The 57,671-nt window shown below is 66.6% G+C and carries 44 protein-coding genes and 3 pseudogenes (1 of these 47 cut by a window edge); 22 read left to right on the top strand and 25 right to left on the bottom strand.

Annotation, left to right across the window (positions count from 1 at the left end):
* From manA to CKW46_RS09365, 4 genes are all read right to left on the bottom strand, one after another.
* Positions 1–1,052, bottom strand: partial view of a mannose-6-phosphate isomerase, class I gene (gene manA, locus CKW46_RS09380; RefSeq protein WP_012393157.1) — the 5' portion only. 175 nt of this gene lie to the left of the window's left edge; the window shows 1,052 of its 1,227 coding nt (coding positions 1–1,052); its start codon is at positions 1,050–1,052; its stop codon lies off the left edge, out of view.
* A gap of 7 nt (positions 1,053–1,059) precedes the next feature.
* Positions 1,060–2,169 (bottom strand): TobH protein, encoded by a 1,110-nt coding sequence (locus CKW46_RS09375; protein WP_482053087.1) that lies wholly within the window; start codon positions 2,167–2,169, stop codon positions 1,060–1,062.
* Positions 2,166–3,566 (bottom strand): phosphomannomutase/phosphoglucomutase, encoded by a 1,401-nt coding sequence (locus CKW46_RS09370; RefSeq protein WP_482053086.1) that lies wholly within the window; start codon positions 3,564–3,566, stop codon positions 2,166–2,168. The genes CKW46_RS09375 and CKW46_RS09370 overlap by 4 nt, the downstream gene beginning before the upstream one ends.
* 146 nt (positions 3,567–3,712) lie before the next feature.
* On the bottom strand, positions 3,713–4,159 hold the full coding sequence (locus CKW46_RS09365; protein ID WP_181005660.1) for a DUF3499 domain-containing protein: 447 nt from the start codon (positions 4,157–4,159) through the stop codon (positions 3,713–3,715).
* 173 nt (positions 4,160–4,332) lie between these two features.
* On the opposite strand from CKW46_RS09365, the gene CKW46_RS09360 reads away from it, so the two are divergent.
* Positions 4,333–4,755 carry a metallopeptidase family protein gene (locus CKW46_RS09360; protein ID WP_020727278.1) on the top strand — a complete coding sequence of 141 codons (423 nt, stop codon included), beginning with the start codon at positions 4,333–4,335 and terminating at the stop codon, positions 4,753–4,755.
* Positions 4,756–4,820: 65 nt separating this feature from the next.
* On the opposite strand, the gene CKW46_RS09355 is transcribed toward CKW46_RS09360, so the two are convergent.
* Positions 4,821–5,177, bottom strand: coding sequence for a WhiB family transcriptional regulator (locus CKW46_RS09355; RefSeq protein WP_020788379.1), 357 nt, complete (start codon positions 5,175–5,177; stop codon positions 4,821–4,823).
* Positions 5,178–5,595: 418 nt separating this feature from the next.
* Here CKW46_RS09355 and cofD point away from each other — a divergent pair, with 418 nt between their 5' ends.
* The 4 genes from cofD to CKW46_RS09335 are packed head-to-tail and all read left to right on the top strand — an operon-like array spanning position 5,596 to position 10,106.
* Complete coding sequence (gene cofD / locus CKW46_RS09350) at positions 5,596–6,585, top strand: 2-phospho-L-lactate transferase (RefSeq protein ID WP_015354845.1); 990 nt, start codon at positions 5,596–5,598, stop codon at positions 6,583–6,585.
* Complete coding sequence (locus tag CKW46_RS09345) at positions 6,582–7,946, top strand: coenzyme F420-0:L-glutamate ligase (protein WP_202098275.1); 1,365 nt, start codon at positions 6,582–6,584, stop codon at positions 7,944–7,946. Before cofD ends, CKW46_RS09345 begins: the two co-directional genes overlap by 4 nt.
* 28 nt (positions 7,947–7,974) lie before the next feature.
* On the top strand, positions 7,975–9,561 hold the full coding sequence (locus CKW46_RS09340; protein ID WP_482053085.1) for an Eco57I restriction-modification methylase domain-containing protein: 1,587 nt from the start codon (positions 7,975–7,977) through the stop codon (positions 9,559–9,561).
* Positions 9,558–10,106: an NUDIX hydrolase gene (locus CKW46_RS09335; RefSeq protein ID WP_012393149.1), complete on the top strand. Its 549-nt coding sequence runs from the start codon at positions 9,558–9,560 to the stop codon at positions 10,104–10,106. Before CKW46_RS09340 ends, CKW46_RS09335 begins: the two co-directional genes overlap by 4 nt.
* 28 nt (positions 10,107–10,134) lie before the next feature.
* Here the strand turns inward: CKW46_RS09335 and manB are convergent, their stop codons facing one another.
* Genes manB through rfbD form a run of 3 tightly spaced genes read right to left on the bottom strand, consistent with a single transcriptional unit; the run spans position 10,135 to position 13,016 of the window.
* Complete coding sequence (gene manB, locus CKW46_RS09330) at positions 10,135–11,211, bottom strand: mannose-1-phosphate guanylyltransferase (RefSeq protein ID WP_011740556.1); 1,077 nt, start codon at positions 11,209–11,211, stop codon at positions 10,135–10,137.
* Between the two features lies 1 nt (position 11,212).
* Positions 11,213–12,097, bottom strand: coding sequence for a glycosyltransferase family 2 protein (locus CKW46_RS09325; RefSeq protein ID WP_012393148.1), 885 nt, complete (start codon positions 12,095–12,097; stop codon positions 11,213–11,215).
* Positions 12,090–13,016: a dTDP-4-dehydrorhamnose reductase gene (gene rfbD, locus CKW46_RS09320; RefSeq protein ID WP_482053084.1), complete on the bottom strand. Its 927-nt coding sequence runs from the start codon at positions 13,014–13,016 to the stop codon at positions 12,090–12,092. The genes CKW46_RS09325 and rfbD overlap by 8 nt, the downstream gene beginning before the upstream one ends.
* Before the next feature lie 64 nt (positions 13,017–13,080).
* On the opposite strand from rfbD, the gene CKW46_RS09315 reads away from it, so the two are divergent.
* The 4 genes from CKW46_RS09315 (at position 13,081) to ctpC (ending at position 17,853) form a co-directional block, all read left to right on the top strand.
* The gene (locus CKW46_RS09315) at positions 13,081–14,541 is read left to right on the top strand and encodes an LCP family protein (protein WP_412176891.1); all 1,461 of its coding nucleotides are present in this window, start codon (positions 13,081–13,083) and stop codon (positions 14,539–14,541) included.
* Positions 14,529–15,251 carry a TIGR03089 family protein gene (locus CKW46_RS09310; protein WP_252872709.1) on the top strand — a complete coding sequence of 241 codons (723 nt, stop codon included), beginning with the start codon at positions 14,529–14,531 and terminating at the stop codon, positions 15,249–15,251. The genes CKW46_RS09315 and CKW46_RS09310 overlap by 13 nt, the downstream gene beginning before the upstream one ends.
* Positions 15,252–15,366: 115 nt before the next feature.
* A complete protein-coding gene (locus tag CKW46_RS09305; protein ID WP_011740561.1) occupies positions 15,367–15,645 on the top strand; it encodes a DUF1490 family protein in 279 nt (92 codons plus the stop codon).
* Positions 15,646–15,654: 9 nt separating this feature from the next.
* Entirely contained in the window at positions 15,655–17,853 is a 2,199-nt protein-coding gene (gene ctpC / locus CKW46_RS09300) for a manganese-exporting P-type ATPase CtpC (protein ID WP_015354837.1), read from the top strand.
* Between the two features lie 43 nt (positions 17,854–17,896).
* Here ctpC and CKW46_RS09295 read toward each other — a convergent pair whose 3' ends face one another.
* The gene (locus CKW46_RS09295; RefSeq protein ID WP_011740563.1) at positions 17,897–18,598 is read right to left on the bottom strand and encodes a cation diffusion facilitator family transporter; all 702 of its coding nucleotides are present in this window, start codon (positions 18,596–18,598) and stop codon (positions 17,897–17,899) included.
* A 79-nt stretch (positions 18,599–18,677) separates the two neighbouring features.
* Positions 18,678–20,384, bottom strand: a complete 1,707-nt coding sequence (locus CKW46_RS09290) for a CocE/NonD family hydrolase (protein WP_482053083.1) — start codon at positions 20,382–20,384, stop codon at positions 18,678–18,680.
* A gap of 84 nt (positions 20,385–20,468) precedes the next feature.
* Between CKW46_RS09290 and CKW46_RS09285 the strand changes: the two genes are divergently transcribed.
* The 3 genes from CKW46_RS09285 (at position 20,469) to CKW46_RS09275 (ending at position 25,001) form a co-directional block, all read left to right on the top strand.
* Positions 20,469–21,113, top strand: a complete 645-nt coding sequence (locus tag CKW46_RS09285) for a TetR/AcrR family transcriptional regulator (RefSeq protein ID WP_252872710.1) — start codon at positions 20,469–20,471, stop codon at positions 21,111–21,113.
* A gap of 176 nt (positions 21,114–21,289) precedes the next feature.
* Positions 21,290–22,477, top strand: coding sequence for a CoA transferase (locus tag CKW46_RS09280; RefSeq protein ID WP_015354834.1), 1,188 nt, complete (start codon positions 21,290–21,292; stop codon positions 22,475–22,477).
* Between the two features lie 277 nt (positions 22,478–22,754).
* Positions 22,755–25,001 (top strand): SulP family inorganic anion transporter, encoded by a 2,247-nt coding sequence (locus CKW46_RS09275; RefSeq protein ID WP_117437964.1) that lies wholly within the window; start codon positions 22,755–22,757, stop codon positions 24,999–25,001.
* 13 nt (positions 25,002–25,014) lie between these two features.
* On the opposite strand, the gene CKW46_RS09270 is transcribed toward CKW46_RS09275, so the two are convergent.
* The 6 genes from CKW46_RS09270 to CKW46_RS09245 all read right to left on the bottom strand — a co-directional run bounded on the left by CKW46_RS09270 (position 25,015) and on the right by CKW46_RS09245 (position 31,419).
* Positions 25,015–25,455 (bottom strand): response regulator, encoded by a 441-nt coding sequence (locus CKW46_RS09270; protein WP_012393138.1) that lies wholly within the window; start codon positions 25,453–25,455, stop codon positions 25,015–25,017.
* Positions 25,452–27,074: a sensor histidine kinase gene (locus tag CKW46_RS09265; RefSeq protein ID WP_117437965.1), complete on the bottom strand. Its 1,623-nt coding sequence runs from the start codon at positions 27,072–27,074 to the stop codon at positions 25,452–25,454. Before CKW46_RS09265 ends, CKW46_RS09270 begins: the two co-directional genes overlap by 4 nt.
* Positions 27,071–28,309: a PP2C family protein-serine/threonine phosphatase gene (locus CKW46_RS09260; RefSeq protein WP_020727291.1), complete on the bottom strand. Its 1,239-nt coding sequence runs from the start codon at positions 28,307–28,309 to the stop codon at positions 27,071–27,073. Before CKW46_RS09260 ends, CKW46_RS09265 begins: the two co-directional genes overlap by 4 nt.
* A 193-nt stretch (positions 28,310–28,502) precedes the next feature.
* Positions 28,503–29,672: an acyl-CoA dehydrogenase gene (locus tag CKW46_RS09255; protein WP_015354831.1), complete on the bottom strand. Its 1,170-nt coding sequence runs from the start codon at positions 29,670–29,672 to the stop codon at positions 28,503–28,505.
* Positions 29,673–29,696: 24 nt separating this feature from the next.
* Positions 29,697–30,212, bottom strand: a complete 516-nt coding sequence (purE, locus tag CKW46_RS09250; RefSeq protein ID WP_011740570.1) for a 5-(carboxyamino)imidazole ribonucleotide mutase — start codon at positions 30,210–30,212, stop codon at positions 29,697–29,699.
* Positions 30,205–31,419: a 5-(carboxyamino)imidazole ribonucleotide synthase gene (locus CKW46_RS09245; protein WP_012393134.1), complete on the bottom strand. Its 1,215-nt coding sequence runs from the start codon at positions 31,417–31,419 to the stop codon at positions 30,205–30,207. Before CKW46_RS09245 ends, purE begins: the two co-directional genes overlap by 8 nt.
* Positions 31,420–31,519: 100 nt before the next feature.
* On the opposite strand from CKW46_RS09245, the gene CKW46_RS09240 reads away from it, so the two are divergent.
* Positions 31,520–32,203, top strand: a complete 684-nt coding sequence (locus CKW46_RS09240; protein ID WP_117437970.1) for a GtrA family protein — start codon at positions 31,520–31,522, stop codon at positions 32,201–32,203.
* On the opposite strand, the gene CKW46_RS09235 is transcribed toward CKW46_RS09240, so the two are convergent.
* Complete coding sequence (locus CKW46_RS09235; protein ID WP_117438011.1) at positions 32,158–32,676, bottom strand: PH domain-containing protein; 519 nt, start codon at positions 32,674–32,676, stop codon at positions 32,158–32,160. The two genes, CKW46_RS09240 and CKW46_RS09235, sit on opposite strands and share 46 nt — an antisense overlap.
* 62 nt (positions 32,677–32,738) lie before the next feature.
* Complete coding sequence (locus CKW46_RS09230; RefSeq protein WP_482053082.1) at positions 32,739–33,569, bottom strand: biotin--[acetyl-CoA-carboxylase] ligase; 831 nt, start codon at positions 33,567–33,569, stop codon at positions 32,739–32,741.
* Positions 33,570–33,719: 150 nt separating this feature from the next.
* Between CKW46_RS09230 and CKW46_RS09225 the strand changes: the two genes are divergently transcribed.
* The 6 genes and pseudogenes from CKW46_RS09225 to CKW46_RS09200 all read left to right on the top strand — a co-directional run bounded on the left by CKW46_RS09225 (position 33,720) and on the right by CKW46_RS09200 (position 39,588).
* Positions 33,720–35,360, top strand: coding sequence for an acyl-CoA carboxylase subunit beta (locus tag CKW46_RS09225; protein WP_117437972.1), 1,641 nt, complete (start codon positions 33,720–33,722; stop codon positions 35,358–35,360).
* 107 nt (positions 35,361–35,467) lie between these two features.
* A pseudogene (locus CKW46_RS09220) lies at positions 35,468–35,677 on the top strand (acyl-CoA carboxylase subunit epsilon); the annotation flags it as partial.
* Complete coding sequence (locus tag CKW46_RS09215) at positions 35,674–36,324, top strand: Maf family protein (RefSeq protein WP_011740577.1); 651 nt, start codon at positions 35,674–35,676, stop codon at positions 36,322–36,324. The pseudogene CKW46_RS09220 and the gene CKW46_RS09215, both read left to right, overlap by 4 nt.
* 39 nt (positions 36,325–36,363) lie before the next feature.
* Positions 36,364–37,269, top strand: coding sequence for a sulfurtransferase (locus tag CKW46_RS09210; RefSeq protein ID WP_482053081.1), 906 nt, complete (start codon positions 36,364–36,366; stop codon positions 37,267–37,269).
* A pseudogene (locus tag CKW46_RS09205) lies at positions 37,266–37,684 on the top strand (SufE family protein). Before CKW46_RS09210 ends, CKW46_RS09205 begins: the two are co-directional and overlap by 4 nt.
* A 110-nt stretch (positions 37,685–37,794) precedes the next feature.
* Positions 37,795–39,588, top strand: coding sequence for an acetyl/propionyl/methylcrotonyl-CoA carboxylase subunit alpha (locus tag CKW46_RS09200; protein ID WP_482053079.1), 1,794 nt, complete (start codon positions 37,795–37,797; stop codon positions 39,586–39,588).
* Positions 39,589–39,609: 21 nt separating this feature from the next.
* Here the strand turns inward: CKW46_RS09200 and CKW46_RS09195 are convergent.
* Positions 39,610–49,071: pseudogene (locus CKW46_RS09195) on the bottom strand (amino acid adenylation domain-containing protein).
* A gap of 627 nt (positions 49,072–49,698) precedes the next feature.
* On the opposite strand from CKW46_RS09195, the gene CKW46_RS09190 reads away from it, so the two are divergent.
* The gene (locus CKW46_RS09190) at positions 49,699–50,268 is read left to right on the top strand and encodes a TetR/AcrR family transcriptional regulator (protein WP_012393123.1); all 570 of its coding nucleotides are present in this window, start codon (positions 49,699–49,701) and stop codon (positions 50,266–50,268) included.
* 61 nt (positions 50,269–50,329) lie between these two features.
* Here the strand turns inward: CKW46_RS09190 and CKW46_RS09185 are convergent, their stop codons facing one another.
* From CKW46_RS09185 to CKW46_RS09160, 6 genes are all read right to left on the bottom strand, one after another.
* Positions 50,330–51,118: an RNA polymerase sigma factor SigF gene (locus CKW46_RS09185; protein WP_482053078.1), complete on the bottom strand. Its 789-nt coding sequence runs from the start codon at positions 51,116–51,118 to the stop codon at positions 50,330–50,332.
* On the bottom strand, positions 51,115–51,552 hold the full coding sequence (locus CKW46_RS09180) for an anti-sigma factor RsbW (protein ID WP_015354822.1): 438 nt from the start codon (positions 51,550–51,552) through the stop codon (positions 51,115–51,117). The genes CKW46_RS09185 and CKW46_RS09180 overlap by 4 nt, the downstream gene beginning before the upstream one ends.
* Before the next feature lie 482 nt (positions 51,553–52,034).
* Complete coding sequence (gene usfY / locus CKW46_RS09175) at positions 52,035–52,346, bottom strand: protein UsfY (protein ID WP_012393121.1); 312 nt, start codon at positions 52,344–52,346, stop codon at positions 52,035–52,037.
* A gap of 112 nt (positions 52,347–52,458) precedes the next feature.
* Positions 52,459–52,845: a hypothetical protein gene (locus tag CKW46_RS09170; RefSeq protein WP_482053077.1), complete on the bottom strand. Its 387-nt coding sequence runs from the start codon at positions 52,843–52,845 to the stop codon at positions 52,459–52,461.
* Between the two features lie 79 nt (positions 52,846–52,924).
* Positions 52,925–54,265 carry an L-lysine 6-transaminase gene (gene lat, locus CKW46_RS09165; RefSeq protein WP_041298892.1) on the bottom strand — a complete coding sequence of 447 codons (1,341 nt, stop codon included), beginning with the start codon at positions 54,263–54,265 and terminating at the stop codon, positions 52,925–52,927.
* 53 nt (positions 54,266–54,318) lie between these two features.
* Entirely contained in the window at positions 54,319–54,771 is a 453-nt protein-coding gene (locus tag CKW46_RS09160; protein WP_011740589.1) for an Lrp/AsnC family transcriptional regulator, read from the bottom strand.
* A gap of 33 nt (positions 54,772–54,804) precedes the next feature.
* On the opposite strand from CKW46_RS09160, the gene hglS reads away from it, so the two are divergent.
* Both hglS and amaB read left to right on the top strand, forming a co-directional pair.
* Positions 54,805–56,076 carry a 2-oxoadipate dioxygenase/decarboxylase gene (gene hglS, locus CKW46_RS09155; RefSeq protein ID WP_482053076.1) on the top strand — a complete coding sequence of 424 codons (1,272 nt, stop codon included), beginning with the start codon at positions 54,805–54,807 and terminating at the stop codon, positions 56,074–56,076.
* Between the two features lie 77 nt (positions 56,077–56,153).
* Positions 56,154–57,668: an L-piperidine-6-carboxylate dehydrogenase gene (gene amaB / locus CKW46_RS09150; RefSeq protein WP_482053075.1), complete on the top strand. Its 1,515-nt coding sequence runs from the start codon at positions 56,154–56,156 to the stop codon at positions 57,666–57,668.
* The last annotated feature ends 3 nt before the right edge of the window (positions 57,669–57,671 follow it).

Below are 57,671 nucleotides of genomic sequence, written 5' to 3'. Positions count from 1 at the left end.
CTCGAGGATGCGTCGATCTCATGGCCGAGGTAGTCGCCGTCGAGCACCAGCAGCGCGACGGCGAACTCGTCGGTCGGGGTCTCATACACCAGTTCCGGGCCTTCCCGGCGAACCGGCGGCCGCAGGTCGGAAGCGGCAGTCGGAGCGAAGTCGAGCACCCGCAGCAGTTCCGGGACATCCACGTGCTTCGGAGTCAGTCCGCCGCGTAATACGTTGTCGGAGTTGGCCATTACCTCAAGCGCAAAACCGCGAAGGTACGCATGCAGATTGCCGGCCGGCAAGAAGATGGCCTCCCCGGGTGCCAGGCTGATGCGGTTGAGCAGCAACGCCGCCAGCACTCCGGCGTCACCGGGATAACGCTCACCGAGTTCGAGCACCGTCTTGGCTTCGGCAACGAATTCTGTCGCGCCGGAGCTGACGTAGTGGATGGCGCCGTCGAGCACGGCCGGCACCAGCACGTCGATGTCGGGCTGGGGAGCGGTGATCCAAGTGGTGAACAGGGCACGCAGGCCATCGGCGTCGGACTGGTCAAAGAGCAAGTCGATAAACGGGTCGAGGTCCGACACCGCCAGCGCCTGCAGGAGTTCGCGGGTACGGGCCGCTTGACGGAATCCGGCCAACGCCTCAAAGGGCTGCAACGCCACCAGCAGTTCCGGCTTGTGGCTGGTGTCGCGGTAGTTGCGCACGGGTGAGGACACCGGGATGCCCATTCGTTCCTCACGCAGATATCCCTCGACGGCTTGCTCGGCACTCGGGTGGGCCTGCAGCGACAGCGGTTCGTCGGCGGCCAGCACCTTGACCAGAAACGGGAGCACGTCACCGAACCGGGCTCGTGCGCCGGGCCCAAGCTGTCCCTCCGGATCTGCGGACAGCGTCTCGAGCAGCGAGCTCTCGCCGCCATCGGTTTCCAGCCAGGCCGGGTCTCCGGGGTGCGCGCCGAACCAGAGTTCGGCCTCAGGATGAGCGGCCGGTACCGGCCGACCGGTGAACTCGGCGATGGCGGTGCGCGATCCCCACGCGTATGTCCGTAACGCTCCGCGTAGTAGTTCCACCTTCTACCTATCCCCGCACGAGTCGCAAATACACCGCAGCCATCTCCAGGCGAACGGCCAATACTGCCAGTTGTTGTTCGGCACGGGGTGCGGCGGTCGGAGCCGGCGCACGGTCCGAGCCGGCGGGCCCGCCGGGTCCCCCTGGAACCTGCGCCGCATCCTCGGCCGCAATCAGGTCGATGTTGTCGAGCCCGGCGACCCGCGCGCCGACCACCGTGCGCTCGGCGGCCAGCGTCAGTGCCAGCACTCGCATCTGCTCCGGCCGCGGGCCGTCTATCTCCTCGTCGTGGAACAACGCGTCCACACCGTCGTCGTACCCGGAAGCCGCCCCGGCACGCAGCGCGACAACCGCGTCGGCCAGCCAGGTGGCAGCGGTGACCTGGTGCGCGATCCTCAGCAGCACGGAACTGCCGTGGCGGGCCAGGGCCAATGTCGCGGCACCATCGGCGGCCAGCACAATCCGGCGACCGGAGATGCGCGCGGCAAGTGCCTTGGCCGGGTTGGTGAATACCTCGCGACCGGCGCTGTTGCACAACGTCTCGGCGTCCAGGTCGTCGGCCAGCGCCGCCAGGTCGATGCGCAGCTTGGGATCCACGGTGCGCAGCACGGCCAGCCCCGCGGCCAGGTAGCGGCACAGCCCGAATTCGTCGGGAACCGACAACCGCGGTGCCAGCACCGCGGCCCGACCCGCCGCGCAATCGCGCAGTGGCCCCTCGTTGGGGGCCGCGACCACAACCCGCGCACCTCGACGCACTCCCATCGCGGCCGCTCCCACCAGCGCGGGATCTCCGGGGTCGTCGCCGGCGACGACCATCACGTCGAGCGGGCCCACCCACGGCGGCGCCTCAGTGGCGATCGTGATCGGCTCACCAACCGTCGCCCCCAGCGTTGCGGCGAGCATGTCCCCGGCGGTCTGGGCGGTGCCCCGGCCGGCCACCCAGATAACCGTACGTGGTCGGTCATCGATGTTCAGTGAGTCCAGTTCGCCTTCGTCGGACGCGGCAGCGATGGCGCGCACCTGCGCGCCGGCCGTCGATACGGCCCGCAACAGGCCGTCTCGATCAGCAGCAATCAGGCCATCGGCATCTTCCAGATCGATCGCCTGGGTGGCCTTCACGGTCCCGCCTCTCCCCGGGGTGACTGGGCAGCGATTTCCGCGCTGACCTGTTGGACCACCGCGTCGACATCCTCGGCGCTGCGGGCTTCCACATTGAGCCGCAGCAGCGGCTCGGTGTTGGAGCTGCGCAGGTTGAACCAGCTGTCGTCACCCAAATCCACCGTCACCCCATCCAGGTGGTCGATGGACACAATCCTGCTACCAAATGACTTCAAGACGCCCTCGACACACGCCGGCGCGTCAGCCACGGTGAAATTGATCTCGCCCGAGGATGCATAGCGCTGATAGTCGGCGGTCAACTCCGACAATGGTCGGCTCTGCTCACCGAGGGCCGCCAGCACGTACAGCGCGGCCAGCATTCCCGAGTCGGCGCCCCAGAAGTCGCGGAAGTAGTAGTGCGCCGAATGCTCCCCGCCGAATATCGCGCCGGTGTCGGCCATCAGGGCCTTGATGTAGGAGTGGCCGACCCGCGAACGCAGCGGCGTGCCGCCGCGCTCGACGACCAGCTCGGGCACCGCGCGCGAGGTGATCACGTTGTGGATCACGGTGGCGCCGATCTCCCGACTGAGCTCGCGCGCCGCCACCAGGCTGGTCACCGTCGATGGAGAGACCGGCTCCCCACGCTCGTCCACCACGAAGCAGCGGTCGGCATCCCCGTCGAAGGCCAGCCCGATGTCGGCACCGGTTGCCACCACGAACTTCTGCAGGTCCAGCAGATTCGCCGGGTCCAGCGGGTTGGCTTCATGGTTGGGGAAGGTGCCGTCGAGCTCAAAATACAACGGCAACAGCGTGACCGAATCGATCGCACCGAGCACGGCCGGCGCGGTGTGCCCGGCCATCCCGTTACCGGCGTCCACGGCCACGCGCAGCGGTCGCAGATCCGCGGTGTTGACCAGCGAGCGCAGAAACACCCCGTAGTCCCCGAGCACATCCTTGTCGGCGATTGTTCCGGCGGTCTCGGCCACGGCGATCGCCACCGGATTGACCAGGTCCTCGCGAATGGCGTTGAGCCCGGTGTCCGCACCGACCGGCTTGGCGCCGGCCCGGCACAGCTTGATGCCGTTGTAGGCCGCCGGGTTGTGGCTGGCAGTGAACATCGCGCCCGGACAATCGAGCTGCCCGGCGGAGAAATACAGCTGGTCGGTGGATGCCAGACCGATGCGCACCACGTCGAGGCCTTGCGCGACCACCCCACTGGCGAAGGCCGCGGCCAGCGCCGGCGAGCTGTCGCGCATGTCGTAGCCAATCACCACCTGCCGCGCCCCCTCGCCGCGCATCAACCGCGCGAACGCGGCGCCGATATCGGCGCACAGGGCTTCGGTGATCTCTTCGCCTACCAGCCCTCGGACGTCATAAGCCTTGATGACACGATTGATAACCGCGGCGGGCCAAGACATGGCGGGGGCTCCTGACGACCTAGATTGGTTGGACTCTTGGCCGCCAGCCTATCGGCCCGCCGAATCAGCCGGGGACCCGAACGGTGTCGAGTTGCCGGGGCCGCCGACAGCGACCGACCGGGGCTGGGCCGAAGTCGGGCCCAGAACTAATCGGAGGGGTCGGGCAACACCCTCAGGTGTCCACGGCGCCGGCCGGAGCGATGTTCGGGTGAAGCCAGCACGCCACCGCTCGGCGCGGTGGCATGCGCTCCGGCATGACGCATCACCTGGTCAGAGAATCCGTTGTGTGCCGCACCTGTTGCACCCGCGCAGGATGCATCCGCGGTTGGGCCCTGTTCGCGCACGGCGTCAGCGAGCGCGACCAGGTCATCCTCATCCGGGTGGGTAGGCAGTGGGCCCGCATGGCGCACGAGTTCCCACCCGCGCGGGGCGGTAATTCGGCCAGCGTGACCAACACACAAGTCCCAGGAGTGTGGTTCCCGCGCGGTAGCGAGCGGACCTATTACCGCAGTCGAGTCCGAGTAGACGAACGTCAACGTGGCCACTGCATAGTGCGGACACCCGGGCCGGCAGCAGCGACGGGGTACGTTCACGAGGCAAAGGCTATCGTGCGGAAACGCCGCCGAAGGGGCGGACACGCGCATCCGCTCTAGCCACGATGTCCAACCGTTACCATCGGCGCGTGAGCGATTACCGCGGCTTCGAGCGAAGCGGTCGGCCCAGCGGCAGGCCCGCGTCGCGCCGAGCCAGACGCCGGGGTCGCGATTTGCGCGGCCCGCTGCTGCCGCCCACGGTGCCCGGCTGGCGCAGCCGCGCCGAGCGCTTCGACATGGCGGTGCTGGAGGCATACGAACCCATCGAGCGTCGTTGGCAAGATCGGTTGTCCGAACTGGACATCGCGGTCGACGAGATCCCCCGCATCGCAGCCAAGGATCCGCACAGTGTGCAGTGGCCGCCCGAAGTGATCGCCGACGGCCCCATTGCGCTTGCCCGGCTGATTCCGGCAGGAGTGGACGTCCGCGGCAACTCCACGCGGGCGCGAATTGTCTTGTTCCGCAAGCCAATAGAGCGACGGGCTAAAGACACCATCGAGCTTGGCGAACTACTGCATGAGATCTTGGTGGCCCAGGTGGCCATTCATTTGGACGTTGAACCCTCGGTCATCGATCCGACCATCGGCGACGACTAGATCGACGGTTGGCCCAGTCGCATCCGCAGTGGATCAGATCTGGACCCTATCCGACTCAGCTCTGATCAGATGATGCCGCGCTTGAGGCGGCGGCGTTCGCGCTCGGACAGGCCGCCCCAGATGCCGAAGCGTTCGTCGTGGGCCAGTGCGTACTCCAGGCACTCGTGCCGCACCTCGCAGCCCAGACAAATCTTCTTGGCCTCCCGGGTGGAGCCACCCTTCTCCGGGAAGAAAGCCTCGGGATCGGTTTGCGCGCAAAGGGCGCGGTCCTGCCACTGGTCGGCGGGCGGGTCTACCGGCTCCGGCAGCGGTTCAGGCTCGAATGCGGCAGACGCATCGGGAACCAAACTCAAATGCGGCCGGGCAATTTCCATCGGCGACACCGTCACCGAACCGGCCGTGGTGTGCGGTGTGCCTCCCATTACGCCCCGAAGGTGCTCATAGGGCATGCCTCCGCCTCCTCACCTAATAGATAATGAATGGTTTCCCACTGTTTTGATGTACAGCCAACCCAATTCGAACTAGTGATCGAATCTCGGTCTGCGACACCGAAACCGGCCGGCCAACCGGGAAATGACACTGATGTGATTAGACACGGGTTGGGCAGCCTGGTCAAGCACTACGGCGCATTTCCATATCATCTCGTGATGAAAATTCGGCGTTTCTGTTTCAGTTGCGGTCCGGGCGTGTCGAATGGAACTCGTCACAGTACTTGCCGAAAGTCCTTCCTGGCTCGGTCACGGGTCGGTCACGATGTGCGCCGACAGACTACCGCCCGACTAATCCCGCGTACCTGACCCCGCCCGACCCTGCCTTAGCCAACAGGTACTGTCCTGCGTTGTGAAGCTCACCGTTCTCGTCGGCGGAGTGGGCGGCGCCCGCTTCCTACTCGGGGCGCAGCGTCTGCTCGGCCTGGGCCAGTTTGCCACACCCGACGACAACGCGCGCCACGAACTGACCGCAGTGGTCAACATCGGCGATGACGCCTGGATCCACGGGCTGCGCATCTGCCCAGACCTGGACACCTGCATGTACACCCTCGGCGGCGGCGTGGACCCCCAGCGCGGCTGGGGCCATCGAGACGAAACCTGGCATGCCAAAGAGGAACTCGCACGTTACGGCGTCCAGCCCGACTGGTTCCAGCTGGGTGATCGAGACCTGGCAACCCATTTGGTGCGCACCCAGATGCTGCGGGCCGGCTACCCGCTAGCACAGATCACCACGGCACTGTGCGATCGCTGGCAACCGGGCGCGACGTTGCTACCGGTGAGCAACGATCGTTGCGAGACACACGTTGTGGTCACCGATCCGACCGACCAGCAGCAGCGGGCGATCCATTTCCAGGAATGGTGGGTGCGCTATCGCGCCGAACTGCCAACACATAGCTTTGCCTTCATCGGCACCGAAATAGCTAGCGCCACAACAGAAGTCACGGCAGCGATTGCCGATGCAGATGTCGTCATGCTGGCGCCGTCGAACCCGGTGGTCAGCATCGGGGCCATCCTTGCGGTTCCCGGCATCCGCGCCGCGCTGCGGGCCACCCGCGCCCCGATCATCGGCTACTCCCCCATCATCGCCGGAAAGCCGGTGCGCGGCATGGCCGATGCCTGCCTTTCGGTGATCGGTGTGGACACCACCGCGGAGGCGGTCGGCCGGCACTACGGCGCCCGCGCCGCCACCGGTGTACTCGACTACTGGCTGGTCGCCGAGGGCGATCAGGCCGAAATCGACTCGGTCACGGTGCGATCGATACCGCTGCTAATGAGTGACCCGGAAGCGACGGCACAGATGGTGCGGGCCGGTCTCGAGCTTGCAGGCGTGACGGTGTGAGCGGTCCTGCGCTACCGCCGACGGGCGAACACGGCACGGCATCGGCCATCGAGATCTTGCCGGTCGAGGGCCTGCCCGAATTCCGCCCCGGTGATGAGCTCAGCGCGGCCATCGCCACGGCCGCACCGTGGTTGCGCGACGGCGACGTAGTCGTGGTCACCAGCAAAGTGGTGTCCAAGTGCGAGGGCCGGTTGGTGACCGCACCTGCCGATGAAGAAGCCCGAGATCAGCTGCGCCGCAAGTTGGTCGACGACGAAGCGGTGCGGGTACTCGCACGCAAGGGCCGCACCCTGATCACCGAGAGCCGGCTCGGACTGGTCCAGGCTGCCGCCGGCGTGGACGGCTCCAACGTGGATCGATCTGAATTGGCATTGCTGCCAGTCGATCCCGACGCCAGTGCGGCGGCTCTGCGGACCGGCCTGCGGGAGCGGCTCGGTGTCACCGTCGCCGTGGTCATCACCGACACCATGGGCCGCGCCTGGCGCAACGGCCAGATCGACGCCGCGGTCGGCGCCGCCGGCGTCTCGGTACTGCACAACTATTCGGGCGCCACCGACCGGCATGGCAACGAGTTGATTGTCACCGAGATCGCGGTCGCCGACGAAATCGCCGCCGCGGCGGATCTGGTCAAGGGCAAACTGACCGCGATGCCAGTGGCCGTGGTGCGCGGGCTGCCGGTGCGCGACGACGGCTCAACCGCCCGGAATCTGGTGCGGCCGGGCGAGGAAGACTTGTTCTGGCTGGGCACCGCCGAAGCCATCGAGCTGGGCCACCAACAAGCCCAACTGATGCGCCGGTCGATCCGGCAGTTCGCCGACGAGCCGGTCCCTCCGCAGCTGCTGGAGGCCGCCGTCGCAGAGGCGCTTACCGCTCCGGCGCCACACCACACCCGCCCGGTGCGGTTCGTCTGGCTGCAATCCCATGCCACCCGAATTGCGCTGCTCGACGCCATGAAAGACAAGTGGCGCCACGACCTCGCCGGCGACGGTAGGTCGGCTGATTCGATCGAACGCCGAGTCACGCGCGGTCAGATTCTCTACGATGCGCCCGAGGTCGTGATTCCGATGCTGGTCCCCGACGGCGCGCACACCTACCCCGACGGGGCCCGCACCCAAGCCGAGCACACCATGTTCACCGTCGCGGTGGGAGCGGCCGTGCAGGCCCTGCTGGTGGCTTTGGCGGTGCGCGGGCTGGGCAGTTGCTGGATCGGCTCCACGATCTTTGCCGCCGACCTGGTACGCGCACAGTTGCAGCTGCCTGCCGACTGGGAGCCATTGGGCGCCATCGCGATCGGCTACGCGCAGCAGCCGGCCGAGTTACGCGACCCGGTGCACCCCGGGGACCTGCTGATCCGCAAGTGAGCCGACGGCTGCGACGATACTTGGAGCTATGAAGACGTTCGCGGGCAAGACCGCCGCGTCTGCCGACAAGGTCCGCGGCGGCTACTACACCCCGGCGCCGGTAGCCCGATTTCTGGCGCGCTGGGTCGGCCGGGCCGGGACGAAGATCCTGGAGCCATCGTGCGGCGACGGCCGGATCCTGGCCGAGCTGGCCGCGGCCAGTGGCAGCGCCCGGGGTGTGGAGCTCATCGCAGACGAAGCGGCCAAGGCTCGACGGTTCGCGCCCGTCGACAATACGAACCTGTTCACCTGGCTGGACGAGTCAGCGACCGGCCGCTGGGACGGGGTGGCCGGCAACCCGCCCTACATTAGGTTCGGAAACTGGCCGGCCGACCAACGAGACCCGGCTTTGGAACTCATGCGACAGGTCGGACTGAACCCCACCAGATTGACCAACGCATGGGTACCGTTCGTTGTGGCGAGCACCATCGTGGTGCGCGACGGCGGACGAGTGGGTCTGGTGCTACCCGCCGAACTGCTTCAGGTCGGCTACGCCGGTCAATTACGCGAATTCTTGCTGAACCGGTTCCGGGAAATCACCTTGGTGACCTTCGACCGGTTGGTATTCGACGGAGTCTTGCAGGAAGTTGTTTTGTTCTGTGGTGTCGTCGGCAGTGACGCCGCGCAGATCCGCACGGTCAACCTCGGCGACGCCGACGCGCTTGCGACCGCTGATCTTGAAGTCGAGCCCGCGGCCGCGCTGCATCACGAAAATGAGAAGTGGACAAAATACTTTCTTGACCCCCGTCAAATTCAGACAATGCGCGCGCTCAAACAATGCGATGCGATGATCCGGCTGGGCGCGGTGGCCGATGTGAATGTGGGAATCGTGACGGGCCGCAACAGCTTCTTCACTTTCACCGACACCGTGGCCCGCCAATTGGGGCTGGCGGCACATTGCGTGCCGCTGGTTTCGCGCAGCGCGCAGTTGCGTGGTCTGGTCTACGACCCGGACTGCCGGGCAAGCGATATCGCCGCCGATCATCGGACCTGGTTGCTCGACGCTCCCGCCGATCCGGCCGACCCAGCGCTGATCGCGCACATCGACGCCGGCGAGGCGGCTGGTGTCCACCTGGGCTACAAGTGCTCGATCCGCAAGCCGTGGTGGAGCACACCGTCGCTGTGGGTCCCAGATTTGTTCATGCTGCGCCAAATACATCGGACGCCGCGTCTGAGCGTCAATTCCGCGGCGGCAACCAGCACCGACACGGTGCATCGGGTCCGGATCAAGACGGCAGGGCCCCGGGTCGACCCGACGGCCCTGGCCGTGGCGTTCCACAACAGCGTGACGTTCGCCTTCGCCGAGATCATGGGCCGCAGTTACGGAGGAGGCATATTGGAACTGGAACCCCGTGAGGCCGAGCTACTTCCGATTCCCCCGCCCACCCGTGCGGGTGCCGAGCTGGCCACCGATGTGGACCTGCTGCTCAAGGCCGATGAGATCGACAAGGCGCTGGACCTGGTGGACCGACATGTGCTGATCGGCGAACTGGGCATGGCTCCAGACGCCGTGGCGCGATGCCGCTCGGCCTGGATGACGCTGCGTGATCGCCGGATCAAACGGGGATCACGATGAAGGTTGCCCCCGTCGGTGTTCGAGAGTCCGCGATCGCGATGCTGTCGCAGTGGCGGGCCCCGGACCCGGCCCAGGACTCGCTACGTCATGCCGTGCTGGCCTTCCTGCACGCCCGCGCCGATGCGTGTCTGCGCGAGTGCGAAGCCGGTCATATCACCGCGTCGACGCTGGTGCTCGACGAGCGTGGCCACGTGCTGCTCACCCTGCATCCGCGGCTGGGCCGTTGGGTGCAGCTGGGCGGGCACTGCGAGGACGACCATGACATCGTCGCCGCGGCATTGCGGGAAGCGACCGAAGAATCCGGCATCGACAACCTGCTCATCGACCCCGAATTGGTGGCCGTGCATGTCCACCCGGTGACCTGTTCACTGGGCGTGCCGACACGTCATCTCGACCTGCAGTTCGTGGCGCGTGCGCCGGCCGGGGCGCAAATAACGGTCAGCGAGGAATCCGACGATCTGCAGTGGTGGCCGCCGGATGCGTTGCCGCCGGGCACCGATCACGCGCTGCGATACCTGGTCGACCGCGCGGCACAGAGGGCCTGACACCGACCGCAGCCTGGGCGGCCGGCGATCACACGTCCGACGAGTAGCGGATGCCGCCGTCGGGAATGGAGACGCCGGGCCAGACGCGGGCACCGCGCAGCAACTCGCAGCGCGCGCCGATGTCGGCGCCATCGCCGATCACGCCGTCGCGGACCAGCGCACGGGGGCCGATGCGCGCACCGAAGCCGATGATCGATCGTTCGATCACACTGCCCGCTTCGACCTTGACGCCGTCGAAGATGACGGCGCCGTCCAGCCGGACACCGGGTCCGATCTCGGCGCCTCGGCCCACCACGGTGCCGCCGATCAGTACCGCGCCGGGAGCAATCGCCGCGCCGTCGTGTACCAGTTGTTCGCCACGCTGGCCCTGTAGCGCCGGGGAAGGCGCGATCCCGCGCACCAGATCCGCCGAGCCGCGCACGAAGTCCTCCGGCGTGCCCATGTCCCGCCAGTAGGTGGCATCGACGTAGCCGTAGATCTTGATGTCGGGGTCGGACAGCAGCGAGGGGAACACCTCGCGTTCCACCGATACCTCACGGCCCCGGGGAATCCGGTCGATGATCTCGCGCTTGAAGACATAGCAGCCGGCGTTGATCTGGTCGGTGGGCGGATCCTGTGTCTTTTCCAAGAACGCCGTGACCCGGCCGTCCTCGGTGGGCACGCAGCCGAATGCCCGGGGGTCGCCCACCCGCACCAGGTGCAGGGTGACGTCGGCCTGGTTCTGGTGGTGATAGTCGAGCAGCTGGCCCAAATCCGCACCGGAGAGCACGTCGCCGTTGAACACCATCACGGTGTCGTGGTGCAGCTTGCCGGCGACGTTGACGATGCCGCCACCGGTCCCCAACGGCTTGTCTTCGGTGACGTAGTCGATCTGCAGGCCCAGCTTGGATCCGTCGCCGAACTCGGCCTCGAACACCCCGGCCTGATACGACGTGCTCAACACCACGTGTTCGATCCCCGCCGCGGCGATGCGCGAGAGCAGGTGGGTGAGAAACGGCAGCCCAGCCGTGGGCAGCATGGGCTTGGGTGCGGACAAGGTGAGCGGGCGCAGCCTGGTGCCCTTACCACCAACCAGGACCACCGCGTCGACGCCGTTGGTTGCCAAGTCAGTGCCGCCCTTCTACCAGCTTTCGGCGCGAACTGCGCACCATCAGACGGGAGCGTACCGCCAGCGATCCCCGCAAAGTCCAGCGCAATGGGGCCCGCCACCAGCCGGCATGGCGATCCGCCAGGAAAATGTAGGTGCTTCGGTGGTGTGCCGCCAGGTGATTGGCCGGATCGCGTCCGGTGGAGTGGCCTTTGTGGTGCAGCACTTCCGCCGACGGCACATAGACGCTGAGCCAGCCGGCCTGGCCCAGCCGGTCGCCGAGGTCCACGTCTTCCATATACATGAAGTAGCGCTCGTCGAAACCGCCGATCTGGCGGAACGCGGAGCGGCGCACCAACAGGCACGAACCCGATAGCCAGCCCACCGGCCGTTCGCTGGGCTCGAGGTGTTCCTGGCGATAGGCCTTGGTCCAGGGATTGCGGGGCCATACCGGCCCGAGCACCGCGTGCATACCGCCGCGGACCAGGCTGGGCAGATGGCGCGCCGAGGGGTACACCGATCCATCGGGATCGCGGATCAGCGGGCCCAACGCCCCGGCCTGGGGCCAGCGCTCGACGGCCTCGAGCAGCGCGTCGATGCTGCCCGGACCCCACTGCACGTCCGGGTTGGCCACGATCAGCCAGTCGTCTGGCTCCGGTTGTTCGGTGAGCTGGGCGACGGCCCGGTTCACCGCGGTGCCGTACCCGAGGTTGGCCCCGGTGTGGAAGATCCGCACGTTGGGGTAGCGCTCGACGGCCGCCTGAGGTGTTCCGTCGGTGGAGCCGTTGTCGGCCAGCAGCACACTCACTGGACGGTCGGTGGCCAGCGACAAAGACGCCAAGAAGCGCTCCAAGTGGGGGCCCGGCGAGTAGGTCACCGCCACGACCGGCAGGACGTCAGTCACTCGTCGAGGGTACCGGTCGACCGGCCAACGCCCGGTCCGAAGCCGCGGCCAACGCGGCGACCAGGGCACTGCGCCACGGACGCAGCGGAGTCAGGCCTGCTGCGGCCCACTGCCGCCCGCCCAGCGCGGAGTAGCCCGGCCGCACCGCCGGCCGGGGGAACTGTGCGGTGCTGACCGGGCGCACCCGCTGCGGATCGGTGCCGCATTCCTCGAACACCGCGCGGGCCAACCCGAACCGCGAGACCGCGCCCCCGTTGGCGGCGTGCAGCAGGCGCCCGCGCATGCCGGCATCGGCCACCTCCAGCAGCGCGGCCGCCAAGTCAGCGACATAGGTCGGTGACCCGGTTTGGTCGTCCACCACATCCACCGGGCCCTCTCCAGCGGCCAGTCGGCGCATGATGGCGACGAAATCGCTGCCCGTCCCGCCGGTATAGACCCAGGCCGACCGCACCACGACGGCATCGGGCAGGGCCGCCAGCACCGCCCGCTCACCGGCGAACTTGCTGCGCGCGTACACGCCCTGTGGCGCCGTTTTGTCGCCGGGCTCGTAGGGTTGCGGCTGCGCCCCGTCGGGCAGATCAGCGTGATCACCATCGAATACGTAGTCGGTGGAGACGTGAATCAACGCCGCACCGGCGCGCGCACAGGCCTTGGCGAGATTTTCCGGGCCGGTGGCGTTGACGGCGTAGGCGCGAGCCTCGTCACTTTCCGCGCTGTCGACGTCGGTGTAGGCCGCGCAGTTGATCACGACATCACCGGTTCCGATGATCTCCTCGGTGGCCGCGGCGTCGGTGATGTCCCATTCCGATGACGTTTTTGCCAACACATCACGGCCCGCACGCACCGCCTGGGCAGCCAAAACACTGCCGAGCTGCCCCGCTGCGCCGGTGATAACCAGCCTCTCCGACCTGCCAACCATGCGTTCGAGTCTGGCACGCCGGAGCGGGCTAACAGGAAAGCGGCTGTTACACAAGTACCCTACAGTGATGCCTGTGCAACGTGTGGTTCGTGCGGTCGCTACCGCATTGACCGTCGTGGTCGTCCTGGGCACCGGTTTGGCGTGGACCAACGTCCGGTCCTTCGAAGGCGGCATCTTCCACATGTCCGCACCCTCGCTGGGACACGGCGCCGACGACGGCGCGATCGACATTCTGTTGGTCGGCCTCGACAGCCGTACCGATGCCCACGGCAACCCGCTGACGCCCGAAGAATTGGCGACCCTGCGGGCCGGCGACGAGGAAGCCACCAACACCGACACGATCATCCTGGTCCGGATCCCCAACAACGGGAGGTCGGCCACCGCGATATCGATCCCGCGCGATTCCTATGTCCAGGCCCCCGGCCTGGGCAAGACCAAGATCAACGGCGTCTACGGCCAGACCAGGGAGACCAAGCGGGCCGGCCTGGTCCAGGCCGGCGCGTCGGCGGCGGAAGCCGCGGCCGCGGGTACCGAGGCCGGGCGTGAGGCGCTGATCAAGACCGTTGCCGACCTCACCGGTGTCACCGTCGATCACTACGCCGAGATCGGCCTGCTGGGTTTCGCGTTGATCACCGATGCGCTCGGTGGCGTCGATGTCTGCCTCAACGGGCCCGTCTACGAATCGCTTTCGGGAGCGGATTTTCCGGCCGGGCGACAGAAACTCACCGGTCCGCAGGCACTGGCCTTCGTGCGTCAGCGCCACGAGCTGCCCCGAGGCGACCTGGACCGGGTGGTGCGTCAGCAAGCGGTGATGGCCTCACTGGCCCACCGGGTCATCTCCGGCAAGACACTGTCCAGCCCGACGACGGTGCGGCGCCTGGAGCAGGCCGTGCAGCGCTCGGTGGTGCTGTCTTCCGGCTGGAACATCATTGACTTCGTCCAACAGCTACAACAGCTGACCGGCGGCAACGTCGCCTTCGCCACCATCCCGGTGCTCGACGGGTCCGGCTGGAGTGACGACGGCATGCAAAGCGTGGTCCGCGTCGACCCGCACCAGGTTGCCGACTGGGTCGGCAGCCTGCTCAACGAGCAGAACGAAGGCAAGACCGCGGAACTCGCGTACGCGCCCGCCAAGACCACCGCCGACGTGGTCAACGACACCGACATCAACGGACTGGCGGCAGCGGTGTCAGACGTGTTGAGCGCAAAAGGGTTTACCACCGGTTCGGTCGGCAACAACGAGGCCGGCCATGTCAAGCTCAGCCAGGTTCGCGCCGCCACCACCGACGATCTGGGAGCACAGCAGGTCGCCAAGGAACTGGGCGGCCTACCGGTGGTCGCCGACACGTCGATACCGAGCGGATCCGTTCGGGTGGTGCTGTCCAACGACTACAGCGGCCCGGGCTCCGGGCTGGGCGGCGCGATGGCTCCCGCGCATGCGTCCAACCCCGGGTACTCCGACACCGCTCCCCCGCCGTCGCCGATCCTGACCGCCGGATCAGATCAGCCGGAGTGCATCAACTGAGCACGCTCAGCGCGGCGATCCTCGACCCGATGCTGCGGGCCGATCCCGTCGGCCCCCGAATCACCTATTACGACGATGCCACCGGCGAGCACATCGAACTGTCGGCGGTGACACTGGCCAACTGGGCCGCCAAGACCGCCAACCTGCTGCGCGACGAACTGGCCGCCGGGCCGCAAAGCCGGGTCGCGATTCTGCTGCCGGCCCATTGGCAGACCGCTGCGGTGCTGTTCGGGGTGTGGTGGATCGGGGCCGAAGTGGTGCTCGACGGTGCGGCCGACGTCGCGCTGTGCACCGCGGGGCGCCTCGATGAAGCCGACATTGCCGTGCAGGACGCGGCCGGCGAGGTGGCGGTGCTGTCACTGGACCCGTTCGGCCGCCCCGCTCCCGACCTACCGGTGGGCGTCACCGACTACGCGACCTCGGTGCGGGTGCACGGCGACCAGATCAGTCCCGAACGGCTGCCCGGACCGGCGCTGGCCGGCCGATCGGTCGAACAAGTGCTGCGAGAGTGCGCCGAGTCGGCGGCGGCGCGGCACCTGACGGCGGCCGACCGGGTGCTGTCCACCGGTACCTGGACCAGCCCCGGTGAGTTGGTGGATCACCTGCTGGCAATTCTGTCCGTGGGCGCGTCGTTGGTGCAGGTAGCCAACCCCGATCCGGCGGCCATGCAGCGCCGGATCGAGATGGAAAAGGTGTCGCGCGTCTTGTGATCCGGCGCGTGATCAGCGCCGCACTCGGCACGCCCAATACATGTTGATATCGCGATATTTAGATGTTAGCGTCGAAGGCCCAAGGCGAGAACACGACGGAAGGTAGGTTCAGGTAATGGTGGCGTACGGATTGTTCGCGAAGCTAGGCACACTCGTGGTCCACGGTGTGGTCGGGGCGGCAGCCTATGACGTGGTCCGCAAGGCCGCGAAGAAGGCACCACTGCGCCAGACCGCGGTGTCGGCAGCGGAGCTGAGCTTGCGCGGAACCCGCAAGGCCGAAGAGGCCGCGGAGTCGGCCCGGCTCAAGATTTCCGACGTGATGTCCGAGGCCCGCGAACGCATTGGCGAAGAGGCGCCCACCCCCGCCGTCGGCGCGCACGACCACGACCACTGATCCGGCGACATGACCCTAGCGATCGTTAAAGAGGTCCCAGCAGGTGCGGACGGTGACGACACCACCGACCTGGTCGTACTTTCCGACGCGGCCGGACGCATGCGCGTCCGGGCGGACTGGGTACGCGGCAATTCCCGGCGCGCGGTAGCCGTCGAAGAGGCCGTCGCCAAGCAGGACGGGGTACGGGTCGTCCACGCCTACCCGCGCACCGGGTCGGTCGTGGTGTGGTACTCACCGCGACGTTGTGATCGCGCCGCGGTACTGGAAGCGATCGGCGGCGCCAAGCACGTTGCCGCCGAACTGATCCCGGCGCGCGCACCCCACTCGACCGAGATCCGCAACACCGATGTGCTGCGCATGGTGATCGGTGGAGCGGCACTGGCCCTGCTGGGCGTTCGCCGGTATGTGTTCGCGCGCCCACCACTGCTGGGGCCGAGCGGGAGGATGGTGGCCACCGGTGTCACCATCTTCACCGGCTATCCCTTCCTGCGCGGCGCCCTGCGCTCCTTGCGCTCCGGCAAGGCCGGCACCGACGCGCTGGTCTCGGCGGCCACGATCGCCAGCCTCATCCTGCGGGAAAACGTCGTCGCGCTCACCGTGCTGTGGCTGCTCAATATCGGTGAGTACCTGCAGGATCTGACCCTGCGCCGGACCCGGCGCGCCATCTCGGAGCTACTGCGCGGCAACCAGGACACCGCCTGGATCCGGCTGACCGACGGCCCCGAAGCAGGAACCGAGGTCCAGGTACCGATCGACAGTGTGCAGATCGGCGACGAGGTCGTCGTGCACGATCACGTTGCCATCCCGGTCGACGGTGAAGTGGTCGACGGTGAGGCCATCGTCAACCAGTCGGCGATCACCGGGGAAAACCTGCTGGTCAGCGTCGTGGCCGGCGCGACCGTGCACGCCGGATCCGTCGTGGTACGCGGGCGCCTGGTGGTGCGTGCGCAGGCGGTCGGCAACCAGACCACGATCGGGCGGATCATCACCAGGGTCGAAGAAGCCCAGAACGACCGGGCACCGATTCAAACGGTGGGCGAGAACTTCTCTCGCCGCTTCGTGCCCACCTCGTTCATCGTCTCGGCCATCACCTTGTTGGTCACCGGGGATGTCCGGCGCGCGATGACGATGCTGTTGATCGCGTGCCCATGCGCGGTAGGCCTGTCCACCCCGACCGCGATCAGCGCCGCCATCGGCAACGGCGCCCGGCGCGGCATCCTGATCAAGGGCGGATCGCACCTCGAGCAGGCCGGCCGGGTCGACGCAATCGTGTTCGACAAGACCGGAACGCTCACCGTGGGACGTCCGGTGGTAACCAACATTATTGCGATGCACAAGGATTGGGAGCCCGAGCAGGTTCTGGCCTACGCCGCCAGCTCGGAAATCCACTCCCGTCACCCACTGGCCGAGGCGGTGATCCGTTCGACCGAGGAACGCCGCATCAGCATCCCGCCGCACGAGGAGTGCGAGGTCCTGGTGGGTCTGGGCATGCGAACCTGGGCCGACGGCCGGACCCTGCTGCTCGGCAGCCCATCGCTGCTCGAGTCGGAGCAGGTCAAGGTATCCAAGAAGGCATCGGAATGGGTCGGCAAGCTGCGGCAACAGGCCGAAACACCGCTGCTGCTCGCCGTGGACGGCACGCTGGTCGGGCTGATCAGCCTGCGCGACGAAGTGCGGCCCGAGGCCGCCGAGGTGCTGACCAAGTTGCGGGACAACGGAGTTCGCCGGATCGTCATGCTCACCGGGGATCACCCCGACATCGCCAAAGTCGTCGCCGAAGAGCTGGGGATCGACGAATGGCGCGCCGAGGTGATGCCCGAGGACAAGCTCGAAGTGGTGCGGGACCTGCAGGACGAGGGCTACGTGGTCGGCATGGTCGGTGACGGCATCAACGATGCCCCGGCACTGGCCGCCGCCGATATCGGAATCGCGATGGGCCTGGCCGGAACCGACGTCGCCGTGGAGACCGCCGATGTGGCGCTGGCCAACGACGATCTGCATCGGCTGCTCGACGTCCGCGATCTCGGTGGGCGGGCAGTCGACGTGATCCGGCAGAACTACGGTATGTCGATCGCCGTCAATGCCGCCGGTCTGCTGATCGGTGCGGGCGGTGCGCTCTCACCGGTGCTGGCCGCGATCCTGCACAACGCGTCCTCAGTGGCGGTGGTAGCCAACAGCTCCCGGCTGATCCGGTACCGCCTGGAGTGAGGCCTCGATGCTCGAGTAGGGCCTCGGATCGGCGAGGCCTTACTCAGCAGCCGCAGTCCTGGCCGCGCCAGGCTCTGACACCCTGCCAGACGGCTATGCCGGCGATGACGAGCCCGATCCCCGGGTCGATCCACCAACCGCCGGGCCAGGCCGCGGTGATCGCAAGCCCAAGCAACACCCCGGCGGCTTGGCCCGCGCACAGATAATTCTGGGTGCCTTCACCTTCGGTGGCCCCGGACTGCAAGAGCACACCCAGCTTGTGATTGGCCCGGCCGAGGATGGGCATGACGACCAAAGCGAAGGCCGTCAACCCGATTCCGATCACCGAGGTGCCAACCTCGTGCTTGTCGGTGAGGTGGCGAATGGATTCCGCGGCAACCAGCGGCGCAACCAACCAGAAAGACACGGCGACGCCACGTTGGGCGCGGCGCTCGGCGGTCTCCGACAACGTGCGGGAACCGGTGAACCGCCACAACACCATTGCGCTGGCCAGCCCTTCGGATGCGCCACCGAGGGCCCATCCGGTCAATGCGACGGACCCGACGGCAACGCCCTCCCACACCCCGACAGCACCCTCGGTGACCAATACGGCCAAGCTGATCCAGGCCAGTCGGCGCGCCCATCGAACGCCCTGTTGCCAGGCCGCATCGCCGGAGTGCCCGGTATGCGCAGCTGTTGTGGACACATCGCAGCAGGCGTCGCCGGCCAAGTCACCTACCTTGCCGACCGAACTGGAAGTGTTCATCAGGCGATGGGTAGGTCAAGTTTCTGTGACCCTCGGACAGGTTGGCGCGCGGCGCGGTTGAGCTGGGCGGTAGTAATTCTCAGGCTGGGGCGTTGTCGCCGGAGCTGGTGACCGGCACCCGCAACCGTGCCGGCCGGTCCGCTCCCCAGTGCAGGGTGCAGCGCGCCGGCGGGCTGGGCGCGTACAGGGCGGGAAAACTTCCGTAGAGCGGATTGCGCGGGGCAAGCTGGCGACCGGCGATGACCAGCCGGATGCGATCGTCGTGGTGAAAGGCGGTTGCTGATGGGCCCAATGCGAGTTCGACGGGAACAACCTCACCCGGCGACAGCGGCTGGGAGTGTGCGAAAGTGTGCACCGGCTCGTACGGCGTCGACTGCTCGACATCGAGTTCTCGCAGCGATACGCGTTGCCACCCGGTGGTGATCCGGTCCCGGCCGTAACCGTAGGACCCTTCAAACGAAACCCATTTGTTGCCAACCCATTTCTCAACGCCGGCAAACAACGCGACATCGTCGGCGCCCTCGACTGACACCCACAGCGCCAAACTCATCGGACCGGTGAGCTCGAGATCTGCCACCACGGGAAGGGTGAATGCCGCTGCGCGCCTGCGAGTGTGGAAGGTGACCGATCCCTCGGCTGCCGAGGGCTCATGGTCCAACACACCGTCGTCGGCCAGGTAGAGGTCGCGCCAGTCGGTGTTTTCCAGTGGCCATTGCCGCTCGGCGCGAGTCTCCGCGATGACGTCGCCCCGCTCGCGCACCTCGAGCCGAACCCGGGGCGGTTTGGGCACATCAAGGTGTTTGAGATAGCGGTCGAAGAAGGCGAGCTGGGCCTGGCGGGCCTCGGGGCTGTAGAAGGTCGTCCACTTGCCGCCCCGGTGGGTGTAGGCGAACTTGTCTTCGGCACCGACCTTTTCGAATGCCCGAAAAGAACCGCGCCCATGCAGGTTGTTATCCGAAAAGCTGGCGCAGACCAGCATCGGGACCTCGATCCGGCCGAGGTCGGGTACCAGGGACTGCCACCACTGATCACGCAGCGGGTGCACCCGGCGCTGCGCGCCGATGTCCTCGGTCACCCGCATCACATGCTTGGTGCCGGTCTGCCAGACTCGCGAGAAGCCCTTTTCCGCCACTCCCCCGGGGTTGAACATGTCCCGGTACGCATCGGTGAACCCCTCCCAGGGGCAAATCGCCTTGAGGCTCGGCGGTCTTAACGCGGCGGCCTTGAACTGTGCCATCGCCAGGTAGGACACGCCCGCCATGCCGACGCCGCCACTGGACCAAGGCGCGGCGCCGGCCCACTCGATCAGGTCGTAGACGTCCTCGGCTTCTTGGTCGGACATCAACGCCCCGGCGCCATCGGATGTCCCGGCGCCGCGGATGTCGGCGTTGACAACGGCATAGCCATGGGCCAGCCACCAGACCGGATCGGGCGCCTCCCAGCTGGTCTCGCTCGAGATCTCCACCTGGCCGGGCTGGCGCAGGATCCTGAACTGCGGATTGATGCCCCAGCCCCACCATCTGCGCTTGGGCAGCCGGTCCTTGCCGTAGGGATGGCCCGCCAGGATGACGGGAAACGGCCCCGAACCGGGGGGCCGGTAGACGTTGACCCGCAGCACCACGCCATCGCGCATCCGAACCGAAACGTCGCGGTCCACCACCAGGTCCGGCGGCGCCGCCGACACCGTCACCGGCGGCCGCAGGATTGCCCGTACCCGAGCCGCCGCGTAGCGGACAACCCCGGCCCGCCGCCATGGACGATCGTAGATTGGATTTCGCGTCGGCACGATAACTCCTGTTCACGCACACACTTGAGTGACACTCAATCCTGATTGAGTTATAATCTAGCACGCTGAAGTATGCTGACTTCGATGGAAAGAAAGCGGCAGCGAAATACAACCCGGGTACGCGAAGCGGGGGCCGCGTCGCGCGCGCAGACCCGTCACCTGCTGCTCACGGCCGCCGCCGAAGAATTCGCTCGTGTCGGATACGTCGCCTCGACGGTCAGCCGGATCGCCGAGGGAGCCGGGGTGACCGTGCAAACGCTCTACCTCGCCTGGGGCAGCAAACGCGCGCTGCTCCGCGGCTATCTCGAGAGCACCCTCGCCCCCGACGCCGCGCCATCGGGACAGCACTTTGCCGCTCAACTTCAACCCGATAGCCCCGCCGGGACCCTGGCCCAGGTTTCGGCATTGGTCTGCGACGCGGCACGGCGCTCGGCGATAGCGTGGCGCGCCTACCGCGACGGATCCGGCGTCGACAGCGCCATCGCAGCGGAGTGGCATCAGATCCAGATGCTGCGCCGGGAAACGATGCGGGCACTGCTGGTGACCATTCCCGACGACGCCCTGCGATTGCCCCGTCAAGACGCGGTGGATACCGCCTGGGCCATCACCAGTCCAGCCAGCCACGAGATCATGGTTACCCACGACGGGTTCACCTTGCAGCGCTTTGAAACCTGGCTCACCACCACCTTGCAAAACGCCATCCTGCGCGATCCGGAGGGCAGCGGGTGAGCCACGTCGTGCCGCGCCGCCCCGGCGGCTCGTCAACCGGGCTGAGCAGTGGCCGATCTTGATGTCCCACTTGACAGCTTGAGTTTCCGGGGCGAACGTCACGATGTCGCGACTCGTCCAACCGAGCGCGCCGAGCCGGTCGCCTGGTGACACGCGCCGCAGGGAAGGATTTGCCGATGCCCGAGGGCAACCCCGCCAAACCACTCGATGGGTTTCGGGTGCTCGATTTCACCCAGAACGTTGCCGGGCCGCTGGCCGGACAGGTCCTGGCCGACCTGGGCGCCGAGGTGATCAAGGTTGAGGCCCCCGGCGGTGAGGCGGCGCGGCACATCACCGCCGTGCTGCCGCACCGCCCGCCGCTAGCGACCTATTTCCTACCGAACAACAGGGGCAAGAAGTCGGTGTCGGTGGATCTGTCCACCGACACGGCTCGCCGGCAGATCCTGCGGCTCGCCGACACCGCCGACGTGGTGCTGGAGGGGTTTCGGCCCGGCGTGATGGAGCGAATGGGCCTTGGCCCCGAGGACCTGCGCGCCCGCAACCCCAAACTGATCTATGCCCGGTTGTCGGCATTCGGCGGCAACGGCCCGCACGGCACTCGACCGGGCGTCGATCTGATGGTCGCCGCCGAGGCGGGAATGACCACCGGAATGCCCACCCCCGACGGCAAGCCACAGATCATCCCGTTTCAGTTGGTCGATAATGCCAGCGGGCATGTGCTGGCCCAGGCGGTCCTGGCCGCGCTGCTCAACCGCGAGCGGCACGGGGTGGCCGACACCGTCCGGGTGGCGATGTACGACGTCGCGGTGGGGCTGCAGGCCAACCAGCTCACCATGCACCTCAATCGTCCCAGTTCGGACGCGCCGAAAAGGCCCGAGCAGACACCCGCGGGCGCGCGCCGCAAACGGGTTGCCTTTGCGACCCAGCCATCGGATGCCTTCCGCGCCGCCGACGGCTACCTGCTGATCAGCGCCTACGTGCCCAAGCACTGGCAGCGGCTGTGCGAGATCATCGGCCAGCCCGATCTCCTCGACGACGAGCGCTTCATCGACCAACGCGCGCGGGCGATCAACTACGCGGAATTGACCGAAGAACTGGAATCGGCCCTAGCCGCCAAGACCGCCGCGCAATGGGTCGAACTGCTGCACGAAGGCGGGTTGATGGCCTGCCTGGCCTACACCTGGAAACAGGTCGTCACAACGCCGTTGTTCGCCGAGAACGAGCTGGCATTGCAGGTCGGCAGTGGCGATGACGCCGTCACGGTGATCCGGACGCCCGCGCGCTACTCGAGCTTTAGCGCGGTGCTCGCCGATCCCCCGCCGGCCACCGGCGAGCACAACGAAACACTTCTGGGCGAATCCTAATTTTCGCGGTCAGCACCGGAAACTTTCTTGTGAGTTGTCAATGAATCAGTGCGGGGGTTTGCCGCACGGGCCGGTGAAGCGTGGAGGATTTTGGATATAAAACCTGCAGACTCATAGATTTGCTGCGCACAAATATGAACTGCCTCACACGCACCTACGACGCTCGGCGGACACTTGATTTGACAGACCACATTCCAGCCGGTGTCGAAGGGGTGTCAGGTCTCGATTGCCGGCCCGCCCGGGATGGCCTCTTTGACCGGCTTTGAGGAGTCAACAAATGAGCACCGCAGTCAAGAACTCCGCCGAGGCACCCGAATCTCGATCCCAGTGGATGCGGGCCAACTTGCGCCATGACTTCCCCGCGTCGCTCGTCGTCTTCCTGGTAGCGCTGCCCCTGTCGCTGGGGATCGCCATTGCCTCCGGTGCTCCGTTGATGGCCGGTTTGATTGCCGCGGTGGTGGGTGGCATTGTCGCCGGACTGCTCGGCGGGTCGTCGGTTCAGGTGAGCGGCCCGGCCGCCGGCCTCACCGTGGTGGTCGCCGGATTGATCGAACAGGTCGGTTGGCAGATGTTGTGCCTGATGACCCTCGGCGCGTGCGTCCTGCAGATCATCTTCGGGCTGAGCCGGATGGCACGCGCCGCGCTGGCCATTGCACCGGTGGTGGTGCACGCCATGCTGGCCGGCATCGGCGTGACCATCGTGCTGCAACAGATCCATGTCCTGATGGGCGGCTCGGCGCACAGCTCGGCGTGGCGCAACATTGCGGCGTTGCCCAACGGCATCCTTCATCACGAGCTACACGAAGTGATCGTCGGCGGAACGGTGATCGCAATATTGTTGGTGTGGTCACGGTTGCCCGCCATGGTGCGGATGGTTCCGGGCCCCCTGGTGGCCATCGCCGGAGCCACCGCACTGTCGTTGATGGTGAATCTAGATGTGGAGCGCATCAACCTTTCGGGCAACTTCTTCGAGGCCATCTCGCTGCCCCGGCTGCCCGAGCTGACCCCCGACGGTCAGCCCTGGAGCAATGACATCAGCATCATCGCCGTCGGCGTGTTGACCATCGCCCTGATCGCCAGCGTCGAATCGCTGCTGTGCGCGGTCGGTGTGGACAAGTTGCACCATGGCCCGCGGACCAACTTCAACAGGGAAATGCTCGGGCAGGGCAGCGCCAACGTCCTCTCCGGGCTGCTCGGCGGTCTTCCCGTCACCGGCGTCATCGTGCGCAGTTCGGCCAATGTGGCAGCCGGAGCCCGCACCCGCACCTCAGCGGTGCTGCACGGGGTGTGGATCTTGCTGTTCGCCTCGCTGTTCACCGGCCTGGTGGAACTCATCCCCAAAGCGGCGCTCGCCGGGCTCCTGATTGTGGTCGGCGCCCAGCTCATCCAGCTGGCACACATCCAGATTGCGTGGCGGACCGGCAATTTTGCGATCTACGTCATCACCATCCTGGGCGTCATATTCCTCAACCTGCTCGAGGGCGTGGTCATTGGACTCGGTGTTGCGATCGCCTTCTTGTTGATCAGGGTCATCCGCGCCCCGATCGAGGCCAGGCTGGTGAGCGAAGAGGCGAAGCGCTGGCGGGTCGACATCGATGGCACGTTGAGTTTCCTGCTCTTGCCGCGGCTGACCAACGTGCTCTCCGAGCTGCCAGAGGGCAGCGACATCACGCTGAACCTGAATGCCGACTACATCGACCACTCCGTCTCCGAAGCCATTTCCGACTGGAAGACCGCTCACGAAGCAACCGGCGGCGAAGTCACCATCATCGAGACGTCGCCGGCCAACCTGGTCAGCGCACACACCAGTCCGCCGAAACGCCACTTCATGTCTCGAGCGCTGCGGGAACCCTGGACATCGAGGCGCGACAGCCATCCCGATGCCGAACCCTCGATTCGGCACGGTGTTGAGGAATACCATCGCAACGGCATCGGCACGCTGCACCACCATGTGCGGGAACTGATGGATCCGGCCAACCCGGACACGGTCTTTCTCACCTGCGCCGACTCCCGGATCCTGCCCGACGTCATCACGGCCAGCAAACCGGGCGACCTGTATATCGTCCGCAACGTCGGCAACCTGGTACCGATCGATCCAACCGAACGCTCGGTGGATACCGCCCTGGACTTCGCGGTCAACCAACTCGGTGTGAGTTCGGTTGTCGTATGCGGACACTCGTCGTGCCGGTCAATGCAGGCGTTGCTGGACAACGGCGCGAGTGACGTCGACCGCCCGATGAACCACTGGCTTGAACACGCACACGATAGTTTGGCCGCGTTCCGAGACGGTCATCCGGCACGGGCGAGCGCGGCGTCCGTCGGGTTCGGCGAACTCGACCAGCTAGCTGTGGTCAATGTGGCGGTTCAGCTGGAAAGGCTTGCGCACAACCAGGTCTTGGCTCCCGCGATAGCCTCCGGTGCGATACAGATCGTCGGTATGTTCTTCGATTTCTCGACCGTCCACGTACACGAGGTCGACCAACTCGGGATCGTGGCGTCCAACCAGCCTGTCGGAAAACCTTGAGCCGCGGCGCTACTCAGCTTTGCGGAAGCCGAACCACCTGAAGAAAGAACTCGTCGATCTGCCGGACGGCGGTCATGAATTGGTCGAGATCGACCGGCTTGGTGACGTAGGCGTTTGCATGCAGGTTGTAGCTACGCAGAATGTCCTCCTCGGCCGAGGACGTGGTCAGTACCACCACCGGGATACGACAAAGCTCGGAGTCGGACTTGATCTTCTCCAGCAACTGCCGACCGTCGTACTTCGGTAGGTTCAAGTCGAGCAGGATCAGATCGGGCCGGCGCGCCTGCTGGTACTTGCCCCGCTGATAAAGGTAATCCAGCCCCTCCTCGCCATCGTGGGCGACGTGCAGCCGGTTGTTGACCTTGTTGTGCTCGAACGCCTCCCGGGTGATGAGTTCATCCCCGGGATCGTCTTCGATGAGCAGGATGTCAATGGGTCGACCCGGTGCTGTCATTCGGCTATCCCTTCGGCAGGTTCGAGGTGTTCTGGGTCCGCGGTCGCGGGCGCGGCGACGGGCAAGGTGAACTGGAAGCGAGTCCCATCGGTGTACGAGGAGTCAATCCACACCGTGCCGCCGTGATGCTCGACGATCTTTCGGCACAGCGCAAGGCCCAAACCGGTTCCGCCGTAGGAATCGCAACCATGCAGGCGCTGGAAGATGATGAAGACCTTGTCGGCGAACTCCTGCGCAATGCCGATACCGTTGTCCGACACGCTCAACAGCCACAGGCCCTGGTGATCTCCCGTGCCGAGCTGGCAATCGATGACCACCCGGGGCGGCAGGTCTTCGCGCCGGAATTTGACCGCGTTGCCAATCAGGTTCTGCCACAACATCGTCAGCAGGGTCGGATCTCCAACAACCGGTGGGAAGCCGTGCTCGAGGCGCACGATCTCGGCGTCTGATTCCTCGATGGCCGCGCCGAGATTGGCCACGGCAGCATCGAGGGTCGCGCCGAGTTCGACCTCGACGCTGGTGGCACCCAGCCGGCCGACCCGGGAGAAACTGAGCAGGTCGTTGATCAGGACCTGCATGCGTTTGGCGCCGTCGACCGCGAAGCCGATGTACTCGATGCCGCGTTCGTCGAGCTGATCCGCATAACGCCGCTCCAGTAACTGGCAGAATGCGGCGACCTTGCGCAGCGGCTCCTGCAGATCGTGGGACGCGACGTAGGCGAACTGCTCGAGCTCGGCATTGGACCGTCGCAATTCCTCTGCCTGTTCGTCCAATTGAGCTCGGGCGCAACGTGAGGTGTCGAGCTCTTCGACCATTCGCTGGCGCATGTTCTCGACGTCGATCGCGATACCCCGGATGTCTCTGGGCCAGCGCGGCGCAACGATGCGTTCGCCGAAGTTGCCTTCGGTGACCCGGCGGCAGGCCGCAGCCAGCGCGGCCAGCGGAATGGTGACCGCACGCCTGGTCAGGATTCCCAGTAGCGCTGCCGTCGCGAAGAACAACAGCACCATTGCGGCCAGCACCCGGTCACGCCAGTCGTCCATTCGTTGCAGGCGCTCGGCGGCCTGCGCGCGGGCGGCACCCAGATGCCGGTTTTGGTCCTCGAAAAGGGTTCGTAGCTGGTCGAACTGGGCCTTACCGATCGCGGTTGCCGCGCCGTTGAGCATGACCGGAGCATTCGAGTTGACCTGTGCGATGAGCGGCTCGGCGTAGCTGGCCCGCCACGCGCGCGCCGCCTTCTCGATCGCGTCCAGGTCGGCAAGCAGGTCACCCCGGCGCCCCAGTAGTCGCCGGATATTTTGGGCCGCAGCCTCTTCGGTGCGCCGGCCGTCGTAATAGGGGCTGAGGAACTGGCTGTCGGAGGAAATCACATAGCCTCTGATCCCCGATTCCTGGTCGCGCAAGGCCGACTGCAGCTGGAAAGCCGCGACCCGTGCGGGCTCGATGTTGTCGCTGAGTTCCCGCGATACACCGTCGGTGCGATTGAGCAGGACCGCGCCGGCGACGGTGCCGGCGAGCACCATCACGCCCATGATCGACAGCACCAGGGCTTGCCATCCCCGCACCGTGAGCGCGATACGGCGCCGCGTGCGGGGCCGGATGGGCGGTTCCGGAGTCATGCAGGCGTGCGTTCCACTCGCAGCACCGCTATGTCGTCGGTGAGCCCGCCGAGTGATTGAGCGCGTTGCTGCGCACCGTCGATGAGTGCGTCGACGAACGCCGGACCCGACAAGCCAGCGTGTGAACGGGCCAGCGACAGCAGCCCATGCTCGCCCAGCCGTTCCCGACGGTGCCCCGAATACCCCTCGAAGAGCCCGTCGGTGAGCAGCAGTAGCCCGTGGTCCACCGGCAGCTCCACCTCATGCTGGCACCAGTTGCCCAAATTCAGCCCCAGCGCCGGCCCGGCCGGCGGCTCGAGCCAGTGCACGGTGCCACCGCCGTGCAGCAGCATCCCGGGATGTCCGGCACGGATCACCTGGATGTGAGCGCCGTCGGCCGAGCCGGCGGGCTGGGGCGGAATGGCCAGGCTGAGCACCGTCGCAAAGATCCCCTCGCCGGTGCGTTCGGCGCGCAGCACCCGGTCGAGCTGGCGCATCAGCTCGCCGCCGTGCACGCCGGCCAGCGTCAGGGCCCGAAACGCGATGCGCAGCGCCGCGCCCAGCGCGGCCTCATTGGGGCCGTGCCCCGCGACGTCACCGATCAACACGTGGACCACCCGGTCGGCCGTTTGCACGACGTCATAGAAGTCGCCGCACAGCAACGCGTCTTCGCGGCTGGGCCGGTACCGGGCGACGATGTCGACTCCCGGCGAGTCGAGCAGCAGCGGCGAGGGCAACAGGCCGCGTTCCAGCAGCGCATTCTCGCGGGCTCGGAGCTGGGTTGCGTGCAGGTCGGCGGCGATCAGCTCGGCACGTTTGCGCTCAATCGCGTACAGCATCGCGCGCCGCAGCATCTCCGGATCGACGCGACCCTTGACCAGATAGTCCTGTGCACCGGCGGCGACCGCCGTCGCGCCGAAGTACTCGTCGTTCAGCCCGGTCAGCACCACCACCGGGACGGTGGCATCGCGGTTGGCGATGCGGTCCAGCGCGTCGATGCCGCTGGCGTCGGGAAGGTTGAGGTCCAACAGCACGCAATCGGGCCGGGCCGCGCTCAATTCGCGCTCGGCGTGAGCCATCGAGCGCGCCCACACCACCTGGATGTCGACGGCCGCGTCCGCGATCAGCTCCTCGACCAGCATTGCGTCGGCCCGATCGTCCTCAACCAGCAGCAGCGACAACGTCTGCCACTGAGCCCGCTGGCCGGTGCTGGGACCAAGCCCCGCAGTCAGATCATGCTCATGTGGTACGCGCACAGGTAACCACGTCCTCTACCTCACACCCCCTGGCCGCGGATAACCCGTTTGCTCGAGTCAGACGAAGGCCGACGATACTCGGCGCGCCAGCTTATTTCGGCCACCTGCCTGCCCACCCGATTGATTGGCGGTGCCGTGACCTTGACTGTACTGGCGGATCGGATGCGATGAAGCGAATCTGCGGTTCGGTACCTCAGCGCGGCAATGCCCGCGACATCACGACGCGCTGAATCTGGTTGGTGCCCTCGTAGATCTGGGTTATCTTGGCGTCGCGCATCATCCGCTCGACCGGGAAGTCAACCGTGTATCCGGCGCCACCGAACAGCTGCACCGCGTCGGTGGTGACCTCCATCGCCACGTCGGAGGCCAGGCACTTCGACGCGGCGGAGATGAATCCGAGGTTGGATTCGCCACGCTCGGCGCGCGCGGCGGCGGAGTAGACCATCAGCCGCGCGGACTCCACCTTCATCGCCATGTCGGCGAGCATGAACTGCACCGCCTGAAAATCGCTGATCGACTTCCCAAACTGCTTGCGGTCCTTGGTGTAGGCGATTGCGGCATCCAGGGCGCCCTGAGCGATGCCCACCGCTTGGGCACCGATGGTCGGGCGGGTGTGGTCCAGCGTCGCCAGGGCGGTCTTGAAGCCGGTGCCGGGCTCCCCGATCATCCGGTCGCCGGGAACCCGACAGTTCTCGAAGTACAACTCCGTGGTCGGTGAGCCCTTGATCCCCAGCTTGCGCTCCTTGGGGCCCACGACGAAGCCTTCGTCGTCCTTGTGCACCATGAACGCCGATATCCCGTTGGCACCTTTTTCGGGGTCGGTCACGGCCATCACCGTGTACCAGGAGGACTTGCCGCCGTTGGTGATCCAGCACTTGGTGCCGTTGAGAATCCAGTCGTCACCGTCGGCCTTGGCCCGGGTGCGCATCGCTCCGGCGTCCGAACCGGCCTCGCGCTCGCTGAGCGCGTAGGAGGCCATCGCGGCGCCATCGGCGAGCGACGGCAACACCTGCTTCTTTAGATCGTCGGAACCGCGCAGGATCAGGCCCATGGTGCCCAACTTGTTGACCGCCGGGATCAACGAGGCTGAGGCGTCGACGCGAGCGACCTCCTCGATGACGATGCAGGCCGCCACCGAGTCGGCCCCCTGGCCGCCGTACTCCTCGGGGACGTGCACCGCATTGAACCCGGAAGCGTTGAGCGCATCAAGGGCCTCCTGCGGAAACCGGGAATTCTCATCCACGTCCGCGGCGTGCGGCGCGATCTCCTTTTCCGCCAGCGCGCGTATCGCCGCCCGCAACTCCTGGTGTTCCTCCGGAAGCTGGAACAAATCAAAAGACGGGTTTCCGGCCCAACCAGCCATCTTGCGAGCCCTCCTAGTCGGCTTCTAGTCGCGGGTTAACTTACCCGCAAGTTTCTGAAGTTCCGCATCCTTGGCCTGCACGGTCTGCGCCAGCTGGTCTTGGAAAGCGGCGATCCGCGCGCGCAGCGCAGGATCGGATGATCCCAGCATCCGCACCGCCAGCAGGCCGGCATTGCGGGCGCCTCCGATGGACACGGTAGCCACCGGCACCCCGGCCGGCATCTGAACGATCGACAACAGCGAGTCCAGTCCGTCGAGGCGGGCCAGCGGCACCGGCACCCCGATCACCGGCAGCGGGGTGGCCGAGGCCACCATTCCGGGTAGGTGCGCGGCTCCGCCGGCGCCGGCGATGATCACCTCGATGCCACGACCGGCCGCGTCGCGCGCGTAGTCGAACATCACCTGCGGGGTGCGATGCGCCGAGACCACGCGCACCTCCATCGCGATGTCGAATTCGGCCAGCGCCTTGGCGGCGTCAGCCATTACCGACCAGTCACTGTCGCTGCCCATGATCACCGCGACCCGGGGCTGTTCAGCCATGGGGATCCCATCCGTCCGTCCACTGTCCGTGTGACAACCAGTGTGCCGCCAGCTCGGCCCGCTCTCGCAGCCCGGCAACGGCCGCCGGGTCGAAACCGAGGAAATTGATATGTCCCACCTTGCGGCCGGGACGCTCGTCCTTGCCGTAGAGGTGCACCCGGGCATCGGGCATCCGGGCGAAAAGGTGGTGCAGCCGCTCGTCCAGGCTCATCGCCGGTTGCGCGGCCGCCCCCAACACGTTGGTCATCACGGTCACCGGCGCGATCGCCTCGGTATCGCCGAGCGGGTAGTCCAACACCGCGCGTAAGTGCTGCTCGAACTGGCTGGTGCGCGATCCGTCCATGGTCCAGTGCCCGGAATTGTGCGGCCGCATCGCGAGCTCGTTGACCACCAAAGCGCCGTCGGTGGTCTCGAAGAGTTCCACGGCGAGCACCCCGACCACGCCCAGTTCGGCGGCCAACCGCAGCGCCAGCTGTTGCGCATCGGCGCCAGCTTGCGCGGACAGCGCCGGCGCGGGCGCGATCACCGCGACGCAGATGCCGTCCTGCTGCACCGTCTCGACCACCGGCCACGCCGCCCCCTGGCCGAACGGCGAGCGTGCCACCAGCGCCGAGAGCTCTCGACGCAACTGGACCCGCTCCTCGACCAGCACCGGAACACCCCCGGCCAGGTAGCCGCTGGCGATGTCGCGGGCATCGGCCAGATCGCGCGCCATCTGCACACCGCGGCCGTCGTAACCGCCCCGGACCGCCTTGACCACCAGCGGCGCGTCCAGCTCGCGGGCAAACGCGTCCAGCTCACCGAGTTCCTCGAGCTGGTGGATGCCCAGGTAGCGCGGCACCGGGACGTCGAGTGCCTGCAGCCGCCGGCGCATCACCAGCTTGTCCTGCGCGTGCACCAGAGCCTGTGGCGGCGGCGCCAGCACGACTCCCTCGGCCACCAGCTTGTCCAGCAGCTCGGCGGGAACGTGCTCGTGGTCGAAGGTCACCACGTCGGCTCCGGCCGCGATGCGGCGCAGGTCGTCCAGATCGGTGTGCGATCCGATCACCACATTGGGTGTCACCTGCGCCGCCGGGTCATCGGCGGAGTTAACCAACACACGCAGGTTCTGACCCAGGGCGATAGCGGCCTGATGGGTCATCCGGGCGAGCTGGCCACCACCGACCATGGCAACCTGGGGGGTGCGAGAACTTGGCACGGCCATCATGGTGTCATGGCCCATGACCGGCGTGTTTGGCGGCTGCAACACCAAACCGTTATGTATCATTTTGCGTCTATGTTCGTGTCAATCCGTACACTGACTTGTTGTGTCCTTTGCCGATGCCACAATCGCGCGCCTTCCCAGGGTGGTTCAGCCCTTTGCGCAGCGTCATCATGAACTGATCAAATTTGCCATCGTCGGCGGCACTACTTTTATCATCGACTCGGCAATTTTCTACACGCTGAAGTTGACGATTCTGGAACCCAAGCCGGTGACGGCCAAGGTGATCGCCGGAATCGTCGCTGTCATCGCGTCCTATGTGCTCAACCGGGAATGGAGCTTCCGCGACCGTGGCGGCCGGGAGCGCCACCACGAGGCGCTGCTGTTCTTCGCGTTCAGCGGCGTGGGTGTGCTGCTGAGCATGGCCCCGCTGTGGTTCTCCAGCTATGTCTTGCAGTTACGGGTGCCGATGGTCTCGCTGACCGTGGAGAACCTGGCCGACTTTGTCTCGGCCTACATCATCGGAAATCTGCTGCAGATGGCCTTCCGGTTCTGGGCGTTCCGCCGCTGGGTGTTCCCCGACGAGTTCGCACGCAACCCGGACAAGGCGCTGGAGTCGGCACTGACCGCGGGCGGTATCGCCGAAGTCTTCGAAGACGAGATCGAGGGCGGCAACGTCACCCTGCTGCGCTCCTGGCACAACAAGTCCGCCAGGGCCAACCGCTCAGATGCACGATCGGCCGCTCAGCTGGGGGCTTCCTCGGAGCCCAGGGTGTCGAAAACCTCGTGATAGAGCAGCGCGTGCACTTCTCGCAGGCGCGGAATGTTGTAGAACAACAACGGATCCTGTGACGCCGATTCGATAATCAGCGTCCCGGTGCGAAGCATTCGCTCGAATATCCGGTCCCGGAATTCCACGCTGTTGATCCGGGCCAACGGGATGTCGATCCCGCTGCGGGTCAGCACGCCCTGGCGATACATCACCCGGCGGTTGGTGACCACGAAATGTATGGTCAGCCAGCTCAGGAACGGCCATAGTGTGAGCCAGCCGACAATCACCAGCCAGATCCCCCAGATGACGCCATGGATGATGTTCTTGGCCAGCTGCTGCCATTGCGTCGAGTTGACGAACCCCGAGCCCAGCGCGGCCAGCCCGGTGATCAGGATCAACACCACGACCGGCCAGACCAGCCGGGTCCAGTGCGGGTGACGATGCAGGACGACCTGCTCGCCTGCGGCCATGGCATTGTCCGGATAGCCCATGGTGGCGACCCTATCCCCCGTTGGCTGCTGTTTGCTGAAGTTGGACGGATGGCCGCGCCGCACTAGCGCAGATGCACCACGTCACCCGCGGCGACCACGACCGTCTCGCCGGACTTGCCCGCCTCGTCGGGCGTAGTCTGCAGGCGCAATCGCCCCTGCTCATCAATGTCGCGGGCGATCCCGACGATCTCGCGCCCGCCGGGGAGTTGCGCACGCACGCGCGAACCGATGGTCAGACTGCGGGCCCGGTAGTCCGCCGATAGCCGCGCGTGAGCGCGTCTGAACTCATCGATCCGCGCCGCAAGCTCGCGCAACAGCCGGGCAGCCAGTTCGTTGCGATCCGGTGCCGGCACCCCGAGGTCCAGCAGCGAGGTCGCTGCGGGCCCCGCAATTTCGTCGGGCGCCTGGGTGACATTGAGCCCGATGCCGATCACCGCGTAGGGCATCGCCACCTCGGCGAGAATGCCCGCCAGCTTGCCCAGCGATCCGGGCAGACCGGCCAGCACATCGTTGGGCCACTTCAAACCCGCTTGCGCCGCCGTGCCGTCAAGCAACGGGGTCACCGTGTCCACCACGGCCAACCCGATGGCCAGCGACAGCCAGCCCCAGGTGGCGGTGGGGACGCCGTCCACCCGCACCCCGACCGACATGGTGATCTGCGCTCGCGCCGTGGCCGACCAGCCGCGCCCCAGCCGCCCCCGTCCGGCCGTCTGGTGTTCGGCGATCAGCACCGCCCCTTCGATATCGGCCCCGGCAGCGGCCCGGGCCAGCAGATCGGCGTTGGTGGAGCCGGTCTCATCGACGACGTCGAGCTGGCGCCATCCCGAGTCGATCGCCTCACTACGCAGCTTGCTGGCGTCCAACGGCAACCTGAGCTGATCGCGGTCCGTCACGGCACAAGCCTAGAGAACGCCGGGCCGGCCGTGGGAGATCAATTGTCGGACGGTTCGCCGCGGCGCACATCGGCAATCCCCGCGCGACCGTCGGGTGCTCAGGCACGCCCGGGCCAACCGATGCGGGTGCGGCCGATACCATCAACTCCCATGACCAGCGTTACCGACCACACTGCTGAGCCCGCTGCCGAGCACACCATCGATATCCACACCACCGCGGGCAAGCTCGCAGAGCTACACAAGCGCCGCGCCGAGTCGCTGCATCCGGTCGGCGAGGGCGCCATCGAGAAGGTGCACGCCAAAGGCAAGCTGACCGCACGCGAACGGATCTATGCGCTGCTCGACGAGGACTCGTTCGTGGAGCTGGACGCGCTGGCAAAGCACCGCAGCACCAACTTCGGCCTGGAGAGCAACCGCCCGGTCGGCGACGGTGTGGTCACCGGCTACGGCACCATCGACGGCCGCGACGTGTGCATCTTCAGCCAGGACGCCACCGTGTTCGGCGGCAGCCTGGGTGAGGTGTACGGCGAGAAGATCGTCAAGGTTCAGGAATTGGCGGTCAAGACCGGACGACCGTTGATCGGCATCAATGACGGCGCCGGCGCGCGCATCCAGGAAGGTGTCGTCTCCCTGGGCCTGTACAGCCGGATCTTCCGCAACAACATCCTGGCCTCGGGCGTCATCCCGCAGATCTCGCTGATCATGGGAGCCGCCGCGGGCGGGCACGTCTACTCCCCGGCACTGACCGACTTCGTGGTCATGGTCGACCAGACCAGTCAGATGTTCATCACCGGACCCGACGTCATCAAGACCGTCACCGGCGAGGACGTCACCATGGAGGAGCTCGGCGGTGCCCACACCCACATGGTCAAGTCGGGTACCGCCCACTATGTCGCGTCCGGCGAGCAGGACGCCTTCGAATATGTGCGCGAGCTGCTGAGCTATCTGCCGCCCAACAACGCCACCGACGCACCGCGCTACCCCGCTCCCGCCCCCGAGGGGCCCATCGAGGAGAACCTCACCGACGAGGACCTGGAGCTGGACACGCTGATCCCGGACTCGCCCAACCAGCCCTACGACATGCATGAGGTCATCACCCGGATCCTCGATGAGGAGGAGTTCCTCGAGATCCAGGCCGGCTATGCGCAGAACATCGTGGTCGGGTTCGGGCGCATCGAGGGCCGGCCGGTGGGCATCGTCGCCAACCAACCGACCCACTTCGCCGGCTGCCTGGACATCGATGCCTCCGAGAAAGCGGCCCGCTTCGTGCGGACCTGCGACTGCTTCAACATCCCGATCGTGATGCTGGTGGACGTTCCGGGCTTCCTGCCCGGAACCGGCCAGGAGTACAACGGCATCATCCGCCGCGGCGCCAAGCTGCTCTACGCCTACGGCGAGGCCACCGTCCCGAAGGTCACCGTCATCACCCGCAAGGCCTACGGCGGCGCGTACTGCGTGATGGGTTCCAAAGACATGGGCTGCGACGTCAACCTGGCCTGGCCGACAGCGCAGATCGCGGTGATGGGCGCGTCCGGGGCGGTCGGCTTCGTGTATCGCCAGCAGCTCAAGGAAGCGGCCGAGGCCGGCAAGGATGTCGACGCGCTCCTGCTGCAGCTGCAGCAGGAGTACGAGGACACCCTGGTCAATCCCTACATCGCCGCCGAACGCGGGTACGTCGACGCGGTGATCCCGCCGTCGTACACCCGCGGGTACATCGGAACCGCGTTGCGTCTGCTGGAACGCAAGATCGCCCAGCAGCCCCCCAAGAAGCATGGGAACATCCCCCTGTGAGCGACGTGAACAACGGCAACCAGCCGATCGATCAACAGCCCGAGACCAGCGACGCCACCGAGGCCAGCGAGGGCGGCGAGGGTACGGTGACCGCGCCGGCGCATGACCCGCTGGAACCGCACATCCACGTGCTCAAGGGAGCGCCGACCGAACAGGAGCTCGCGGCGCTGGTCGCGGTGCTGGGCAGCCTGCGCAGCGCAGCCCCGGCCGCAGCGCCCGAGCCATCCCGGTGGGGGTTGCCGGTAGACAGATTGCGCTACCCCGTCTTCAGTTGGCAGCGCATCACGTTGCAGGAAATGACGCACATGCGGCGATGACCCGACTGGTACTGGGCTCGGCCTCATCGGGTCGGCTCAAGGTGCTTCAGCAGGCTGGCGTTGATCCGCTGGTGGTGGTCTCCGGAGTCGACGAGGACGCCATCATGGCCGGGCTGGGTCCGGCCGCAACACCGGCGGATGTGGTGCGTGTGCTGGCACGCGCAAAGGCCGAACAGGTAGCGACCACCCTGACCGGGCAGCAGGCTTCCGTCGCCGCGGACTGCCTTGTCATCGGCTGCGATTCGATGCTCTACATTGACGGCCGGCTGTGCGGAAAGCCCGAGACCGTCGACGACGCCCGGCAATTGTGGCGCTCGATGGCCGGTCGCTGCGGGCACCTGTACACCGGGCACAGCGTCGTACGGTTGACCGAGCAACGCGTCACGCACCGCGACGACGAGACCTCGACCACCACGGTCCACTTCGCGGCCCCCTCGGACGACGACCTGGAGGCCTATCTGGCCACCGGGGAGTCGTTGAAGGTGGCCGGCGGGTTCACCCTGGACGGCTTGGGCGGCTGGTTCATCACCGGCGTCGAGGGCGATCCGTCCGCCGTGGTGGGAATTGGGCTGCCGCTGACGCGGGACCTGATCAGCCGCGCCGGTATATCCATAGCCGCACTTTGGGCGTCGAATCCGCTCCCCTGATGCTGCTTGACCTGATAGTGCGATGGGTAGGCTGACACCGTGCCGTTGCCCCCAGACCCAAATCCCACCCTGTCGGCCTACGCCCACCCCGAACGCCTGGTGACCGCCGACTGGCTGTCCGCACACATGGGCGTTCCCGGCCTGGCAATCGTGGAGTCCGACGAAGATGTCCTGCTCTACGACATCGGCCACATCCCGGGCGCCGTCAAGATCGACTGGCATACCGACCTCAACGATCCGCGCGTGCGCGACTACATCACCGGTGCGCAATTTGCCGAGTTGATGGACCGCAAGGGCATCAGCCGCGATGACACCGTGGTGATCTACGGCGACAAGAGCAACTGGTGGGCGGCCTACGCCCTGTGGGTGTTCACCCTGTTCGGCCACCCCGACGTGCGCTTGCTCAACGGGGGCCGCGACCTGTGGATCGCAGAGGGCCGGGACACCTCGCTGACCGTGCCCGCCAAGACCTCCGCGGGCTATCCGATCGTGGAGCGAAACGACGCCCCCATCCGGGCCTACAAGGACGACGTGCTGGCCACATTGGGCACCCAGCCGCTGATCGACGTGCGCTCCCCCGACGAGTACACCGGCAAGCGCACGCATATGCCCGACTACCCGGAGGAAGGCGTGTTGCGGGGCGGCCACATCCCCACGGCGCAGTCCATTCCGTGGGCCAAGGCGGTCGACGAGAGCGGGCGGTTCCGCGGCCGCGCCGAGCTCGACGAGCTTTACGGCTTCCTGGACCCCGATGACAAGACCATCGTGTACTGCCGCATCGGCGAGCGCTCCAGCCACACCTGGTTCGTGCTCACCCATCTGTTGGGCAAGCCCGGGGTGCGCAACTACGACGGATCCTGGACCGAGTGGGGCAATACCGTGCGGGTGCCGATCGTCGGGGGCGAGAGCCCCGGATCCGCCGATGGACTTGCGTCGCCGCGATGAGCATGCCCGCTCCGCTGGCGGAGGTGGTGTCCGACTTTGGCGAAGTCCAGGTCCAGGACAAGCTCGCCTTGCTGTTGGAATTCGCCAACGAGCTACCGCCGCTGCCGTCCGACCTCGCCGAGGCCGCCATGGAGCCCGTGCCCGAGTGCCAGTCCCCCTGTTCCTGCATGTCGACGCGCAAGACCCGGACCGGGTGCGGCTGTACTTCAGCGCCCCGGCGCAGGCGCCGACCACCCGTGGCTTTGCCGCGATCCTGGCCGCCGGCCTCGACGAGCAACCCGCATCCGAGATCTTGGCCGTGCCTGAGGACTTCTACAGCGAACTGGGCCTGGCGGATCTGATCAGCCCGTTACGGCTGCGCGGGATGTCGGCGATGCTCGCCCGAATCAAGCGGCGGCTGCGCGAGACCGTGTGAAAGGGGAACCGCGTGACCGAGCTTCCGGCGCGCCGCTTAAACTTCCCCAGACAAGACTTGTAAGAAATTCTCTTAAAGACGAAGAGACTTCCAGCCCTACAGGAGGCGCAGTGGCCAGTCACGCCAGCTCCAGGATCTCCAAGGTTCTCGTGGCCAATCGCGGCGAGATCGCAGTCCGAGTGATCCGGGCGGCCCGGGACGCGGGCCTGGCCAGCGTGGCGGTCTACGCCGAACCCGACGCCGAGGCCCCGCACGTCAGCCTGGCTGACGAGGCGTTCGCCCTGGGCGGCCAGACTTCCGCCGAGTCCTACCTGGACTTTGAGAAGCTCCTCGACGCGGCGGCGAAGTCCGGAGCCAACGCGATCCACCCCGGCTACGGCTTCCTGTCGGAGAACGCCGACTTCGCCCAGGCCGTGATCGACGCCGGCCTGATCTGGATCGGTCCCAGCCCGCAGTCCATCCGCGACCTCGGCGACAAGGTCACCGCCCGCCACATCGCCGCCCGCGCCAAGGCGCCCCTGGTGCCCGGCACTCCCGACCCGGTCAAGAACGCCGAAGAAGTGGTCGCCTTCGCCCAGGAGTACGGGCTGCCGATCGCCATCAAGGCGGCCTTCGGTGGCGGCGGGCGCGGCATGAAGGTCGCCCGCACCATGGAAGAGATTCCCGAGCTCTACGAGTCGGCGGTGCGCGAGGCCACCGCGGCATTCGGCCGCGGCGAGTGCTTTGTCGAGCGCTACCTGGACAAGCCGCGCCACGTCGAGGCGCAGGTGATCGCCGACCAGCACGGCAACGTCGTGGTCGCCGGTACCCGCGACTGCTCGCTGCAGCGCCGCTACCAGAAGCTGGTCGAAGAGGCTCCGGCGCCGTTCCTCTCCGACGCCCAGCGCAAGGAGATCCACGAGTCGGCCAAGCGGATCTGCAAAGAGGCCCACTACTACGGCGCCGGCACGGTCGAATACCTGGTCGGCCAGGACGGCCTGATCTCCTTCCTGGAGGTCAACACCCGTCTTCAGGTCGAACACCCGGTCACCGAGGAGACCGCGGGGATCGACCTGGTCCGCGAGCAGTTCCGCATCGCCAACGGCGAGAAGCTGGACCTGACCGAAGACCCCACCCCGCGGGGACACGCAATCGAGTTCCGGATCAACGGCGAGGACGCCGGCCGCGGCTTCCTACCGGCTCCCGGTCCGGTCACCAAGTTCCACCCGCCGGCCGGTCCTGGCGTGCGGATGGACTCCGGTGTGGAGACCGGCTCGGTGATCGGCGGCCAATTCGACTCGATGCTGGCCAAGCTGATCGTGTACGGCGCCAACCGCACCGAGGCGCTGGAGCGAGCTCGACGCGCTCTGGCCGAGTTCCAGGTCGAGGGCCTGGCCACCGTCATCCCGTTCCACCGCGCGGTGGTCTCCGACCCGGCATTCATCGGCGACGAGCACGGTTTCTCGGTGCACACGCGCTGGATCGAGACGGAATGGAACAACACGATCGAACCGTTCGCCGCCGGTGAACCGCTCGACGACGAAGACTTCCGCCCACGCCAAACCGTGGTCGTCGAAATCGATGGTCGCCGGGTCGAGGTCTCGCTGCCCGCCGATCTGGCGATGTCCAACGGCTCCGGCGCCGATGCGGGTGTCATCCGGCGCAAGCCCAAGCCGCGCAAGCGCGGTGCCCACACCGGTGCCGCCGCCTCCGGCGACGCCGTGACTGCGCCGATGCAGGGCACCGTGGTGAAGGTGGCGGTCGAAGAAGGCCAGGAGGTCGTCGCCGGCGAGCTCGTCGTGGTCCTCGAGGCGATGAAGATGGAGAACCCGGTCACCGCTCACAAAGACGGTGTCATCACCGGGCTTGCGGTCGAGGCCGGCGCGGCCATCACCCAGGGAACGGTGCTCGCCGAGATCAAGTAGGGCCGCCCCCGGCCACAGATTTCACCCGGTGCCCGCCGGCGTCAGCGTCGACGCCAGCGACTGCACGGTGGCACCGTCGAGGAGTTCGGCAAGGGGCGGATCGCACTTGAATTCGGTGGCGATGTGCTCACCGATGACCAAAGCGTCGATGGAGTCGCCGCCGCAATCGCGCACCGAATCCGTACCGACCACGGGATGGCCCAGAACCCGCTCCCAGATCCGCTCCAGCTGCCTGCGGGTGACTTCCTGGGGGTTGGCCGCCACGTGTGGCGCCACCAGACCCGTCGGGCGAAGGAAGTTCAACTCCGTCTCGTGCCGAAACACCGGAAGTCGAGCTGATCCACCATCGGCGATGGCTTCGATGGCATCCAGATAGGCGGCGACAATCGCGTCGAACTGTTCGTCGGAAACCAGCCGCGGATCGTATTCGATGCCGATGCCGAGGGCACCGTACTCGCGGGCGAATATGGTGACCAACGGCAGATTGGTGTGGGCGATCATCTTGCGCCGCAAGGTTCTCGAATCCCTGGCACCCGCGGAAACCGGTGTGCGCTCACTGGCACCGGCCTTGTCGAAGCTGACGAAGTTAAACGCCGTCTCGAACAATCCGCCGATGCCGATGTCACGCTGGATTGCCCGCAACGGCACCCGACGATGCGGCAACAGGTCGCGCTCGGCGGCGAACGCCTGGTCGACCAGCCCGGCGTAGTCCGGTGCCGTCATCTTGATCCGCAACGGGACCGTGTTCAAGAACATCCCCAGGGCGCTGGCCGAGTCGTCGGTTTCGGGCCTGCCGTTGACGACAACCCCGCTCAGGACGTCGTCGGTGGCGCCGAGACGGCCGTTGACCGCCAGGTGGGCGGCCAGCAGCGTGCTTTTCAGCGGTACGTGTCGACTGCGAGCCATCCGCACCAGGCCCGCCTCGATGCGCTCGGGCAGCTCGATCCACCGGAACTTGGGGCGGACGTGCTGCAGGCGGTCACCCGCGAAGCGCAGCGTTTGGAAGCCCTGTAGCCGATCGAGCCAGAAGGCCCTCGACGGGCTGGCCTCGGCTTCGCTCTCGAGCATGACAAATTCCCGAAAATGGTTCTGCAGCCGCGGTCGGGCCGGGGACGCGCCGGTGGTCCGCAATGCGTCGTAGCTGACGAGCAGGTCACGCTGAAGTTCGGCCACGCTCCACCCATCCAGAAGCGCATGGTGGACCGTCAGCCCCAGTTCGAAGCGTTCGCCATCGCGCACGTGGATCACCACCCCGAACGGAGTCTGGGTTTGCCACTGCATGGCCGCACTCGATTCGGCTTCCATCCAGGCCGCCACGGTGGCCTCCTGTTCGGCGGCGCTCTGCCCGGACAGGTCGATCACCGTCAGTGGGGTGCACACCTCTTCACGCACCACCTGTAGCGGTCGCGAATAGCCGGACAGATCAAAGGTCGTCCGCAGGATCGGGTGCCGGGCGGTGACCACGTCGACGGCGGCGCGGAACGCGATCTCGTCCCACGGGGCGTCTACCAGATAGCTGAACACGTCGTGATAGATGCACGGCCCATCGACTCGGCTGTGCAGCAGCATCCCGGCCTGTAGGGCGGCCAGGGGGTAGGCATCCTCCACACCCGGCGGCAGATCGCTGGGTTGCGGACCCTCGACCATCGGCGTTCGCGGCTCCGATTGCAGCGCCGCACCGGCCGAACCGGTGCGGATCATGCCGGCCGCGAGTTGCTCGGGCGTCTGGCACTGGAAGAGATCTTGAACCTCCACCGCCAGCCCCAACGCTCTGGCCTTCGCCGAGAGCTTCACCGCGTGCATCGAGTCGCCGCCGATATCGAAGAAGTTGTCGTCAGCACCGACCGAGGGAAGTCCCAGGACCTCGGCGAACACCTGCCGGATCTGGTCAACCGTCGAGGCGGCGAGATTCCGGGTGGAGTCGGTGGTCTCACTCGGCGTTGCGCTGGGCGCCCCGGCCGCCACCATCGGTGCCGGCAACGCCCGCTGATCGATCTTGCCATTCGCGGTCAGTGGCAGGGATTCGACGGTGACGATCGCTGACGGGAGCATGTAGCCGGGAAGGCGGGCGGCCAACTTCTGGCGGCTGGAACTGATCGGCAGTTGCTCGCCGGTCGAGGTCACCACGTAGGCCACCAACCGGGGTTTGGCGTCGTCGTGGCGCACCATCGCATGACAGGCCACCACCTCTTCCAGCCCCGAGACGGCGTTTTCGACCTCTCCGAGCTCGATCCGAAAACCGTGCAATTGGACTTGGTGATCGAGGCGGCCGAAGTACTCGATCTCGCCCGACGGCAGTCGCCGTCCGACGTCGCCGCTTCGGTACAGCCGCTCCCGAGGGCGAAACGGGTGTGGGACAAAAGCGTTGACCGGTCAGTTCCGGCTGCCCCAGGTAGCCCTTTGCCAGCCCGGGACCGGCCACGCAGATCTCGCCGCGCACACCGAGCGGGACCAGGTTGCCGGCAGCGTCGGTGAGCAGGCACTCGAGGTCGGGTATCGGGCGTCCGATCCGCGAACCCCGCCCGCCCAGCACATCCTCGCGGCGCAATCGACGAAACGTCACATGCACCGTCGTCTCGGTGATGCCGTACATGTTGATCAGGTCGGGATGGGAATCGCCGTGTGCCTCGATCCAGGGGATCAGGTCCGAAGACGTCAGCCTTTCGCCGCCAAAGATCACGTAGCGCAAATACAGCGGTGTGTCGGCCTCGGCGTCAGCGTCGCGCAGCAGTCGAAACGCGGACGGCGTCTGGTTGAGTACGGTGATCCGCTCACGTGACAGCAATTCGCGAAACGCGCGCGGGGTCCGGGTCTCCAGATAGGGCACCATCACCACGCATCCGCCGTACAGAAGCGGTCCCCACAGCTCCCAAACCGAGAAGTCGAAGGCGATGGAGTGGAACATCGTCCAACGGTCCGCGCTGGTGAACTCGAAGAGCCCCTCGGTCGCGCTGAACAGCCGCATCACATTGGCGTGGGTAACCTCGACACCCTTGGGGCGGCCGGTCGAGCCCGAGGTGTAGATGACATAGGCGACGTCGTCGTCGTTCACCTCGATGTCGACCCCGGTCCCGGGCTGGTCGGAGAGGTCCAGCGCATCCAGCTGCAGGATCGGCGCGTCATGGTCGGCCACCACGTGTTGAAGCGCGGTCTCGGTGAGGATTGCCGTCGGGGCGCAGTCGCACAGCACGAGTTCGGCTCGTTGCGGTGGCCAGCTGGGGTCCAGCGGCACATAGGCGGCGCCGGTCTTGATGATGGCCAGTACCGCAATGGGTATCAGCGGGGTGCGTTCGAGCAGCATCGCGACCTTGTCACCGGGGCGCACGCCACCGGCGATCAGTAACCTGGCCAGCCGGTTCGACTCGGCGTCCAGCTGGGCATAGGTCAGCCCACGCCCCAGGAACCGGACGGCTTCGGCGTCCGGATCAACTCGCGCCCGGTCCTCGAACCATCGGTGCAGCGCAGGGTGTGCGGGCCGAATCTCGCGGCGTCCATCCAGAGCCCGCAACTGGTCGGTCTCGCCCTGGGTGAGCATGGAGAACTCGGCCAACGTGGCGTCGGGTTGGGTGAGACCCGCGGCCAGCAGTGTCACCAGATGAGCGGCCATCCGCGCGATGCTCTGTGCGTCCCACAACGCATCGCGGTATTCGAACACCAGCCGCAATGCGGTCCCGTCGGACTGCAAGGACAGCGAAAGCCAGAACAGCGAACGGCCGGGGTCGTGTGGCACCGGGGTGACGTCGAGCCCGTCCAGCGTCGGCCGATAGGAGCCGGGGACCTCCGGAACGAACGCCGCCTCGATCAGCGACGCGGCCTTGTCCCGCGCCGCGAACCGCTCCCGCAGCTCTTCGAAGGGCACGTCGGCGTGGGCCGTCGTCGCGGCCAGCCGCTCGGCGGTCGCGGTCGTCAGCGACCGCAAGGTGAGCGCCGGCGAGAAATCCGCGCGCACCGGCAGGAGGTTTGCGAAATATCCGATCGCGGCCTCGGACACCCCGGCGGGGCGGGCCGGGAACGGCAGCCCAACCAGCAACGCGTCTTGCTGGGAGTAGCGGTGCAGCAGGTACTGCCACATCGCCAGCACCACCGTGGACCGCTGCACCTGGATCTGCGCCGCGAACCGGTCCAGCCGCTCGAGCACATCATCGGGCAGCGGCGATTCGAACCTGGCCCCGGAAAACGACGCCACCGACGGCGCCGGGAAATCAGTGGGAAGCTCCAGGCGACCCGGGAGGCCGGAGAGCATCTCGTCCCAGAACGGCAGGTCGGTTTCCTCCAGCCGATGGCGGGGTTGGGCGGACTCGGCCAGGGCCAGCTGCCCCATGGTCGGCGCGACGGGGGGTTCATCATCGAGCGGCCCGTCGCCCAGGGCGCCGTAGAGCCGGGACAGTTCGGCCAAGATCGTCGCCCCGGCCCAATCATCGGCAACGATTTGGTGGTAGTTGAGTCCGAGCACCACCCGGTCGTCGGCCAGCCGAAGAATGAGCGCACGCAGCGGAGAGTCGGTGGTGATGTCGATCGGTCTGGCGGCATCCGCGCAGACCAGCTCTCGCAGTAGCGATTCCTGATCGCTTGGGTCATGGCCGCGCAGATCGCGGACTTGCACCGGCTCGGCATCCCCGATTATCTGGACCGGCCCGGTCGCGCGTTCGGGGAATCTGGTCCGCAGCACGGGGTGGCGCTGTGCAAGGAGCTCCAGGGCGTCGTGCAACCGCTCGACGTCAACCTTGCCGCGCAGGTCGAAATACCGCTGCGCACACAGTTCCGGGCCGCCCGCGTTCCTCCGGTCGAGCAGCCAGATCCGCAGCTGGGCATGGGTCAGCGGGGCTGGGATGACCGCAACGAAGGCCCCACCGCCCACGGCGTAGTCCTCGATGCGGCATTCGGGTGTTCGGGTGAGCGAACCGATGGTCGCGACCAGCTCGGCCGCCAGCCGCTCGGCCGTGGCCGCTTTGAACAGCTCGCGGTCGTATTCCAGGAAACCGCCCAGCCTTTTCCCGTCGTCGGCAAACGACGCCACCAAGTCGAATTTGGCCGACCCCGGGTCGACCGCCACGTGACTGACCTCGGCACCCTCGATGCGCACCGGGGCGATATCGCCGTCGAACAACGTGACCACGGCCTGGAAGATCGGGTTGCGGGTACCAGCGCGCTCCGCGCGGACCACATTGACGATGTCGGGGAATGCCAAAGCACTGTGGTCGACCATGGCTTGGACCTCATCGCGGGCGCGGACGACCAGGTCGGCGAACGTGGGGTTGTCGCGCAGCCGGCAGCGCAACGGCAGGGTGCTGGCGAAGTTGCCGATCACGTTCTCGATGCCGGAATGCTCACGCCCGGCGGTCACGCCGCCGATCACGATGTCGCGCTGGCGGCCACGGCTGGCGATCCACGCCATGAAGGCCGCGACCAGCACGCTGTACGGGGTCGCGCCATGCTCGCGAGCCAGTGCTCGCACCGCCGCCCGGTCGTCGTCGTCGATCACGATCGGCACTCGCGCCCCGCGGAAGCTACCCCGCAGCGGGCGCGGGAAATCCCTGGGCAGATCGATCGCCGGCGGCGCATCGCGCAGATGCTCACTCCAATAGCCCTCCAGCGCCGCGCGGTCGCCGGAGGTGATTTGCCCGGCCACCCAGTGGTGGTAGTCGATTGGTTGCAGGCTTAGCTGGGGCAGCCGCGCTGCCCTACCCAGCGCCGCGTAGGCCTTGCTCAGCTCGGCGTTGAGCAGTCCGGCGGCCGACCACCCGTCGGCGGCGATGTGGTGCACGCTCCAGGCCAGGTAGTGGTCATCGGCGCCGAGCGCGATGAGCAGCACTCGGATGGGTAGATCCTTTTGCAGGTCGAATGGGCGCGCCCCCAGTTCGGCGATGAGCTCGTGGGCGCGGGCATCGCCGTCGTCTTGGCCGCCGCCGCAAAGGTCGGCATGTTCGATCGGCGCGGCACCGCCGGGTGCCAGCACAACCTGGACCGGCTGCCCCTGCTGATAGGGGAAGATCGTCCGCAGCGCCTCGTGCCGCTCGATCACCGCGGCGAACGCGGCTTCCAAGCGTCGAGTGTCCACCTCGCCACGAATGTGCACGGCCTCGACGATGTTGTAGGCCGACATCGTCGGTGCCAGCTGCTGCAGGTACCACAGATTGGCCTGCATGGGTGCCAGCGGCAGGGGCGCCCGCCGGTCCACGGGCGCCGGTTCAAGCACCTCGACCTCGGCGGCGGTGGCGACCTGTCGCAGTTTCTGCTCGATGAGGTCTTGCAGGCCGGTCAGGGTCCCGGCCGAAACGAAGTCGCGCATCTGCAGGACCACGCCCATCCGTTCACGCACCCGCATGATCACCCGCAACGCAGCAAGGGAATGCCCACCGATGCGGAAGAAGTCCGCATTGGGATCGAGGACGGGCCGGCCGAGGATCTCTTCCCAGATTCTGGCCAGTCCGATCAGTCGCTGCGGCACATCGCGCACATCGGCGTCAGCATCGGCAGCACCGACAGCACCGGCGAAGGGAACGGCTGGTAGCGCGGCCATATCCACCTTGCCGGTCGAGGTGCGGGGAAGCGAGTCCAGCACCATCACCGCGGCCGGAACCATCGTGGCGGGCAACTTGGTGCGGCAGGTCTTGAGCACGGCCTCCAGATCCAGCTCCATGTTCGGGGAGTCGGAAATGAGATAGGCGGCCAGGGCCTTGTCGCCGGGCGCGCGCTCTTTGACGGTGACCACCGCATGCTGCACACCCGGGTGCTCACACAGGGTTCGCTCGATCTCTGCCGGTTCTATCCGCACGCCATGCACCTTGAGCTGCCGGTCCATCCGACCGAGGAACTCCAGCGTCCCGTCGGGTCTTTGGCGTACCCGATCACCGGTGCGATAGACCCGGGCACCGGGATGCGCGCAGCGGACGTCGCGGCGGAAACGCTGCGCGGTGATGGCCGGGGAGCCGAGGTAGCCCATCGTGACGCCGGCACCGCCGATCCACAGCTCGCCTTCGCCCCCCGGGGCGGCCAGCGCGCCCTCCGGATCGACAACGTAGAGGCACGCGTTGGCGATCGGACGTCCGATAGGCGCCCAGGATGCCTCGTCGGCGACTTCGACACGCCAGAAGGTCGCATCGATGGTCGTCTCGGTCGGTCCGTACAGATTCACCAGCTCGGCGTGGGGCAACACGGCGGCAAACCGCCGGCACAGCGCCAGCGACAACGGTTCACCACCGCAGAACACGTAGCGCAAGGTCATGCACTGGCCAAGATCGGGCTCCTCGAGCAGCACATCCAGCTGCGAGGGAACGATCTGCAGCATCGTGATGCTCGACTGCCTGACGCGTTGGACGATAGAGTGCGGATCCCACTCCCCCGGGTTGAACACCAGCCGGGCACCGGCCACCAGCGGGCCGAAGATCTCCCACATGAAGATGTCGAATGTGGGTGCGGCCGTCTGCAGCAACGCATCATCGCCGCCAAGGCCGAATTCGTCGCGCCGCCACAGCAGCTGATTGCAGAATGCACGGTCCGAACTGGTCACCGCTTTGGAGCGGCTGGTAGAACCCGACGTGAAGTTGAGGTAGGCCGGCTCAGCAGGATCGAGCTGGGGCGGCGGCATCGACGCGACCGCTGCGCCGGCGCGGTCGGCCGCGATCAGCTCGGGTGCGTTGACCGGAACCAATGGCCGGGTCTGATCGTCGACGACAACGCGACTGACACCGGCATCGGTGATCATGTCCGCGACCCGCGCGCTCGGATGGGTTGGGTTCACCACCACCACCGCCCCGGATCGCGCGATCGCCAGCGCCGCGACGGCCAGGTGAACGCTGCGCCCGAGGAAGACGCCGATGGCATCACCGGGTCGGACCCCCGCCGCGGCTAGGTGTTCGGCGAACGCGTCGACTCGCTCGCCCAGCTCGGCATAGGTGACCGTGGCCCCGTGAACGTCTTCAATGGCGATGGCCTGGGGGGTGCGCTCGATCTGGGCGGCAACGAGTTCGTGAATGCTGTGATCCCCGCCCGGCCGCCGGGGACCGACGATCGGTTCAGCCTCCCGCCGGCGAAGCGGATGCAGGGCCGGGTCAACCTCGGCGTCGCCGGCGAGAAATTCATCAAGCGTGCCGACCGCATCGGCGTAGGCAGGTAGCGCCTGTTCGTAGCCGCTGGCGTGCTCGTCTCGCCCGCCCACCTTGGTCCGTTCGAAACGCCAACCCCGCTCCATGAGCGCCTGCGCCGCCGACCCTTGCGGTGCCACCGCCGCAAGGATCGCCCAGCCCCCAAGCCGGCCCAGGTCGTGAAAATTGTTGACCGAGGTATCGGCAGCGAGTTCGTCCACGATTTCCCGCAGCCGGTTTGCCGCATCGCGGCCTGAGCCGCGGCTGCCATCCAGTCATAGACGGTGTCCGATCGCGCGGCCAAGCGAGCGCCCAGTTCGGTCAGCAGGGCTTCCGAAGGCCCCTCCCCGATCCGCAGGAACCGGACGTCTCGCATCAATGCGGCGACCCGGTTGCGCTCCACGTAGCCGCGCCATCCCAGCGTCTGCATCGCGTTGTCGGTGGCGTGATAGGCGAACTCGGAGGCGGCGACCTTGAGCGTCAGGAAGATCTCTTGCGGGGTGTCGGGCTCGGTCGCGACGACGCCGAGCAGGGCCTCGATCGATTCGATCTCTGCGGCGATGCGCGCCGTGCGGCGCTGGACAACCGGGTCGGTGATGAGCAGGCCGGTGCTCACCTCCCGTTGTGACGCGAAGCGGTAGATCAACTGCGCGCATCGCTTCATAACGCCCAGGCCAATCGCGCCGGCGCTAGCGCGGCCGATCCGCAGGCCCTGGTCGATCACCTCGAGCCCATCGCCAATCCCGCCGAGGATCTGCCAGGGCGCTACCCGCACCCCATCGAAGCGGATGCCCGACACCGGAACGGACCGCAATCCGAAGGTTCTCTCAGGGGGCAGCACGCTGACCCCCGGACTGTCAGCCGGGATCGCCACCGCGGTCAACGCGGTGCCACCGTCGACGGCGAACGGCACCAGAGTCACGAACACGCCGGTGCATCCCGCACCGGTAATGCAGGATTTCGCGGCGCTGATCACCCAGTCGGAGCCGTCGGGGATCGCTGTGCTGACCAGTTCACGCAGGTTGGAACCGGACACACTGGGCTCGGTGATCGCCAGGGAACCCAGCAGCCGGGCGGTGTGCATCGGATCGATGAATCGCTGACGGGCTTGGCTGCTGCCATGGAGCAAGACGGTCTGCATCGCACCGTGATGTACCGCGAGCAGGGCCGCATGGCCGACATCGATGCCACCGACGCGCTCCACGATCGCACTGAGCTCGACGAGATCGACCGCGGATCCGTCGGCTCCGGCACTGATGTGTCCGAAGTGTCCCGCGTCGGCGAGTTCATGCAACGACCGATCAAGGGTCAACAATGCCGAAGCCGCTACCCACCGGGCTGCCTGGTCCCCGTCGTCCTCACCAGGGCATTGCGAGACCGTCGGGGTACCAGCCGTCATATGAAACTCCTCAGCTCATTCGCCACGGCTACCTGCCACGCGACACAAGGGCGGCGCGCATTCCCTGCCCAGGGGGACCACAAGACCGCGCGATGCGGTCACGCCCCTTTAGGTACATGGCTATGTTGTCATTGTCAACGTGAAATATTGATATTGGCAACTTGACATTGGCTACACGGCTCGGCGTGAAGTTAGCTGAATGTTCCGATTGGCGAGGCGGCAGACGGCGGGCTGCCGCGACACAGAGCCAGAACGATCAATTACTAGCAGTTCATAGCTTTTTGCTCGCGGCGCCGGTATTCAATAGAGGATTCGACGCAACGCCGCTGATCGGCAAACGTAGTTAGCCTGTGACGTCCGTAACACAGCGGATCTTCCGGCAAGAGCCACGATCAGCGCGTCAGAACGAGACAAGCAGGCGTTAGTCAGCAAACTTTGATGAGCCACCGGTATCGGTAGCCGAACGGCGTCCCGACGCTGCGGAACTGCGGCACGCCAACGTCGATAAGCTGGGCCGAATCTCCCGCCACGGGTTGGCCTACCTGTCGACCGAAGGGCCGGACCCGCCTCGTTGACTTACCATGAGCTAACGCGTGGCGGCTCAGGGCCAACTCGTACGATGCTCGAATGAGTGAACGCTCGCAGTATCACCATGGCGGTCTGCGCGACGCGATCCTGACCGAAGCGGCCACCCTGGTCGCCGAGCGCGGAGTTGGCGCCGTGTCGGTGCGTGAGCTGGCCCGCCGCGCTGGCGTGTCGCACAATGCCTATGGCCACCACTTCACCGACCGGCGCGGATTGTTCACCGCACTAGCGGCGCAAGGCTTCATGTTGCTTGCCGAAGCACTGCGTGAGGCCCGCGGAAACTTCCTCGACGGTGCCCGCGCCTACGTCCGCTTTGCGATCGGGCATCCGGGCCACTACGCGGTGATGTTCGACTGGTCCCTGATCGACCGCACGGATAGCGATCTGGCCGCCGCGCACGCGGCCGCCTCGATGGAGCTCGCCCGGGGCGCCTCACTGCTCCAAGATCCAAAAGCCGTGGCGGATCGCCACGGCGCCGAACTCGCGGCTTGGTCGCTCATCCATGGCTTCTCGATGCTGTGGCTCAACGGCGTGCTGCCGTCGGACCCGGGCGAATGCACGGATCCGATCGCAACTGCGGAGCGGGTCGCGCTCATGCTGTTCGAGACGTGACATCGGTCAACGGACACTAGGGCACGCGAAAACCGGCCGCGAACGGGACGCGCGGCCGCGCTTACTCGAGCTGATCGCGCAGCCGCGCCAGGGATTTGGCCAGCAGCCGCGAGACGTGCATCTGTGAGATGCCCACCCGTTCGGCGATCTGCGTTTGTGTCATCGAGTCGAAAAACCTCAGCACCAGAACCGTTCGCTCCCGCTCGGGCAGCGCCTCGAGCAAGGGACGAAGCGACTCGCGATCTTCGATCCGATCCAAACCGGCGTCCATGTCACCCAACGTGTCCGCGATAGCGCGGGCGTCGTCGTCCTCGCTACCGCTACCGCTGTCAATGGACAAGGTGTTGTAGGAGCTGCCCGCTACCAAGCCCTCGACTACCTCGGCTCGGTCCATCTCGAGCTCGGCGGCAAGTTCGGTCGCGGTGGGCGCCCTGCCCAGCCGCTGCGACAGCTCGGCGGTGGCCGCGCCCAACCGCAGATGCAGTTCCTTCAGCCGCCGCGGAACCTTGACCGACCAACTGTTGTCGCGGAAATGCCGCCGGACCTCGCCCATGATGGTGGGCACCGCGAACGAGACGAAATCCGAACCCGTCTCGACATCGAAGCGGACCACCGCGTTGACCATCCCGACCCTCGCGACCTGAACCAGGTCATCGCGTGGTTCGCCACGTCCCTCGAAACACCGGGCGATGTGATCGGCCAACGGCAAGCAGCGCTCGACGATCGTGTCGCGGTGGCGCTGGAAATTCGGTGAGTCGGCATCGAAGGTGGCCAACTCACGAAACATCTCCGGGACATCGGCGTATTCGTTGGGTCGTGAAGAGGAACCGCCGGCAGTTCGGGAGGTCACCTGCCGGAGGCCACCCTTCGAGCCGTCAACATGATGCCGAACACGCTGCCGGCTGCCTCAGGTGGGCGACCATCGTGAAATGTCTGAACATCGTCGGCCAGCGATGTCAGCACATGCCAGCTGAAACTTCCCGGCGCCACCACGTCGTGCGTACCGCACGCGGCAGAGGCCTGGACCACAAGTTCGTCGTCGCGCGGGTCCACCACCAGGGTCAGCGTGGCGTCCGGTGTGGCCGAACGGATCAGCCGAGTACACACCTCGTCGACTGCCAGCCGCAGGTCTGCCACAGCGTCGAAATCCAAGTCTTCAAACGTGCCGATGGCACCAACCAGGGTGCGCAGCATCGACAGGTTCTCCAAGCGCGCAGCAACGTTGAGTTCGACGGCACGGTGGCCGCGTTCGCGCTTGTTGATGCGCGGATCCGCATCGGTCATCTGGCCTCCCGGCAATTTTGCACCGACAGTACTCTCGCTTTGAGTCCCGCTTTGGGCCCAGCGTTGCAGCCGGTTGGTCATGATCGCCACCGGGTATTCAACCAGCTACCGGCGAGGCGGGCGGGACCGACACAGTCCGGACGCGCCGGCTCGAGCAAATCGCGATGTTTGCCGGGATGACGTCGGTCGTCGTGATCGTGGTCGCAGTGGAAATCTAGGTCGGTGCTTTGGCGATTTTGTCCCCCATGATGGGGTGACAACGCGGACGCAACAATGCCGGTACTCATCATGGTTTAGACCTGATACCCAGTCGCTACCGCCGGTAAAACCGCGAATCGATTTTCGATTGCATGTTTCTTCGCGCACCGGGTACCGCCGAGATGCCCCACCCCCGCAGCCGCGACAAACACCAACAAGCACCGACGCGGCAGGGGGCGGACTCCGCAGCCGCCAAGCGACGACGGGGTGCTCACCAATGGCGTCTAGCTGGCCAGCCGCTGTCGACGGACTTCGGGGTGTTCGCTGTACCAGCGATCGGCAATCCTGCGAACCCGTCGATGCTCGAACGCCAGCCAGATCAAACCGACCACGGCGACAGTGAGCGCGACCACGCCGGAAGCCATGCCCTCGGAGTGATGCCCGGTACCGAAGGCCGCCAGCGATCCGACGCCGCCGATTACGCCCGCCACGACCAAGAGGTACCCAGGCCAGTGCAGCACGTCGATCAGCGACTCGCCTGCGAGTGGCCGCGTCGTCCGCAAGTGGTCGACGGGGTCACGATAGGTGTCCCCCATGGCTCCTCCTCTGCTATCCCGTTCTATCCCGCGATTGCCGCCATTACCAGGCATTACCTTCAACGGTAGAACTCCCCGAACAGGATGTGGAGTGATCAGGGCAAATTATTTGTCAAAGTGCCAGTACCGGACCCGCAATTGACGGAACGCCCAGGGAAAGAGCCGCCACCATCAGCGTCAGCAAAAACCAGCCGGCGCCGTGCCACCCCCACCAGGTGCCCCCGTCACGCCACACGCGATAGGTGCGCACGAAGGCCCATATCCCGCTGGCGAACAGGATCGCCGGCGCCCCGAGCGCGAGCAAGGTGCGCTCGGGCATGCCACACGCCGCGGTGTCGACTCCTGCGCGTCCGCCGCACGTACTGACCCATAACGCCGCCATGATGAGGAAGCCGACGCCAGCGCTGGCCGCCAGGGCCGCAAAGCGGATAGCAGCTCGGACCTCTTCGTCATCCTGTCCGAGGCGATCACCGTCCGATCGCTCATGCACCCTTTGCATCCTGAACCCCAATCCTGCGTTCTGCGGATACACAGCAAACCGAATACCCCGCCGGGAGCTGGGATAAACAGCGCGCGGCTCAGGTCATAGCCGATAATGCGCTACGCACGGCCGCAATTGCCAGATCGATTTCGTCGCGACCGACGGTGAGCGCGGGACGAAATCGCACACTGACCTTACCGGCCGGCAACGCAATGACCGCCCGCTGCCACAGACGCTGAATCAATTCGTCGCGATCGGCGGTGGTCGGCAGGTCGAAGGCGCACATCAGGCCACGCCCACGGGGATGCAGAACCACCGCCGGCAGGTCCTTGGCCAGCTCGTCGAATTGGGCACGCAGGTAGCGACCCTGCTCGGCCGCGTTATCGACCAATCCTTCGGCCTCGATCACTTCCAGAATGCGGCGGGCGCGCACCATGTCGGTGAGATTGCCGCCCCAGGTCGAGTTGAGCCGCGACGAGACGGCAAACACGTTGTCGACGATCTCGTCGACCCGGCGGCCGGCCATCACCCCGCACACCTGGGTCTTCTTGCCGAACGCCACCACATCGGGTTTCACCCCGAGCTGCTGGTAAGCCCAGGGGGTACCGGTCATTGCGCAACCCGTCTGGACCTCGTCGAAGATCAGCAGCGCATCGTGCTCGTCGCAGAGCCGTCGCATCGCCGCGAAGAACTCGGGCCGGAAATGCCGGTCACCACCTTCACCTTGAATGGGTTCGGCGATAAAGCAGGCAATGTCGTGCGGGTGCGCCTCGAACGCGGCGCGGGCCTGAGCCAAGGACTCCGCCTCCACGGCATCCATGTCGGCATCCGGCCGAATGTATGGAGCATCGATGCGCGGCCAGTCGAACGTCGGGAAGCGGGCGACATTGACCGGCTTGGTGTTGGTCAGCGACAACGTGTAGCCGCTGCGGCCGTGAAACGCCCCGCGCAGGTGCAACACCTTGGTGCCCAGCCCCGCATCGATACCGAGTGCCTGGTTGTGCCGGCTCTTCCAGTCGAAAGCCACCTTCAGCGCGTTTTCGACAGCCAATGCGCCACCGTCGACGAAGAACAGGTGCGGCAGTGCCGGGTCGCCCAGCACTCGCACGAAGGTCTGGACGAAGCGCGCCATCGGCACCGAGTACACGTCGGCGTTGCTGGGCTTGTTCAGCGCCGCCTCGAGTAGTTCGGCGCGGAACTGCTCGTCCTCGGCCAACCCCGGGTGGTTCATCCCCAATGCCGACGAGGCGAAGAAAGTGAACATGTCCAGGTAGCGCCGACCGGTTCGGGCGTCGACCAGATACGAGCCGGCGGATTGGGACAGATCGAGCACCAGGTCGAAGCCATCGACCAGCATGCTGCGCCCCAGCACCTCCTGGACGTCATCTGCTTCTATTTGCTGGCATGCAGGCACGGTGGATCTCACGGCGGCGGTCATGCCGACCATGCTAGCGTGTTATTTACGAAAACATGACCCTTGGGCCGGAAAGATTATGGTATAAACTGCCGATCACTGTAAAAAGTGTTCAAAATGATGGTGCTTCGCGTGCGCACGTTAGCGGTTGCCCGGATCCGCTGCAGCAGGTCCTCCAGCGCCCGCGCGGAGACAACCCGCACCAGCAGGACATAGCTCTCTTCACCGGCCACCGAATGACACGACTCAACCTCATGGATGTGTTCCAGACGGGCGGGCGCATCATCGGGTTGGGAAGGATCAAGAGGAGTAATCGCCACGAACGCCGATAGAAAGTGCCCCACCGCCTCGGGGTCGACGCGCGCTGAGTACCCGGTCACCACACCGCGTGACTCCAGTCTGCGCACCCGCGACTGGACCGCCGAGACCGAAAGACCGGCACTGGCCGCCAGCTCCGCAAGGGTCGCACGCCCGTCGGAGACCAGCTGGCGCACCAGGATCCGGTCGATGTCGTCGAGCGTCTCACCCATGGGCGCAGACTATCGCAGCAGCCAGGGCACACCATGAGTTCGACGAATAAGCTGGCTACCTGGGAACTGCGGGCCCGCTTCGCCGCGGGACTGTCGGCCATGTACGCCGGCGAAGTCCCCGCATACAGCACGCTGGTGGACGTCACCGCAGAGGTGAACCGTGACTGTGTGGCAGCGCACTCCGGCGCCGAACGGCTGGGATCACTGCAGCGGGTCACCGCCGAGCGCCACGGCGCCATCCGGGTGGGCAGCCCCGCCGAACTTACCGCCGTCGCCGACCTGTTCGCCGCGTTCGGCATGTTCGCGGTGGGCTTCTACGACCTGCGCTCGGCCCGGTCGCCGATTCCCGTGGTATCCACCGCATTCCGCCCAATCGACGCCGAAGAATTGGCGAACAACCCCTTTCGGGTGTTCACCTCGATGCTGGCCACCGGCGACAGCCGGTTCTTCGATTCCGGGCTGCGCGCGCGAGTGCTGACATTTCTGGGCCGCCGGCAGCTGTTCGACCCCGCGCTGCTGGCCCAGGCCCGGGTGATCGCCGCCGAAGGCGGCTGCGACGCCGCGCAGGCACCGGACTTCGTCGCCAAAGCCGTGGCGGCGTTCGCGCTCTCGCGCGAGCCGATCGACAAGGCGTGGTACGACGAGCTCTCGCGGGTATCGGCGGTGGCGGCCGACATCGCGGGGGTCGGCTCGACCCACATCAACCACCTCACGCCACGCGTGCTCGACATCGACGACCTCTACGCGAGGATGACCGGGCGCGGCATCACCATGATCGAGGCGATCCAGGGTCCGCCGCGCACCGTCGGACCCGCGGTGCTGTTGCGCCAGACGTCGTTTCGCGCATTGGCCGAGCCGCGACTGTTCCGCGGTGCCGATGGCACCGTCACCGAAGGCAGCCTGCGGGTGCGGTTCGGCGAGGTCGAGGCGCGCGGCGTCGCGCTGACGCGACGCGGACGGGAGCGCTACGACGCCGCGATGGCACGGCTCGCCGGCGCCGGGGACCCAGCCACGATCTGGAGCGACCACTTTCCGGCGACCGATGCCGAAATGGCGGCGCAGGGTCTGGCCTATTACCGCGGCGGTGACCCGTCGGCGCCTATCGTCTATGAGGACTTCCTGCCCGCCTCGGCGGCCGGCATCTTCCGCTCCAACCTGGACGGCGATACCCGCACCGGGCAGGCGGCCGGCGCCGTGGACAGCGACCCCGATTACCACGTGGGGTGGCTGGCCGGGGCCATCGACCGCGACATTTACGACCCGTACTCGCTCTACGATGCACTCGCCACCGAGCGGGCGCGATGACGGTGCACGGCGCAGCGACAATCGGCAACAAGCAGCCACAGACAGCGACAAACAGTGAAAAGGAGCGAGCGGGGCCAATGACCCACTCAGATGAGCTACGTAACCGGGTACGCAAGGCGTTCGAGGCGATCGGCGTGACCGCCAGCCTCGACGAGCCGGGCGGACACGGGATGCCGTCGAGCACGCCTATCACCTGCGAGACGCTGTTCACCCTGACCGCCACCACTGCCGAACAGACCGAGCATAGCATCGCCGACGCGCAGGCCGCGTTCACCCAATGGCGAAGCACGCCGGCGCCGGTGCGCGGCGCATTGGTGGCCCGCCTCGGTGAGTTGATCAGCGCACACAAGCACGACCTGGCCGAGCTGGTGACGATCGAAGTCGGCAAGACCGGCTCCGAGGCGCTGGGCGAAGTGCAGGAAATGATCGATATCTGCGAGTTCGCGGTCGGCCTGTCCCGCCAGCTCTACGGTCTCACCATCGCCTCCGAGCGCCCCGGGCACCGGCTCATGGAGACCTGGCATCCGCTCGGTGTGGTCGGCGTGATCACCGCGTTCAACTTCCCGGTTGCGGTTTGGGCATGGAACACCGCGGTGGCGCTGGTGTGCGGCGACACCGTGCTGTGGAAGCCCTCGGAGCTGGCGCCATTGACGGCGCTGGCCTGCCAGGCACTGCTGACCCGGGCCGCGGCCGACGTCGGCGCGCCGCCGTCGGTGGGCGCTGTGGTGCTGGGTGGGGCCGAGCTGGGCGAACAACTCGTCGATGACCCGCGCATCGCGTTGCTGTCCGCGACGGGTTCGGTGCGCATGGGCCAGCAGGTGGGGCCCCGGGTCGCCCGGCGATTCGGCCGGGTACTGCTGGAACTGGGCGGCAACAACGCGGTCATTGTGACGCCATCGGCCGACCTGGACCTGGCGGTGCGGGGCATCGTGTTCGCCGCCGCCGGTACCGCCGGGCAGCGCTGCACCAGCCTGCGCCGCCTGATCGTGCACAGCTCCGTGGCCGACGATGTGGTGGCGCGCGTCGTCGCCGCCTGCCGCACGCTGCCCGTCGGCGACCCGTGCGATCCGGCGACCCTGATCGGCCCGCTGATCCATGAGACCGCCTACCGCGACATGCTGGGCGCGCTGGACCAGGCGCGCGCCGAGGGCGGCGAGGTGATCGACCCCAACCCGCGCCGCGACGGCCCCGCGGGCGGCTATTACGTCGCACCGGCGGTGGTCCGGATGCCGGCGCAGACCGCCATTGTGGCGACCGAAACCTTCGCCCCCATCCTCTATGTCCTCACCTACGACGATCTAGATGACGCGATCGCGCTCAACAATGCTGTACCGCAGGGACTCTCGTCGGCGATCTTCACCAACGACCTGCGTGAGGCCGAGCGCTTCCTGGCCGCATCCGACTGCGGGATCGCCAACGTCAACATCGGGACATCGGGCGCGGAGATCGGCGGGGCGTTCGGCGGCGAGAAGCAGACCGGCGGCGGCCGCGAGTCCGGTTCGGATGCCTGGAAGGCGTATATGCGCCGCGCCACCAACACCATCAACTACTCCACCGAGCTGCCGCTGGCCCAGGGCGTCCAGTTTGGGTGAGCC

The organism is Mycobacterium liflandii (genome assembly GCF_022354805.1).
GTDB lineage: Bacteria > Actinomycetota > Actinomycetes > Mycobacteriales > Mycobacteriaceae > Mycobacterium > Mycobacterium marinum.
Note: the sequence above shows the minus strand (reverse complement) of the source record. Positions and strands in the feature narration are given on the sequence as shown.

Bases quoted from the DNA above. Each gene is read 5' to 3' on its own strand.
- CKW46_RS09225 (WP_117437972.1), top strand. From the start codon at position 33,720: ATGACCAGCGTTACCGACCACACTGCTGAGCCCGCTGCCGAGCACACC.
- CKW46_RS09170 (WP_482053077.1), bottom strand. From the start codon at position 52,845: ATGCAAAGGGTGCATGAGCGATCGGACGGTGATCGCCTCGGACAGGAT.
- hglS (WP_482053076.1), top strand. From the start codon at position 54,805: ATGAGTTCGACGAATAAGCTGGCTACCTGGGAACTGCGGGCCCGCTTC.
- CKW46_RS09270 (WP_012393138.1), bottom strand. From the start codon at position 25,455: ATGACAGCACCGGGTCGACCCATTGACATCCTGCTCATCGAAGACGAT.
- CKW46_RS09295 (WP_011740563.1), bottom strand. From the start codon at position 18,598: ATGAACACTTCCAGTTCGGTCGGCAAGGTAGGTGACTTGGCCGGCGAC.
- CKW46_RS09235 (WP_117438011.1), bottom strand. From the start codon at position 32,676: ATGGGCTATCCGGACAATGCCATGGCCGCAGGCGAGCAGGTCGTCCTG.
- usfY (WP_012393121.1), bottom strand. From the start codon at position 52,346: ATGGGGGACACCTATCGTGACCCCGTCGACCACTTGCGGACGACGCGG.
- rfbD (WP_482053084.1), bottom strand. From the start codon at position 13,016: ATGGTTGGCAGGTCGGAGAGGCTGGTTATCACCGGCGCAGCGGGGCAG.
- CKW46_RS09265 (WP_117437965.1), bottom strand. From the start codon at position 27,074: ATGACTCCGGAACCGCCCATCCGGCCCCGCACGCGGCGCCGTATCGCG.
- purE (WP_011740570.1), bottom strand. From the start codon at position 30,212: ATGGCTGAACAGCCCCGGGTCGCGGTGATCATGGGCAGCGACAGTGAC.
- CKW46_RS09305 (WP_011740561.1), top strand. From the start codon at position 15,367: ATGGTGGCGTACGGATTGTTCGCGAAGCTAGGCACACTCGTGGTCCAC.
- CKW46_RS09355 (WP_020788379.1), bottom strand. From the start codon at position 5,177: ATGGGAGGCACACCGCACACCACGGCCGGTTCGGTGACGGTGTCGCCG.
- CKW46_RS09335 (WP_012393149.1), top strand. From the start codon at position 9,558: ATGAAGGTTGCCCCCGTCGGTGTTCGAGAGTCCGCGATCGCGATGCTG.
- amaB (WP_482053075.1), top strand. From the start codon at position 56,154: ATGACCCACTCAGATGAGCTACGTAACCGGGTACGCAAGGCGTTCGAG.
- ctpC (WP_015354837.1), top strand. From the start codon at position 15,655: ATGACCCTAGCGATCGTTAAAGAGGTCCCAGCAGGTGCGGACGGTGAC.
- CKW46_RS09280 (WP_015354834.1), top strand. From the start codon at position 21,290: ATGCCCGAGGGCAACCCCGCCAAACCACTCGATGGGTTTCGGGTGCTC.
- CKW46_RS09255 (WP_015354831.1), bottom strand. From the start codon at position 29,672: ATGGCTGGTTGGGCCGGAAACCCGTCTTTTGATTTGTTCCAGCTTCCG.
- CKW46_RS09340 (WP_482053085.1), top strand. From the start codon at position 7,975: ATGAAGACGTTCGCGGGCAAGACCGCCGCGTCTGCCGACAAGGTCCGC.
- CKW46_RS09215 (WP_011740577.1), top strand. From the start codon at position 35,674: ATGACCCGACTGGTACTGGGCTCGGCCTCATCGGGTCGGCTCAAGGTG.
- CKW46_RS09275 (WP_117437964.1), top strand. From the start codon at position 22,755: ATGAGCACCGCAGTCAAGAACTCCGCCGAGGCACCCGAATCTCGATCC.
- CKW46_RS09245 (WP_012393134.1), bottom strand. From the start codon at position 31,419: ATGATGGCCGTGCCAAGTTCTCGCACCCCCCAGGTTGCCATGGTCGGT.
- CKW46_RS09370 (WP_482053086.1), bottom strand. From the start codon at position 3,566: ATGTCTTGGCCCGCCGCGGTTATCAATCGTGTCATCAAGGCTTATGAC.
- CKW46_RS09190 (WP_012393123.1), top strand. From the start codon at position 49,699: ATGAGTGAACGCTCGCAGTATCACCATGGCGGTCTGCGCGACGCGATC.
- CKW46_RS09285 (WP_252872710.1), top strand. From the start codon at position 20,469: ATGGAAAGAAAGCGGCAGCGAAATACAACCCGGGTACGCGAAGCGGGG.
- CKW46_RS09180 (WP_015354822.1), bottom strand. From the start codon at position 51,552: ATGACCGATGCGGATCCGCGCATCAACAAGCGCGAACGCGGCCACCGT.
- lat (WP_041298892.1), bottom strand. From the start codon at position 54,265: ATGACCGCCGCCGTGAGATCCACCGTGCCTGCATGCCAGCAAATAGAA.
- CKW46_RS09160 (WP_011740589.1), bottom strand. From the start codon at position 54,771: ATGGGTGAGACGCTCGACGACATCGACCGGATCCTGGTGCGCCAGCTG.